Annotated in this window: 56 protein-coding genes (1 of these 56 running past the window's edge); 27 read left to right on the top strand and 29 right to left on the bottom strand. The window is 49.9% G+C overall.

What is annotated here, in order from left to right:
- The 16 genes from MRY86_RS02480 to MRY86_RS02405 form a co-directional block, all read right to left on the bottom strand.
- Positions 1-214 carry the 5' portion of a hypothetical protein gene (locus MRY86_RS02480; protein WP_293569023.1) on the bottom strand. Its footprint begins 119 nt before the window's first position, so only the first 214 of its 333 coding nucleotides appear in the window; the start codon lies at positions 212-214; the stop codon falls past the left edge of the window.
- A 264-nt stretch (positions 215-478) separates the two neighbouring features.
- The gene (locus MRY86_RS02475; protein ID WP_293569021.1) at positions 479-772 is read right to left on the bottom strand and encodes a hypothetical protein; all 294 of its coding nucleotides are present in this window, start codon (positions 770-772) and stop codon (positions 479-481) included.
- Positions 772-1,302 (bottom strand): hypothetical protein, encoded by a 531-nt coding sequence (locus tag MRY86_RS02470; RefSeq protein ID WP_293569019.1) that lies wholly within the window; start codon positions 1,300-1,302, stop codon positions 772-774. The genes MRY86_RS02475 and MRY86_RS02470 overlap by 1 nt, the downstream gene beginning before the upstream one ends.
- Positions 1,295-1,741 (bottom strand): hypothetical protein, encoded by a 447-nt coding sequence (locus tag MRY86_RS02465; protein ID WP_293569017.1) that lies wholly within the window; start codon positions 1,739-1,741, stop codon positions 1,295-1,297. Before MRY86_RS02465 ends, MRY86_RS02470 begins: the two co-directional genes overlap by 8 nt.
- Positions 1,742-1,848: 107 nt before the next feature.
- Positions 1,849-2,328, bottom strand: a complete 480-nt coding sequence (locus tag MRY86_RS02460) for a hypothetical protein (RefSeq protein ID WP_293569015.1) — start codon at positions 2,326-2,328, stop codon at positions 1,849-1,851.
- An 8-nt stretch (positions 2,329-2,336) separates the two neighbouring features.
- The gene (locus MRY86_RS02455) at positions 2,337-3,134 is read right to left on the bottom strand and encodes a hypothetical protein (RefSeq protein WP_293569013.1); all 798 of its coding nucleotides are present in this window, start codon (positions 3,132-3,134) and stop codon (positions 2,337-2,339) included.
- A 30-nt stretch (positions 3,135-3,164) separates the two neighbouring features.
- A complete protein-coding gene (locus MRY86_RS02450; RefSeq protein WP_293569011.1) occupies positions 3,165-3,311 on the bottom strand; it encodes a hypothetical protein in 147 nt (48 codons plus the stop codon).
- A complete protein-coding gene (locus MRY86_RS02445) occupies positions 3,308-3,649 on the bottom strand; it encodes a hypothetical protein (protein ID WP_293569009.1) in 342 nt (113 codons plus the stop codon). The genes MRY86_RS02450 and MRY86_RS02445 overlap by 4 nt, the downstream gene beginning before the upstream one ends.
- Positions 3,639-3,938 (bottom strand): hypothetical protein, encoded by a 300-nt coding sequence (locus MRY86_RS02440; RefSeq protein ID WP_293569007.1) that lies wholly within the window; start codon positions 3,936-3,938, stop codon positions 3,639-3,641. Before MRY86_RS02440 ends, MRY86_RS02445 begins: the two co-directional genes overlap by 11 nt.
- Positions 3,939-3,965: 27 nt before the next feature.
- Positions 3,966-4,244, bottom strand: a complete 279-nt coding sequence (locus MRY86_RS02435) for a hypothetical protein (protein ID WP_293569005.1) — start codon at positions 4,242-4,244, stop codon at positions 3,966-3,968.
- An 18-nt stretch (positions 4,245-4,262) separates the two neighbouring features.
- The gene (locus MRY86_RS02430) at positions 4,263-5,438 is read right to left on the bottom strand and encodes a hypothetical protein (RefSeq protein WP_293569003.1); all 1,176 of its coding nucleotides are present in this window, start codon (positions 5,436-5,438) and stop codon (positions 4,263-4,265) included.
- Positions 5,439-5,655: 217 nt separating this feature from the next.
- Complete coding sequence (locus MRY86_RS02425; protein ID WP_293569001.1) at positions 5,656-6,105, bottom strand: hypothetical protein; 450 nt, start codon at positions 6,103-6,105, stop codon at positions 5,656-5,658.
- Between the two features lie 81 nt (positions 6,106-6,186).
- A complete protein-coding gene (locus MRY86_RS02420; RefSeq protein ID WP_293568999.1) occupies positions 6,187-6,597 on the bottom strand; it encodes a hypothetical protein in 411 nt (136 codons plus the stop codon).
- Positions 6,594-6,986, bottom strand: coding sequence for a hypothetical protein (locus MRY86_RS02415; RefSeq protein WP_293568998.1), 393 nt, complete (start codon positions 6,984-6,986; stop codon positions 6,594-6,596). Before MRY86_RS02415 ends, MRY86_RS02420 begins: the two co-directional genes overlap by 4 nt.
- Positions 6,987-7,230: 244 nt before the next feature.
- Complete coding sequence (locus MRY86_RS02410) at positions 7,231-7,539, bottom strand: hypothetical protein (protein WP_293568996.1); 309 nt, start codon at positions 7,537-7,539, stop codon at positions 7,231-7,233.
- Positions 7,540-7,550: 11 nt separating this feature from the next.
- Positions 7,551-7,961 carry a hypothetical protein gene (locus tag MRY86_RS02405; protein WP_293568994.1) on the bottom strand — a complete coding sequence of 137 codons (411 nt, stop codon included), beginning with the start codon at positions 7,959-7,961 and terminating at the stop codon, positions 7,551-7,553.
- 269 nt (positions 7,962-8,230) lie between these two features.
- Between MRY86_RS02405 and MRY86_RS02400 the strand changes: the two genes are divergently transcribed.
- The 6 genes from MRY86_RS02400 to MRY86_RS02375 all read left to right on the top strand — a co-directional run bounded on the left by MRY86_RS02400 (position 8,231) and on the right by MRY86_RS02375 (position 11,723).
- Positions 8,231-8,635, top strand: coding sequence for a helix-turn-helix transcriptional regulator (locus tag MRY86_RS02400; RefSeq protein WP_293568992.1), 405 nt, complete (start codon positions 8,231-8,233; stop codon positions 8,633-8,635).
- 252 nt (positions 8,636-8,887) lie between these two features.
- Complete coding sequence (locus tag MRY86_RS02395) at positions 8,888-9,346, top strand: hypothetical protein (RefSeq protein WP_293568990.1); 459 nt, start codon at positions 8,888-8,890, stop codon at positions 9,344-9,346.
- Between the two features lie 60 nt (positions 9,347-9,406).
- Positions 9,407-10,348, top strand: coding sequence for a hypothetical protein (locus MRY86_RS02390; protein WP_293568988.1), 942 nt, complete (start codon positions 9,407-9,409; stop codon positions 10,346-10,348).
- Between the two features lie 34 nt (positions 10,349-10,382).
- Positions 10,383-10,853 carry a hypothetical protein gene (locus tag MRY86_RS02385; RefSeq protein WP_293568986.1) on the top strand — a complete coding sequence of 157 codons (471 nt, stop codon included), beginning with the start codon at positions 10,383-10,385 and terminating at the stop codon, positions 10,851-10,853.
- A gap of 72 nt (positions 10,854-10,925) precedes the next feature.
- Positions 10,926-11,240, top strand: coding sequence for a hypothetical protein (locus MRY86_RS02380; RefSeq protein WP_293568984.1), 315 nt, complete (start codon positions 10,926-10,928; stop codon positions 11,238-11,240).
- A gap of 114 nt (positions 11,241-11,354) precedes the next feature.
- The gene (locus MRY86_RS02375) at positions 11,355-11,723 is read left to right on the top strand and encodes a DUF6567 family protein (protein ID WP_293568982.1); all 369 of its coding nucleotides are present in this window, start codon (positions 11,355-11,357) and stop codon (positions 11,721-11,723) included.
- Positions 11,724-12,714: 991 nt separating this feature from the next.
- Here MRY86_RS02375 and MRY86_RS02370 read toward each other — a convergent pair.
- Positions 12,715-13,362 carry a hypothetical protein gene (locus MRY86_RS02370; RefSeq protein ID WP_293568980.1) on the bottom strand — a complete coding sequence of 216 codons (648 nt, stop codon included), beginning with the start codon at positions 13,360-13,362 and terminating at the stop codon, positions 12,715-12,717.
- A gap of 216 nt (positions 13,363-13,578) precedes the next feature.
- On the bottom strand, positions 13,579-15,384 hold the full coding sequence (locus tag MRY86_RS02365) for a helix-turn-helix domain-containing protein (protein ID WP_293568978.1): 1,806 nt from the start codon (positions 15,382-15,384) through the stop codon (positions 13,579-13,581).
- 771 nt (positions 15,385-16,155) lie between these two features.
- Between MRY86_RS02365 and MRY86_RS02360 the strand changes: the two genes are divergently transcribed.
- The 8 genes from MRY86_RS02360 to MRY86_RS02325 all read left to right on the top strand — a co-directional run bounded on the left by MRY86_RS02360 (position 16,156) and on the right by MRY86_RS02325 (position 26,003).
- Positions 16,156-16,344, top strand: a complete 189-nt coding sequence (locus tag MRY86_RS02360; protein ID WP_293568976.1) for a hypothetical protein — start codon at positions 16,156-16,158, stop codon at positions 16,342-16,344.
- A complete protein-coding gene (locus MRY86_RS02355; protein ID WP_293568974.1) occupies positions 16,341-17,846 on the top strand; it encodes a serine hydrolase domain-containing protein in 1,506 nt (501 codons plus the stop codon). Before MRY86_RS02360 ends, MRY86_RS02355 begins: the two co-directional genes overlap by 4 nt.
- Before the next feature lie 95 nt (positions 17,847-17,941).
- On the top strand, positions 17,942-18,886 hold the full coding sequence (locus MRY86_RS02350) for an alpha/beta hydrolase (protein WP_293568972.1): 945 nt from the start codon (positions 17,942-17,944) through the stop codon (positions 18,884-18,886).
- 733 nt (positions 18,887-19,619) lie between these two features.
- Positions 19,620-19,859, top strand: a complete 240-nt coding sequence (locus tag MRY86_RS02345) for a UPF0175 family protein (RefSeq protein ID WP_293568971.1) — start codon at positions 19,620-19,622, stop codon at positions 19,857-19,859.
- Positions 19,856-20,332 carry a DUF3368 domain-containing protein gene (locus tag MRY86_RS02340; protein WP_293568969.1) on the top strand — a complete coding sequence of 159 codons (477 nt, stop codon included), beginning with the start codon at positions 19,856-19,858 and terminating at the stop codon, positions 20,330-20,332. The genes MRY86_RS02345 and MRY86_RS02340 overlap by 4 nt, the downstream gene beginning before the upstream one ends.
- Positions 20,333-21,285: 953 nt before the next feature.
- Complete coding sequence (locus MRY86_RS02335) at positions 21,286-23,877, top strand: MMPL family transporter (RefSeq protein WP_293568967.1); 2,592 nt, start codon at positions 21,286-21,288, stop codon at positions 23,875-23,877.
- A gap of 2 nt (positions 23,878-23,879) precedes the next feature.
- The gene (locus MRY86_RS02330) at positions 23,880-24,677 is read left to right on the top strand and encodes an outer membrane lipoprotein-sorting protein (protein WP_293568965.1); all 798 of its coding nucleotides are present in this window, start codon (positions 23,880-23,882) and stop codon (positions 24,675-24,677) included.
- Positions 24,678-24,680: 3 nt separating this feature from the next.
- Entirely contained in the window at positions 24,681-26,003 is a 1,323-nt protein-coding gene (locus MRY86_RS02325) for a hypothetical protein (protein WP_293568963.1), read from the top strand.
- Positions 26,004-26,459: 456 nt separating this feature from the next.
- Here MRY86_RS02325 and MRY86_RS02320 read toward each other — a convergent pair whose 3' ends face one another.
- Complete coding sequence (locus tag MRY86_RS02320) at positions 26,460-27,083, bottom strand: DinB family protein (RefSeq protein ID WP_293568961.1); 624 nt, start codon at positions 27,081-27,083, stop codon at positions 26,460-26,462.
- Positions 27,084-27,158: 75 nt separating this feature from the next.
- Positions 27,159-27,572, bottom strand: a complete 414-nt coding sequence (locus MRY86_RS02315) for a MaoC family dehydratase (protein ID WP_293568959.1) — start codon at positions 27,570-27,572, stop codon at positions 27,159-27,161.
- A 243-nt stretch (positions 27,573-27,815) separates the two neighbouring features.
- On the opposite strand from MRY86_RS02315, the gene MRY86_RS02310 reads away from it, so the two are divergent.
- The 5 genes from MRY86_RS02310 to MRY86_RS02290 all read left to right on the top strand — a co-directional run bounded on the left by MRY86_RS02310 (position 27,816) and on the right by MRY86_RS02290 (position 32,163).
- The gene (locus tag MRY86_RS02310) at positions 27,816-29,399 is read left to right on the top strand and encodes a glycosyltransferase family 39 protein (protein ID WP_293568957.1); all 1,584 of its coding nucleotides are present in this window, start codon (positions 27,816-27,818) and stop codon (positions 29,397-29,399) included.
- Positions 29,400-29,403: 4 nt separating this feature from the next.
- Positions 29,404-30,375 (top strand): glycosyltransferase family 2 protein, encoded by a 972-nt coding sequence (locus MRY86_RS02305; protein WP_293568955.1) that lies wholly within the window; start codon positions 29,404-29,406, stop codon positions 30,373-30,375.
- On the top strand, positions 30,362-31,042 hold the full coding sequence (locus MRY86_RS02300; RefSeq protein WP_293568953.1) for an RluA family pseudouridine synthase: 681 nt from the start codon (positions 30,362-30,364) through the stop codon (positions 31,040-31,042). The genes MRY86_RS02305 and MRY86_RS02300 overlap by 14 nt, the downstream gene beginning before the upstream one ends.
- A 1-nt stretch (position 31,043) precedes the next feature.
- A complete protein-coding gene (gene rsmG, locus MRY86_RS02295) occupies positions 31,044-31,670 on the top strand; it encodes a 16S rRNA (guanine(527)-N(7))-methyltransferase RsmG (RefSeq protein WP_293568952.1) in 627 nt (208 codons plus the stop codon).
- A gap of 112 nt (positions 31,671-31,782) precedes the next feature.
- Positions 31,783-32,163 (top strand): DUF3127 domain-containing protein, encoded by a 381-nt coding sequence (locus tag MRY86_RS02290; protein ID WP_293568950.1) that lies wholly within the window; start codon positions 31,783-31,785, stop codon positions 32,161-32,163.
- A gap of 79 nt (positions 32,164-32,242) precedes the next feature.
- Here MRY86_RS02290 and MRY86_RS02285 read toward each other — a convergent pair whose 3' ends face one another.
- From MRY86_RS02285 to MRY86_RS02260, 6 genes are all read right to left on the bottom strand, one after another.
- Positions 32,243-38,212, bottom strand: a complete 5,970-nt coding sequence (locus MRY86_RS02285) for a PKD domain-containing protein (RefSeq protein WP_293568948.1) — start codon at positions 38,210-38,212, stop codon at positions 32,243-32,245.
- 167 nt (positions 38,213-38,379) lie between these two features.
- A complete protein-coding gene (locus MRY86_RS02280) occupies positions 38,380-39,429 on the bottom strand; it encodes an endonuclease/exonuclease/phosphatase family protein (protein ID WP_293568947.1) in 1,050 nt (349 codons plus the stop codon).
- A gap of 53 nt (positions 39,430-39,482) precedes the next feature.
- Positions 39,483-40,430, bottom strand: coding sequence for a rhomboid family intramembrane serine protease (locus MRY86_RS02275; protein WP_293568945.1), 948 nt, complete (start codon positions 40,428-40,430; stop codon positions 39,483-39,485).
- A gap of 123 nt (positions 40,431-40,553) precedes the next feature.
- Positions 40,554-41,225: a rhomboid family intramembrane serine protease gene (locus MRY86_RS02270; protein ID WP_293568943.1), complete on the bottom strand. Its 672-nt coding sequence runs from the start codon at positions 41,223-41,225 to the stop codon at positions 40,554-40,556.
- A 54-nt stretch (positions 41,226-41,279) separates the two neighbouring features.
- The gene (gene mutL, locus MRY86_RS02265; protein ID WP_293568941.1) at positions 41,280-43,157 is read right to left on the bottom strand and encodes a DNA mismatch repair endonuclease MutL; all 1,878 of its coding nucleotides are present in this window, start codon (positions 43,155-43,157) and stop codon (positions 41,280-41,282) included.
- 35 nt (positions 43,158-43,192) lie between these two features.
- Positions 43,193-43,492, bottom strand: a complete 300-nt coding sequence (locus MRY86_RS02260; RefSeq protein WP_293568939.1) for a hypothetical protein — start codon at positions 43,490-43,492, stop codon at positions 43,193-43,195.
- A gap of 304 nt (positions 43,493-43,796) precedes the next feature.
- Between MRY86_RS02260 and MRY86_RS02255 the strand changes: the two genes are divergently transcribed.
- The 6 genes from MRY86_RS02255 to MRY86_RS02230 all read left to right on the top strand — a co-directional run bounded on the left by MRY86_RS02255 (position 43,797) and on the right by MRY86_RS02230 (position 53,481).
- Positions 43,797-46,403 (top strand): DUF5686 family protein, encoded by a 2,607-nt coding sequence (locus tag MRY86_RS02255; RefSeq protein ID WP_293568937.1) that lies wholly within the window; start codon positions 43,797-43,799, stop codon positions 46,401-46,403.
- Between the two features lie 128 nt (positions 46,404-46,531).
- Complete coding sequence (locus tag MRY86_RS02250; protein WP_293568935.1) at positions 46,532-46,897, top strand: hypothetical protein; 366 nt, start codon at positions 46,532-46,534, stop codon at positions 46,895-46,897.
- Between the two features lie 39 nt (positions 46,898-46,936).
- On the top strand, positions 46,937-47,791 hold the full coding sequence (locus MRY86_RS02245; RefSeq protein WP_293568933.1) for a universal stress protein: 855 nt from the start codon (positions 46,937-46,939) through the stop codon (positions 47,789-47,791).
- A 66-nt stretch (positions 47,792-47,857) separates the two neighbouring features.
- On the top strand, positions 47,858-49,726 hold the full coding sequence (locus tag MRY86_RS02240) for a CBS domain-containing protein (protein WP_293568931.1): 1,869 nt from the start codon (positions 47,858-47,860) through the stop codon (positions 49,724-49,726).
- Positions 49,727-49,785: 59 nt separating this feature from the next.
- The gene (locus MRY86_RS02235; protein ID WP_293568929.1) at positions 49,786-50,796 is read left to right on the top strand and encodes a histone deacetylase family protein; all 1,011 of its coding nucleotides are present in this window, start codon (positions 49,786-49,788) and stop codon (positions 50,794-50,796) included.
- A gap of 3 nt (positions 50,797-50,799) precedes the next feature.
- Complete coding sequence (locus MRY86_RS02230) at positions 50,800-53,481, top strand: bifunctional acetate--CoA ligase family protein/GNAT family N-acetyltransferase (RefSeq protein ID WP_293568927.1); 2,682 nt, start codon at positions 50,800-50,802, stop codon at positions 53,479-53,481.
- On the opposite strand, the gene MRY86_RS02225 is transcribed toward MRY86_RS02230, so the two are convergent.
- Positions 53,478-55,268, bottom strand: a complete 1,791-nt coding sequence (locus MRY86_RS02225) for an SLC13 family permease (protein WP_293568925.1) — start codon at positions 55,266-55,268, stop codon at positions 53,478-53,480. The genes MRY86_RS02230 and MRY86_RS02225 overlap by 4 nt on opposite strands.
- Before the next feature lie 134 nt (positions 55,269-55,402).
- On the opposite strand from MRY86_RS02225, the gene yidD reads away from it, so the two are divergent.
- The gene (yidD, locus tag MRY86_RS02220; protein ID WP_282775925.1) at positions 55,403-55,651 is read left to right on the top strand and encodes a membrane protein insertion efficiency factor YidD; all 249 of its coding nucleotides are present in this window, start codon (positions 55,403-55,405) and stop codon (positions 55,649-55,651) included.
- Positions 55,652-56,635, top strand: coding sequence for a porphobilinogen synthase (gene hemB, locus MRY86_RS02215; protein ID WP_293568920.1), 984 nt, complete (start codon positions 55,652-55,654; stop codon positions 56,633-56,635).
- A gap of 80 nt (positions 56,636-56,715) precedes the next feature.
- On the opposite strand, the gene MRY86_RS02210 is transcribed toward hemB, so the two are convergent.
- Positions 56,716-57,207, bottom strand: coding sequence for a hypothetical protein (locus MRY86_RS02210; protein WP_293568918.1), 492 nt, complete (start codon positions 57,205-57,207; stop codon positions 56,716-56,718).
- A 7-nt stretch (positions 57,208-57,214) separates the two neighbouring features.
- Positions 57,215-57,490, bottom strand: coding sequence for a hypothetical protein (locus MRY86_RS02205; protein ID WP_293568916.1), 276 nt, complete (start codon positions 57,488-57,490; stop codon positions 57,215-57,217).
- Positions 57,491-57,671: the final 181 nt, after the last annotated feature.

Here is a 57,671-nt window from a genome sequence, read left to right as displayed (position 1 = left end):
TCATTCTGTTCTCCTTGCCGCATTCGACGCAGATGAAATCCACATACAAGTCAAGCCGATAAATCTTTTCTTCGATAATCTCGACAGAAGATTGTATCTCGCCGGTTTCCTGATAATACTCCACTGCCCGGCTGATGCGGTTGTGGTATTTGATGTGCTCCGGGTTGCCGAACTCGGGCTTTTGTCCGTTGATGAGGTTTCTAGGGTTGGGCATAATTAAGTTTGATTGCATATCGGTTAGAATATTCAGCCTTAAAAGATGCAAACCAATACGTTACGTACAGCTGCTCTTCGAGCGTTTCACACATACCAGTCAGCGCATAGATTGCCTGTGCCTGAGAATAACTGGATAAGGCCAAGCATTTGAGTGCCTCCAGCTTTGCCTGATCTCGCAATAAGGTCCATCGGTCTACATTTAAGACGTTAAAAGTCTGAGCTATGGACTTCGCGTTCAGGTTAATCTTCGGTTTTTGCATAGCTATATCTCAATATTTTCCAGCGGCTCCCAGCGGTAGCCACGATCAGTGAAATAATGCAGACGGCTCTTGCTGTCCTGAATCATTACGCCGTTTTCGTACGGCTGCACGTACACTACGGGCAGGGCGATCAGGGCAAGGTCGGGGTGTTGTTTTTGCCATTTTTCTGACTCTTGCTTCGAGGTATGTTTGATACCCCAATGCACAAGCACAACCAGGGCTATTGCGAAGAATAGGCAGATGCCTAAGATTGCGATGGCGATTCCGAATGGGTGCATTTGATCTAAAGGGTTCATCAGTCTTGCTTTAAAGCGTTATCCAAATACCAGTGTCCATCCTCTTTGGCGATCTTGATGTGGTGATCGGCTTCCACGGCATCCTGATGCTCCTGCACCATGTCCAGGAACCGGTCGTAGTCCTCGCTGAAGACCAGGAAGGAGCGGATCTGCTTGTCTTCCTTGTTGATCTCGACCAGCTCTTCCCGGGTCAGGCTGGGGCGGTAGTAGAGGGCGTGGACTTTGATATTCCCTTTGAGGAATTCCTTGTTGCCAGACTTGCCCAGGAGCAGGGCTTCGGTTTGGGCCCGGCTGCGCACGGTGCAGTCTTCACCTTCTTCGCTGTAGATGTAGCTGTTGTCGATCTGCACGGCGGCGTTCTTGAGGGCTTCCCGGCGCTTCCAGGCTTCCAGGTAGTTTTGGGAAAGGGTGTACAGTACCATGCCGATGCCGAGCACTACGACCGCGCCGGGCATCCCCCATTGGGTGGTCGTGTACACGATGGCACCCAGGAAGAGGACAAGGGCAATCGTTTCAATCGTCTTAATCATGTCTACCGTTTTTGACGGACACCCGCACGTCCACGTCCACGTGGACGTCCGTACGGCTTGTCCGTTGGGTTGGATAATCGTTGTCCGCGTGTCCGTGTCCACTTGTCCGCATGGCTTGTCCGGCTGTGTCCCTGACTGCGGCGGACAAGGACAGGAGGACAGAGACAAGGGCTGTCCAGAGGACAAGGACAAGGAACCATACGGCTTGTCCGAATTTCAAAAAGACGTACAGGACAATGGCTGCCCCCGTTTCGCCGATCTGCACGGCGATGGGGTATGTTTTGAACCGCTTTCGCTCCACATTCCATACAATTTCATGCGGGCGCTCTGCCATACGCTTCGCCGGGGGCTGGGCATCGGCTACCGGGGGCAGTTCTTCCCAGGTGGCGTCCTCCGTGACCGGCTCGTAAGGATGATATTTTGTGTGTTGCTCATTCATTTTGAGTGGTTTTGAGTGGTTTTGAGTGGGGTGCCACTCAATTTCTGAGTTCGTAACTATTTGGTTTTCAATCCATCTTCACTCAATTGAGTGATTTTGAGTGGCGGCTATGGATCAACCCCTCCCCCCGATAGGGCAGCAGAGAAGGCAGCGCAGTATAAACTGACTGTTGTTTCGCCATATCCGCGTACTTTTTCTCCGTTTACGCGGCCCAGTGCCCGGCTGATTTCTGGTGTCGTTAAGCCCTGGCTCCAAAAGGGCTTGATCCGGATTGCTTTCCGGTGGTCAAGCTTCCTAGCATTCAGTTCTTCGATGTCCGCCGGGGTGAGCTCTTTCACCTTGTCCGTTGTACGCGACCGTACGCTGTCCACCTTCCAGGCTGCGTCCGCCTGATTGTCCTTGAACTCGTTGTCCGGCACCCACAGTTGTCCGCCTGTCCATGTGTACTCGGCTAGATTGATGTCCGCCTGTCCTTGTCCGCTTGTCCGTGTCCGTGTCTTTGTCTGTCTGTCCGGCAGGGTATGTCTGTCCGGGCGGTAGCGGCAGAAGATGATGTCCGCCAGCATGTCCTTCAATTGGCTGATCATGTCCTTGTCTACTTTTTGGTGATGAGTTCGTTAAAGCTGTAGATCACAAATGCGGTGGTGGTGCCGACCAGGATGCTTTTCACCCAATGCAGCCATCCGCTTTCTTCAAGGGGGGCAGAGCTGAGCACGAAGAAGATCACATCGAGCACGGCGAATGCCATGAGGTAGCTGATATCGTTGCCGAAGATGCTGATTCGGGCTTTAATGCCCCGGCGCAGGGTCATTAACAGTGCCGTGATGCTCACGGTCACGGCAAACAGCCATCCGCTGATCTTCCGGGCAAGGCTATCCGCCGGGAAGGCGCTCACGTCCATGCCGATGGTCGCCAGGTGCTCTACCTGGTACAGCAGGATGAAGATGAATGCGAAGTACACCAGGGCAGTGACCGGCTTACCACCTGCCTGGGGGTCTGCCTGGGGCTCGGGCAGTTCTTCAGTCGGCTGCGGCAATGCCTTTGGCTGTACGGGCTGTACGGCCGGGGTGTTGTTTGTTGGTTCTGGCTTAGGGTGCTGCGGTTCGGCGGGTTTTGGTGCCGGTGTGTTGCTGTTATTCACGATATTGATCTGAATATTGAGCTGTCCGGCAACCTGCTGAGCGCCTTCCACCACTTCATCCGCTCTGCGGGGGTGCGGCTGGGCATAGTCCAGTACGATTTCCTGCACTACATCCTCCGGAATGAGGTCATCTTTGCCGTAGCGATGGCCCATGCGGTTGATTTTCTTCCGCAAAGTCGGCCATTCCAGGCTAAGGCTTTCTGCCAGCGTTTCGCCCGTAAATTCGTAATGCTGTATTTCCTGATTTTCCATGGCAATTCCTTTAAGGGATTTTGCAGTTTTTTAGTCGTTTTCCGGCGAAAAATGACCGGCTACCCGGTCTATCTGGTAATTCAATTCTTCCAGTCTTTTCCTTAAAGCATAGACGGCACGCCCGGTCCAGGTAAAAGAGAAGTAAATTAGGTAGCAGGTCAGCTTTCGTTTTTTCATCGTCCAATCATCGGGATTGCTTTAAAATGCACCGCTTGGTGCTTAAAGGGCTCGGCTGCGAGATTGATCTGCGCGTGGTGGCTTTCGTGTACGTAGTGCATCACGGCCTCGCAGAAAATGAAGTGGAATTCACTTCGGCGGAGCTTTAAGGAGGTATCGCCCACCTGGTGGTGTCTCCAAAGCTTTTGCGCCACTTCCTTTGCCAGTTCGCACTCGTACGTTTCCAGGTCGGGCCAGTCCAGGTCTACCCGGCGCTGTAGGGCTTTGGTGATGACCTCCCACATTTCCGGCTCCATCTTTAAGGAAATCTGCCCGGTTTTGGTCTCTTTAATTCTCATCGCGTACGGGCTTTTCGCAGAACAAGCAGGTTTGAGTGCCTTTGTGCGTCACATCGCCGTGGCGGTCGCACTCGCTATTTGCCTTTAAGGCGGGTACGGATGTCTCCGAAGGGCCCAGGGCAGGCATGGCGTAGAAATCGGGGGTGGTGATAGCGGTGCTTCGGCTGCAGCTCATCAGAAATGCAATAAAGCACAGTACGAGGATGCCGATTGCGAAGTCTCTGCCGATGTTGTTGACTTCCTGTCGCATGCGTTGTCTCATGGGGCGTTTTTTGGTCTTCTTACTCATGGTTATGGTGGTTTTTACTGTCAAAATTTATCCTTCGCCGCTTCTCCAGCCGTCCTGCTGGGTGTATTCATCGAGCGTTTCAGCGGGGTTGTGCTCGTCGTAGATTGCTGCCCAGGCCATTTTGTACTTTTTGACCAGCATGTAGCAGCGTTTCCGGCCGGTATTGTGCCAGGTGAGAAGCGGGCCGTTTTCGTAGTCGTTGTTCCAGTGGGCCAGCCGGTCTGTGTACTTCGCTGGCTTAAAGACAAGCTTGTAATGAGACTGCCCATTGCCCTGTCGTTTTGGTTTCGATTTTCCATTGTTCATTGCGGTATTCGTGATTTATCAGATGAGTTCGCCAAGGGTCACTATGCCTTGTCCCCGGCGGCCGTTTGCCCGTCGTTCGCCAGGCTTGCGGTACGTTTGTCGTGCGGGGGGCGGGTATTTTTCCGGCTGATTGATCCAGCCCTTTGTTCGGCGGAAACCATCCGGGTTGTCCGGGTCGAAAAAGACGTGGGGCTCGGGCAGTTCGCCGTGCTGTTTGTGCCAGTAGAGCTGGGCCAGCTTCATGCGCTGCCAGTAGACGGCCGTGATTTTGGCGAAAAGCTCCGGAGAAGCCGCTCCGTAAAGCCGGTCGAGCGTGATCAGGATGGTTTTTCGGTACTCCTTCGACCAGGCTTCACCCGGGTAAAGGTAGGTCCGGGCGCCGTTGAGCAGGGTTTTCGACTGATTTCGCACTTTTTGGGCTCGATCGGGGTCAAAATCGCCGCCGCCGGCCGGAATTTCTGTTCCTGTTTTTTGGTCGTCTGGCCCGAATCTGCGTGGTTCGTTCTTGTCCCCTGGTTCTTGTCCACTTGCTGATGAGCCGATAGGCTCGCCGCTCGAAGGTTCTTGCTGTTCTTGTGCAGACTTTTCCGCAAAAGCGCAGCTTTTTCCGCCTACTAGTTCTTGTTGTTCTTGTTGTACTTGTACTGTACTTGTACTTGTAGGCGGAAAATTTTTCCGGGTAAGGGCTTTAAGGGGGGTGCTTGGGATGCGGAATTTCTCCTTCGTTTTCGATACCTCCGTCCACAAAAAATCGGGGTTTATGGCCACCTCGAAATCTGCCTGCCGGCCGTGGTGGACCTCATATACCGGCACATCATGCTCATCGTAGCTTACCGGGAGGAAGAATCCGGCTCTCTGCAGCACTTTTCGGTAGTTCCGGATGCTCCGGTCGGTCCTGCCGGTAATGTCGCCCAGGAACTTGTTATTGATACTCAGGAGGGGCATGTCTTCCGCCTTATTCAGGATGCGGTCGCCAGTGATCTGCCACACGCTGAATTTTCGCGCATACAGCCTTATCAGTTCCTTAGCCAGGAAGACGTGCGGCATCTTGATCTTGTCCGATGGTCGCTCCTGGCCTTGGTTGTAACGCTCAAACTTCGCCTCCATAGTCCGGTAGCTCTTGGGCAGGTCTACCCGGTAGGCAGCCTTCCCGGCTTCAGCGTGTACGTTGTGGGCAATTTTTAATGCTGGCATCTTGTGAAAGTTTTGAAAGAAGGACAGCCAGGGCGACAAGGCCCCGCGCTGCCTTCGGTACCGCAATAAATCTGCAGTGGTTCGTGCTATCCAGGGGAATCGAAGCCCTAAAAGGCGACCGTCTCGCCAGTAGCGAAAAAAGGGCCGGCTGATCTTGCAGGACAGCTCATCTGCTGGTTAGTAAATGAGTGCCGGCCCTTAACCAAAAAAGTTTGTCTTAGCCAGCCTCCCGGTGGCAGCTAGGCACACCTCCGGTCGGCTGGCTCTCTCCAAAGTGGTTGTCGTAGTAAGTGATAAGGGCGTTGAGGAACAGCATCTTGGTCTTGCAACCTTTGCCGTTCTTGGTATCAGGCATCGCGGCTACCCGCTTGCGCAGGAATGCGGCGTTTTTTGGCTGTGCGATATACTCCAGCTGGTCCGCGTCAGATTTCCAAAGACTGTGATAATTCATTATCCAGCGGTATGTCTCTGAATCACTTGGCAAATGAATGCACAAATACCGCATTGCCTTGTTAGCTTCTTCCGCCAATATCTCGATGTGCGCCTGGGTGATGTTCGATACGTGAACATCCTTGCTGGCTATAGCTTTGCCCTCGAATCGCAGGGTCGTGGTCAGCTGCGTGGGGTCCAGCTGAAATTGGTCGCTAAGGGTGATTGTGGGTTTCATGCTCTGAAGGTTGTATTTGCTATTGAATTTTGGTAGTGATTAGGCTACCGTTTGCGAGGGGTGTCACGGTGATGGGGCCGGTCACGTTTCTGTGAACCTAATAAGCGTTTTCTCCAGGTGCCGCACTTTCATTTTGAGGTAAACAAATTCCTTTGCAGTTTGCGGGCTCATCCCTAGCTCTGTTGCTGCTTTCGCGCTACTCGATAAAGCTGTATCTCCCCAAAGTTTTGCGTAATGCTCCTGAATCGCTTTGATCTCCTTAGCGAAAGGTTGAAACTTGGTTGCCAAATTATCGTACAGGTCGTAGTGAGGGTCTTCTTCCCAAACATCCATTTGGTGACGCCATTCCTTTTCAAACTTTTCCAGCTCGTCTTTATGGAAGTCAAACCCTTCGGCGGTGTGAAGCTCAAAGGTGCAGTGACACTGGAACCAGGTCTTCTTCAGCCACATAATTTCTCTAGCTGTACGGATGTCGTACGTTACGGTGCTCATGCTACTTTCTTTTGGAAGTGATTATAATGCGCTACACAGACCTGTACGAGTGCCAGGTGCTCCTGTAGCTTGGTTTCGGTTTCTTCGTCCGCAGCTTCAAAGGCAACACGGAGTTTGTTGATGCGCTTAGGGGTAAACCATTCTAACAGGTAGTAGTGATTCTCTATTTCAGATGCCGTGTGTAGCAGATATAATGCTTCTAGTGGTGCCATCGCCATCATGGGTTCAATCTGGCGCTTCACTTGCCACCCTATAACTGATTCCTCTAAAAAGTCAATATCTTTCTGTTGGCAACTAAAGCGGTTGCTCACTTGCTCGTCGCCCCAAAACAAAGCAGTAGAAATGTACACATCATCTTCAGGGTGTCTAAAAAACCTTAAGTCTTTCATGGCGGTATAAATTTTGGAAGCAGCCCGGCGCAGTTGCCGGGCTTTAACCAACTTCAAATAACCCCTAAGGGTAAAATTTCTTTAAAATGCTGCCCGGCAAAGTCGTACGCCAGGCAGCATGGGAAAAGTGAAAGTGTTCATAGTGCGTGATCTTCTCTTGATTGGGAGGCCTGCCGCCACTCCTAACCGATTGTCCGGGCACCGGAACTGCTGATACGGCGGCAGGCAGATAATCCCAAATTAATCAGTAGTTGACTTGTCCTGCAGCCCTTTTGACCGCGAGTGTAGCTAATTCTTCCTTCCAGTACATTGGTGGCCGCCCGTCACGGAATTTGGTGATGAGGCCCCGGTTTACCATTGCACTTAGTTTCCTGCGGTGCTTGCGTGAAGCAGTGATGTTTAGCCCTAGAATTTTGGCCGCCTGTTCTGGATCGCACCAACTGCTTAACTCATCTTGCTTTAGCTCGATGAACTCCTCCATAACAAGCCTATGTTTCTCTAGGACAGCTATATGCTGATGAATTGCTTCGGTAAATGCTTGAATCTCTGACATTTGGCAAGGTGTTATGCAGCGAGGAATTCGGTCGTTTCCAAGACGATGCTTTCTCCCGTTAGCTTCCGTAGCAGGGCGTTCAGCTCGTTGACGGTTAGCTTGTCGTAACCGGCACCTGCTTGTATGAGGTCAAAAGGAGAAATATTCAGTAGCTCAGACCATGCGGCAATTTCATCGGCCCGCATGTCCGTCAGCCGGTCGGTGGTAGCCAGCCCAAGCATCTGTGTGACACGGTATTCGGTATAACCTCTGTCACGGCGATAATCGTTATTAAAGAAGCCGCCCTGGGCTTTGATGCGGAGTAAAAGCGTCTCGATCATACCTGCCAGGCGCTTGCGGTCGTACTTGTTCTCTAAGTTAGCGGTGTACAAATCGTCGCTTAATACTTCCTCCGCTATTTGTTTTATTTTGGCTTTATTCATAATTTCGAGTGTTGAAATTAATTTTTCATCCTACATACCCCCCAAAATGAACCGATTAAACCCAACCTGCTTACCTGCATTTATCCCTATTTATTTTTTGGCATTGGAATACTGCTCAAACAGACTGCGTTTTGCTTGATGGTTTTTGTTACATTTGATGGGAGGCAACTTTATTGCTTTCTTCTTTCACAAATATAGTACGGAAACTCCGAAAAAATCAAGTAAGACCTGATTTATATTCGGAAAAACCGTACATTTTTATTTTTACAATGCTTATAGGGAAGAATATCAGGTATTTAAGAAAAAGGGAAGGTCACATTCAAAAATGGCTTGCCCAGCAACTTTCAAAGTCTGCGGCTTCAGTATCAGAATATGAGAAGGATATTAGTATACCTCCAATAGACGTCGCACAGCAGATTTGCGACATCTACGGCATCACACTGGACGACTTAGTAAACAAAGACCTAGAGGCAGAATCGTACACGTCCGTACAGCAAGACGAAGCCAACGAGAGCCAGGCGGCGTACAAAAACGACGAGCTGCTGAATAAAATGCTTGCGGTGAAGGTCTTGGAGCTGATAGAAATTTTGAAGCGAGAAGCACCGGAGGAATACGAGAAAAACCACTTACATATCTTCGTAGACACGATCAAAGAGACGTTTGGGCTTAAATAATATGTTTGTTTTGCTTTGCTGTAAACACATATTGTTTTAATTTTCCAGTCTAACCCATTTATCTCGATCTCTCATGGAAAAAAGACTGGAAGACCTGAATCAAATCGGCAAAGATATCCGTACAAGTGAATCGAATAAAAGTCGTACATTGTTGCTTGTTAGTGCGGTCAAGGTAATAAATGATGCGCTTCGGAAATTGAAAAAGCCAAGGTGCGGCTAGTGTTTTTTTGAATTAAATCAGGTACACCCCGTATGAAACTAATGCCCCAGGAAGAGATTGCCAGCTCAGCGCTGCGCGGTCTTACCATCACAAACAAAAGAATCCGGTACATCAACGAATCCGCTCAGACCTGCTGGAGCCTTTACCTCAAAGATATCGTAAGCATTTCGTTGAAGCACCAATCCAATAAATCACCTCTTTCTTTTGCAGTGTTTTGCGCTGTACTTAGTGCAGTATCCTATTCATATCTTAATATCCTTGAGATAGCGCTGATTTTTATGCTGCTAAGCGGGCTCTTTGTATTTTTATACTGGCAGAGCCGGTCGAATTTATTCACGGTAACCACCGTAAGCACTTCACACAGTATAACGGTGCCTGGCTCATCATTGAGCACTGCCCTTGTTGTCATAGAGCTTATTGAGCACAATAAGGGGAAATCAATTGCCGGTCCTAGTTCAAAGCTGATCGATCAAGCTAAACAGCTCGGATAATTACTTTTTAGACAAAAAAACCGGGCTTTTAATACAGGAAGAAATCAAATCAGGTAGGATATGCCACAAAAAAGAACCATTAACTTCTTTTACGCTCAGATGAAGCGAGATGAAGACTGCAGGAAGCGGTTACGGCAAGTAATTGAAAAGCTTTTAGTGCACCAGCAAAACAAGGATAGGAAACGGAAGATGTCGCTTCGAGACGGCGGGGAGCTACAGTTTCCTATAGTCAATGAAGTGGGGAGTTATTATTTCCTGAAAGGGTCTATTGTAAGAGATCAGTTTCCGGAAGCATTTGACAAGAAGTTGGACAGAGAGGAAATGTTTGAGGAAGAAATAAATCCGGATAAAGGAGTTTATGATGAATCACACATGGTTCTTGCCTTGAGCGAAAAGCTTGATCACCCAATGATTGGCATCGAGAGTACATTGAAAGGCCCCAAATCAGGTGATGTGGTTCGCTTCTTCAACCGGCTATTGTTAGACCTTCAGCTACCAGAGCCGAATGAATTTGATTTCAAGCCCGTTTTTGCCTTTAAAGATTTAGAGGTGCTAGACAGGATATACGAGGAAAACGTAGCCACTATTCATGCAAAAATCCATTATGAGCACCTAGCCACATGGAAGGATGCAGGCATAAGTTTGGCTGAAATCCTGGTAGCTGCTCAAAAGGCAACCAATTCAGAATATGTCGAAATCAAGCTAGGAGTTGATTTTGTTAAAAAGAAAAAAAGGCATCCTGTTAATGGGCTTTTCAATACCTTTAAGCAACTCGTTTATTTCTTGAAGGAGAATCCAGAAGCACGAAGAAATGCCGATAAACTATACATTAGAGCTGAGGATGTAAATTTTGGAAACAAGCTAAGATTGTTTGATCTAATACAACAGCGAGTAGCAAGTGAAGTGGAAGTTGACCGTAGAAGACCAACAAGTCAATATTACCAAAGCAGAGAACTTTTCAATGCGATCAAGGAACGATTGGAGGAAGATTTTAGGCCATGAGCTGTCTTTTTTCCAAAAGGTGCAAAAACACTTTTTGGAGCGCCCAATTGTTTCCGATATCGTATTAGGAATCATACTGGCACTGCTTATCCATTTTTATGGTGAAGAAAGGTTCACCATGTTCAAGTATAACAAGGAAAGCCTGATAGAAATCTGTAACCAATTAATTTCAGCGTCTCTTAGCTCTGGAGGCTTTGTACTGGCCGCATTAGCAATTTTAGCCAGTATCAAGCAAGGCGTCAAAGAATACGACGAAGGCGAAATCACCAATTCAGGAAAAGAGTTTTTTTTCAACAGTAAAGGATACGGGCAAGTCTTGAGAATCTATTTTATTAGCTGCCTGGTTTTCGTTGGTTTGTTCCTGTATTTTTCTCTGTTGTCTGGATCTTCCAGCTCAATGAGCGAAAGAAGACTTTTGTACCTGGTCATTATTGGCACAACTATGCTAGTCTCTGCTTTTGTCAGGTGTATTTACATCCTATGGGAAGTAGTGAAGATTAGATAAATTCAGAGATAGGTGCTTAAAAATCCTGCAGCACAAGAAAAGAAAATCAATTTTTCATCAACCCTAAATATCATGAAAAACTTAGTTTTTATCCTACTGGCCATCTTTGCCACGCTCTCTTTCTCCAGTTGCGACGAAGATAACGACATTGGATGCGCCAAAGCGGAAGTCCGCTTTACATGTACGTCAAGTAATCCGTACAACCTATTCATTAACGGTCAGTTTGAAGCGGTAGTCCAGCCCAACACTTTTATTGAGCGCGAGCTGGACGAAGGCTTTTACAAGTTCGAAGTAGAACAAGTGAGCGGGTTTATTCTCTTCCCAACCGTCCAGGAAGTAGAAAGAAACCTGAGCTGCGGAGACCGATTTGAGTTTGTCTTTCCTTGATCAAAGTTCAATTGATCCAAAACTCAGGTTAAAAGTGGAGCCCAGCACCCACTTAAAAAAACGGGGCGTCTTCTGAAAAGCCATACGAGTAGGAATCAAATGAAATTCAAACAAATGAAAAAAGCCTTTATTTTGATGATTGGGCTAGCGTTCCTTTCTTCAAGCTGCGCTATCCATGCAGGATTGACAACAAATGCCAATTTGCACACCACCGAAGTAGAGCTTTCCGGCAACAACTTCAAAGTGGTCGCAAGCGTCCAGGGCGAATCCCAAGCCATGTACATTTTCGGTATTGGAGGGATATCAAAAAAAGCATTGGTGGCAGAAGCCAGGTCAGAGATGCTATCCAATGCCAACCTCATTGGAAGCTCCAAGGCCGTCATTAACGAGACAGTGGAGGTTAAGCACTCTTTTTTTCCATTTGTCCGGATTTTCGAGGTGATTGTCTCTGCTCATGTGATTGAATTCACGGATAAGGGCTAAGTAATGTTTGATTACTAATAGGTTACGCGCCGGTCAGTCAAATAAGCCTTCAACTGGCGCGTAACCTATATTCCGAATATTTCAGGAGCTAAACAGAACCTGAACTATCGATAGCGATTCAAGACAATCATTGTAAAACTATCCTACTGAAATTTAGGCCAAGCACCATACCATACCTGCCTTGCCTGGCTTTCATCCAAGAGTGTGTAGCCGAAGCTCATGTTAGTCGTAATTGCTGTAATCATAATGGTGTCACCTTCATGAACACGGGTTGTGTCTTTAGCCGTTTCGCCACCTCCTTGCGGCTTGGGGCATCGTTTCTGCTCTCTAATTCCTCTCTCAACAGCTGGCTTTAGGTGAATTCTCGTATTTGTACGATAGTAGGTCGTCGGTACGATTGAAATTACAATTAAAAATCTATTCATCTTTTTTTATAATAAATAGCGCGCAGCAAAAGTAAAACTCAAAAAAACTAGCATTTTTCAACCAAATTGACCAATAAGCCCTTATTTTACAGGGTGTTACAGCCTGAAAAAAAAATTAGCAACCTATTACTGATCTTCGCTCAAAGTTATTCGATTGCTACCGCGATTGAAAAAAACCGGGTATTTCTACGGCAGTTCTACACCAAAAAATATACTTTTGATATTCAGAGCATTAGGTTTGCTTCGTCGAACCCGTCCGGACCGCTGAGTAACTTTCACGAAAAGCCGCATTCACGCCGAATGCGGCTTTTTTATTGGGTTTTAGCCCGTTTTGCCTGCTTTCTCTCCTTGCCCTTTTGCGCCCTTTTAAGCCCTTTTTTACAATTATTGACTGTCTTAAGAAGCATAAGTCTACAGATGCTTGACAGTTAATGCCTAGCACCAGCAAGTGCTCAATGGTAAGAAGACTGGAAAATATTTCGGCCTAGTCGCAGTAGTGCCAGCTCCTTTAACTTCAATAGTCTGACAAGCCAGGATTAATTAATCCTGGCTTGTCAGACAACAACTTAAAATTTCCAGCCAAAGTAAATGTTCGGCTCAAAAAGAAAGACGTTTCCATATTTATCATCCATCTCCTTAAATCCTTCAGGAGAATTGTTGTCAAACATCCACTGGTTGCAATGAACCTGAGGTTCTATGAAAAATCGTTTTTTCTTTCCAAATGCCACATGGTAGCCCAAATGAAGCGAGTTGTACACCTTAAACCCATTTTTAATTTTATTGCCGTCTAAATCCGTGTAGGTTTGAATCTGTGGCAGAACTTCAACAGCTGCAAACAGCCCCTTCCAAAGCATGCGTTGGTACGTGATGCCAATTCCTGTTTCCCTTAAATATCCATCGTAATATTCAGTTCCGGAATCTATCTTATCCACAACACCATCCCACCAGGTGATTCCCATGGGTTGAAATAATCGCCAGGTGGCAAACTTTACCCCAACGATGTTCTTATTATCCAGGTTGCGTTTTACATGGAATTCTACCATTTGAATACTTGTTCGATCGTCATAACCAGAGATAAGCTCATCAGGAACAATATAAGGCATACTTACCCTCCATTTATGGGTAACTTCCGTTTCTTTATCCTCTGTTGAGTTTGTTTGAGCAAAAGCACTTAGTGTGCAAAAAAATAAAAGAATCGCAAATAGATTTTTCATGGTAACATTTTTGTTCTTTCGTGAAAAATCCGATTTCTACAAAGTGCTTCCCTTTAACATATAGTTCTTTTGGTAAAGAGGAAAGAAATCATCAACCAATGATTATTTACTCTGCTTTATCGAATTGATAATGCAAAGATGGCGTGGAAAGGAAGGCTAATCGTTTTGAAATGAAATTCGGTACTTTATGGTAAGATTTGACACTTTTGATTAGGCTCAAACCTGATTAGACTTCACCCAGGCTTTTGGTGTCATCCCCTCCGTTTTTTTAAAGTAAGTGTTGAATACCGATTTAGAATTAAAGCCGCTTTCATAAGCTAGTGCTAATAGGGTAAGATGGCGATTGTCAGGATTTAAGGCCATCTCTTTGAAGTTCTCCATGCGAAGTCTATTGGTGTATTCATTGAAGTTTTGGCCAATCCGTTCATTCAGCAACCAGGAAAGCTTGTTACTGCTAGTATTCACGTTTTCGGCAAGCGAGCGTAAAGATAAAGATGGGTTTAGAAACCACTTTTCTTCCTTCATTCCTTTGCCAAGGATTTCTAAAACCATATCGATTTCAGCAGCGGACATTAGTGCTTTAGCAGGAGTGATTTGTATTTGTATTTCGGGATTAGGTGGCAATAGTTCTTCTCGGAAAGCAGCTTGTACTAATTCCTGAAATCGCTTATGCCGGCGCAAAGGTTTAAGCAGTGGAATATTCATGAAGTTTATGATTTGACCGGTGCGCATTTTGATATTATCTTCCAAAGAGTCCAATGCCATTTCGTGTTTCCCCAAATGGACCAATAAAAAAAGTTGCCAGGGTAAAAGTGCTCCTCCAGAATCTTCTTTTATCATTGAGCTCACCCTGCTGATATCAATATCAGTCTTGTCTTCTGGATTTACTAGTTTGTATAACACTCTGCATTCTTCTGGTCTCTCTGCCAATGAGGTATTATTCAAGAAGTCATCTAGTTTTTCGTAATCTTTTGTAAGAATCAGGCAGAGTTGTTTTAATGCAATGGGATGTGTAAAATTGGGGTTGATGCTCAAGGAGGTCTCTATACATTCCAGCGCTTTGGTATAGTCCTCTTTTAAATAATGAATATTCGCTTTGGTAAAATAATGATTAGGGGACAAGGGGTTTATTCTTAAAACATTATCAGCATGCCATAGCGCTTTTTCAAAATAACCTACTGCGGTATACAGTTCGCATAAACCTTCTTCTGCCTCCGTATAGGATGGATTAAGTTCTATTGCTTTTTGAAAGGTTTTATGGCCATTAATGAAATCCCATTTACCCCAAAAAAGTAGTGTAGCTTTACAAAAATACCCTATGTAGGATTGTTTATCCAGTTTAAAACCTTTGCTAAGGTTCTCTTCTGACAACTGTAATAATGCGCTGTTATTCCCCCAGGATCCATACATGGCATAACTATACCCCAAACCAAAGTAGGGTAAAGCAAATGAAGGGTCTATCATTACGCATTGCTCATAGAGTTCTACTGAATTTCTTATCCCATCACCATCCCACATTAAATGCTGGTAGCGGCCTTTAAGATAAAGGTCATAGGCCTCCATATTTTGTGTTGGTGCTTCAATTAAATGTTCTTGAATATTGAGGTGGCCAAAATTTTCCCGGATCTGGTCAGCGATGTGTAAGCTTATTTCATCTTGTACTGCGAATATGTCCTCCAAATCCCGATCGAAATTCTTTGACCAAAAGTGAGTGCCGTCGTCAGTACTGATCAACTGCGCTGTAATACGAACCCTGTTTTTGGCTTTCCGGACGCTCCCCTCCAAAACTGTACTTACTCCTAACTGATTACCAATGGTTCGCACGTCTATATTTTTATTCTTAAATGCAAAAGAGGAGGTGCGGGCAATGACTTTCAAGCCATCCACGGTGGTGAGGGCGTTGATTATTTCTTCAGTAATGCCATCGCTGAAGTATTCGTTCTCAGGGTCGGCACTCATATTAACAAAAGGGAGAACCGCAATGGATTTATTGGATGAAGATATGGGCAGATGGTTGCTCATTTTTACTATGCCATATTAGAGTTTCTTCGAAATGATATTGAAAACTTCAAATTAGGGTTTTTATTCCGGGTTGTAGCTAAACGGTCCGTACATATGACTCAATTGGGCTGCAGACCAAACTCATTGAATATGGAAACCATGGCGAGCCTTCACTCCAAACCCGTATCGAAAGAAGCAAGTTTCATGCGTAGGTCTGGCTATAATACCCTTGAAATTTTACAACACAAGCTGGGTTGGAAAAACTTAACCCCTTAGGACAAGTAAGCATGTGAAAATCCCAAAACTCAAAAAGTGAATGCGTGGAAGTTCAACAGGCATCTTACAAACAATTGCTACTTATTTACATCGACGGTGCTTCCTCAAAAGCCTCAATTATGTCTTCCAATGGAAAGCCGAAAACCCTTAGTTCCGGCGCCTGGTAACCTGTATCGACCTGAAGAAATGAAAAATTTAAGAGGGCTATCCCAGGCAAAAATTTTGTGGAAATAGAGCTGGATGAAGGCTTAACGTTCAGGAACTAATCCTCACAGAGGTTTTACCCGGGTAAAGGCACGGCCTTCCCCAAAGACAGGGCAATTTAAAAGTATAAGGTTATTGAATGGTTTCAGCGTCAAGACTACATTCCATACGGCATTTAAAATGGCAGTGCGCATGATGCTAGAGGAGCACCAGAAAAGGCAGGTATAAACAGACGATTGGGTTCCAGTCTATAATTCCGAACGTTCGGCTATATGCTTATCTATTACTTTGCCTTGAATTTAAATTTAAGGCATGAAAGAAAACAGGAGCAGGATACCCGGAATGGCTTTTGGAATCCTGCTGGGAATAGCCATAGGGGTCGCACAAGATAACCCTGGGCTATGGATAAGCCTTGGACTGGCCATTGGTGTGGCGATAGATTATACACGGAAACAGGAATTAAACCAGGATCTGGATTCGAAAAACAAGAACTCTGAATGAAAATGAATATAGATATGAAGTGGCTATTCCTTCCTACTGTCTTGCTCACTGTCTTGGGTTCATGTTCCTACAGGGCTGCTGATACTGAGCACACAGCAACAATGGCAAAGGGTTGTGTAAATCAGGAGCATGCCGCCGAACTCAAGGCTCGGTTGGAAAATGGTATGCGCGGTAAAGTGAAATTCATCGGCGAACCAGAGCAACTCAACTCTATCGCTGATAAAATGTCAGAATACACCATATCGGCAATGTCCCTCGCGGTCATCAGGGAAGGCCAGATCGAATGGTCGGAGACTTATGAGAATGCCGAAGTAGCCGGAAGTCAAAGACTGGATTGCACCAGCCTGTTTCAGGCCGCCTCTCTGTCCAAACCGGTCACCTTTATGGCGGCCTTGCGTATGCATGCAGCCGGAGAAATTGATCTGGATAAAAACATCGGGGACTACCTGAAAAGCTTCCAACTCCCTCAGGGTAAACAAACTGTAGAGAACCCCGTGACGTTTCGAAATATCTTCTCTCACACTTCCGGGATTAATGCCGGTGGCTATCAGGGCTATAACAGAAGCCTCGACATGCCATCTGACCCTGATATTCTAATGGGAAACGACGGCGTTAATTCCCCTGCCATTGAAGTGGTTTGGGAACCCAATGAAACGCTGGCCTATTCCGGAGGTGGGTACACCCTGGCAGAGCAGGCGCTCCAGGATATCTATGGGGCATCGTTCTCCGAGATCATGGAAAAGTGGATACTGAAACCCGCCAATATGGTAAACTCGGCCTTTACACAACCCTTACCTGCCTCAGACTCCAACCGGGTGGCCAAAGGGCACACCCACTCAGGAGAGGTATTGGAAGGCGGCTGGCGGAACCATCCGGAGCAGGCTGCCGCTGGTCTTTGGAGCAATGCTGTGGACCTTGCCAGGTTCATGACGGCAATTTATAATGCCTATCAAGGCAAACCGTCGATATTTTCTCAGTCAGACGTAGAATCACTGATAAAGGACGAGAGAGACGGCCATATTTATGGGTTTATCGTCAACCAAACCGAAGATGATCTTGCCATCACGCACTATGGAGGAAATGCGGGGTACAGAACGGCTATGACCATTAGTCTGACAACCGGTAATGGACTGGTGTACTTAATCAACTCGGATAACGGTGGCAATCTGGGTAATGAACTCCTTCTGTCTGCTGCACAGGTATACGGTTGGGAACATTTTCAACAAACTCAGGCTCATCGCAAGGAGAGGGATACCCAAACTTTGCAAGCGCTGGCGGGTGCGTATAAATGGAATGATCAAATCGACTTAAATATCAGGTATGATGAAAAAGAGAAGCTCGTAGTGCTCATTTTTCCAAGTGGTGAGGAGTATAAGCTTGTTCCCGTAGTTGGTGACGAACTCGCTTTCGTGCACCCCAATACGGGTATTGAAGTGGCCTTCCTCCAAGAGGATAACTTCAAGTCATTTTCGCTCTACGGGCAAAAAGCCTTGAGACAATAGGCTTTTGGCGAGTTATTGAAAACAATCCATCCATCTTCAGCTAATGGCGCTTAGTCACCGGCATTAAAGAAAAAATTAAAGAAAAAATAAACGATATGAATTCAATTTTGGAAACAAGCAGATTTCCACAGCCCACTATTATCCCTGTAAACGGGATAGAACTGGAAGTCTTTGAGGCCGGCCAGCAGCATAAAGGAAAACCCATTGTGCTCTGCCACGGGTGGCCCGAACATGCCTTCACATGGCGGCACCAGATTCCAGCACTCGTTCAGGCCGGCTACCACGTCATTGTCCCTAACCAGAGAGGTTATGGTAATTCATCACGGCCAGCAGAAATAACGGCTTATGACATTGTACACTTGACGGGTGATCTGGTTGCGCTGCTCGATTATTATGGATACGCAGCGGCCACATTTGTTGGCCATGACTGGGGTGCTAATGTCGTTTGGAGTCTGGCACAATTACATCCGGAACGGGTAAATAAAATCATCAGCCTGGCGCTGCCTTATCAAGAGCGAGGCGAAAAGCCCTGGATTGAGCTTATGGAAGCGTACTTGGGAAGCGATAACTATTTTGTCCACTTCAATAAGCAACCGGGTGTTGCAGATGCTATTCTGGATGAACACACGCAGCAGTTTCTCCGCAATCTATTCCGTAAGAATACACCTCTGACACCTCCGGAGCCCGGAATGTTAATGATCAATCTCGCCAGAGCTAAAGACCCGCAGGGCGAGCCTGTCATGAGTGAACAGGAGCTAGCCATTTTCGTCTCCTCCTTCCAATCGTCAGGATTCACTGGAAGCATCAACTGGTATAGAAACCTGGACCGCAATTGGCACTTATTAGCGGAGGTAAATCCGGTCATTCAACAACCTGCACTTATGATTTATGGTGACCAGGATATGATTCCTAAATCTGAGAGATTATCAGCGTTTGTGCCCAATGTGGAAGAAGTGAGTATAGACTGTGGCCATTGGATTCAACAGGAAAAGCCTAAAGAAACAACTCAATATATTCTAGACTGGTTAAGTAAAAATTGAAACATCTAATTCAGGAAATAAGGCTTACCCGCAATTCCGGCAGACCGTTTGCTTGCAATCGGACTTCATTAATTTTAGGAGCAGCGTTGCTCAAAAGCCTCAATTAAGCCTTCCAACGGGAAGACGAAAACCCTTTAATTCAATGCTGCAAAAGTGCTGAAATAAAACGTATTTTTATTGGGTTTCAGCCCGTTTTGCCTGATTTCTCTAATTGTGTTTTATTGTGCCTTATTGAGGGTTGTTGAGGTTTTTTTGCTACAATTTTTTAGTGAAATACATGCTTATACTTTGTAGCATTTGGCCTTTTCACGCCGTTCTTGTGTGGGCAGGCTAATGACTCAGATACCTACTTGAGGCGTTGTGGTTTGGGGAAACCTGTGCTGACATCCCCGGGATCGTCAGTAGCTCAATACCATTCGTTACGTCCGGACCTGCCTCTTCAGCTCAACCGCTATTTTTCGGAGGTTTTTACCGGGTTGTTGTTAGCTTTTGTTTGGCCTAGCCTCAGTTCAGCTGTTGGTTGATGTTTTGCAGTGCTTTCTTTACAAATATGAGGCTGTAACACTAACGGCTTAAATCAAAAAGCAGTAACTTACGATGGCGGTTTTTCACAGCTTGCCCTGCTCTGCGGGAGGCTGGCGTTGCCCACATTTAAAAATGCTGACAGGAACCTAAAAAAGAGAAAGATTGTTTTTTTGATAAGTTATGAATTGAAGGCATAAAAAAACAGATAATGGCCCTTATAATCACCGATGATACACTTTCCAAAGCTCAATTGTCAGCAGAGGAACTCCTCGTTGATCTAGCTTGCTACTTATACGACAAAAAACGGATGAGTATGGGGCAAGCCAGGCACTTGACCGGCTTGGATCAGATTAGCTTCCAGAAAGAATTGGCCAAACGAGATATCTATATTCATTACACAGCAGAAGATCTGGAAAAAGATTTACAGAATCTGGGTATCGAATTATGATCATTGTTAGTGATACTTCTTCTATTTCCAACTTGCTGCAAATTGGGTTGATTGATATTCTTCATGTGCTCTACGGTGAGATAACGATAACACCAGCTGTAAGAAGAGAACTATACCACTTGCCGGATCAGGAAAAGCAAATTGAACAAATTGACTGGATAAAAGTGAAAACTCCTCAGGATCAAGGGATGATCGTCCAATTGTTGGAGGAAATCGACCTTGGGGAAGCAGAATCCATTGTGTTGGCTATGGAGGAACAGGCAAAATACCTGATCATTGATGAGTATAAAGGAAGAATGATCGCGGATTCATATGGTATCAAAATAGTGGGAATATTGGGTGTTTTGATCCAAGCTAAGCAGAAAGGAGCAATATCAGCTGTTAAGCCGCATATCAATCAACTTATTGAGATTGGGTTTCGATTGGACAAAAAACTAATCGAAAGGGTCTTAAAGGGTCTTGGAGAGCTGTAGGGTGCCAGAACTAAAGAAAATAAGAAAACTTACAGGCAATAGCTTTGAGACGGTTTACCCGGCTGAATATACCGGAGTTCGACCTGATGGCAATCAGAGCCCATGTCTTGAGGTGGGTGGCAAAAGAAACTACTAGAGTCAAGCAAAAAACCTCAAAAAATACGCTACAAAAGCCAAGGGTTTCCTGAAAACCAGACCTTTAGGCCGGTTTTCCGTACCCGTCCGGACCGCCTTCGCCCGCCAAAATTCGAAAGGATGTTGGCGGGCTTTCTGTTTTTATGGTCTTTGTATAAAGGGTGTGTTTTGTTCTCAATCCCACCGGGCTATGGCGGCCGGAGACCGCTGAGTAAACTTTCATGAAAAGCCGTATTCACGCCGAATGTGGCTTTTAGGCTTCCAGCCCGTTTTCCCTACATCTTCTAATTGTGTTTTATGGAGGGTTATTGGGACCTTATTTGAGATTTTTTGCACCAAAATTTGCACCGGAAAATTGCAGCCCTTTGCAGGTACTTGCAGGTACTTGCAGAGGCAGTCTACCGCCTTGGGTATCTTCCGTTATGAACTTCTAGAATAAAGGTTGTTCTCCCTAAAATCGCACCAATATCACCTGCTTGCTTTGCTACAGACAGTGTTGAAGGGGTAAAGGCTGCGATTTTAGAGATTAAGCTTAATAGCCTGCCTGTCCTTGCCTTTCCCATGCCCTTGAAAAGCTTGGAATAAACAGTGCAGCTTCTTAATAATTTGGTTTTCAGCCAATAATGTCCGGATTTTAGCCAATGATGTCCAGTTTTTAGCCCCGCTCTAACCCTACCTTCGCCTCGTCCTTATTGACTTTCAATTGTGGAATATAAAATACTCTTGCAAAAGGGTCTCCCTTCAAGTGGGGAGGTGCCCGACAGCCATAACAGCTGCCCGTAAGACGTCTTTTCTCCACTAGTTAAAACCCCGGATAAATGCAGGAAAAAGTCATCCATTTTGCCATTAACAAACCCAAAGCGGTCGTCAGATTGATGATCCTGACCGCTATGATTGTGCTGTTAGGGGCACTTTTACCTTCTTTCTTCCCCAATACTTTCAGCGCCTTCCACACCATAAGAGTGGATACCGATCCCGAAAACATGCTTCCCAAGGATGAGCCTGTCCGGGTTTTTCACGATCAGATGAAAGAGCTGATGAACCTGCACGAGTTGATCGGCGTGGGGATCGTCAATACTACCCACGAAGACGGGGTTTATAATGTAGAAACACTCCGGAAGATCTATGAGCTTGCTGAATTTGCCAAAACCCTGACCTGGGAAAATGAAGAGGGCGAACAGGAAGGCGTGATTGAAGTGGATATTATGGCCCCTTCGACGACTGATAATATAGAGCAGGAGTCGGTAGGTGTTGTGCGCTTCGACTGGCTCATGCAAACGCCCCCTCAAAACATGGAGGAGGTTGAAGCACTGAAAAAGAAGGTCTCTCGCCTGACTTATATCCAGGGAATGATGTTTTCGGAGGATGAAAAAGCGCTGGCAATGACCCTACCCATCTCCTCTAAGGATGTTAGCTACCACATCTATACGAAGCTAAGGGAGAAGATTGAGTCTTTGCAAGGTAATGGCGATGCCTTTCATGTGGCAGGGCTTCCTGTGGCCGAGGACGTATTTGGTGTTGAGATGTTCCTGCAGATGGCCATTGCAGCCCCCGCTGCCATGCTGGTGATCTTTTTGCTGATGCTCGCCTTTTTCAAGCGTGTGGTGTTGGTAATCTCTCCGCTGATTGTAGCCCTGGTTTCGGTTATCATCAGTATGGGGCTTCTGGTATTTACGGGAAACACGATTCACATTATGAGTTCGATGATTCCCATTTTTATCATGCCGATTGCCGTTTTGGATGCGGTGCACATTTTGTCAGACTTCTTTGAGGTCTACCAATCCAAAAAAGACAGGCGAGAGGCCTTGGTCTATGTGATGAACCACCTCTTTACGCCCATGCTATACACCTCTATTACGACCGTGATTGGTTTTGGTGCCTTGGTGCTAACCCCTATTCCTCCGGTACAGGTGTTCGGTATTTTTGTGGCGATAGGCGTCGCTATGGCCTGGCTATGGACGATCCTCTTCATCCCGGCTTACATCATGTTGCTGCCCGGAAAAACACTGGAAAACTTTGGACAAAAGCCGGCATCCGGGGACCACAGAGGCTGGCTGGATGTCTTCCTTAGTTCGGTTAGGAAAATCTCTTTCAACCACGCCAAAGCTGTGGTGGCTAGCGCCCTGGTGCTTATCGCCATTTCCGTGTGGGGGATTCAGCAGATCGTGGTTAACGATAACCCCACCCGCTGGTTTGAAGAAGACCACCCCATTCGCCTCGCGGATACGGAGATGAATAAGCACCTTGCCGGGACTTACGATACCTATTTTGCCCTTAGCCCCACGAATGAGCAGATCGACAAAGACCAGGTCCAGCAGGAGCTGATCAGGAGCTATCCAGCCCTTGATAAGTCGGTTTTTGATGTGGATCCCTCCTTAAATGGCATGGATTGGCTCTTGAATGTGGAGTCCAGCTTAGATGATCTGCTGTTTGAAAGTGGGGACGATGTGTATGACGAGGCCTTAAACACCATCAGTGACTTGAAAAGTGATGCTGCCATTTTCAAAAACCCTGAAGCTTTGAAGTATCTGGAACAATTACAGACGCAATTGTCAGGGCTGGATGTGGTGGGCAAAACACTATCCGTGATGGATCTGCAAAAAATCGTAAACCGGGAAATTTATTCTGGCGAGGACCAGCATTATGTTATCCCCGAAAATAAAAGGGTGGCGGGACAACACTATGTAACCTTTCAGGGCGGGCACCGCCCTAACGACTTGTGGCACTTTACAACGCCTACCTACGATGTGGCCAACGTTTGGGTATTGCTAAACTCCGGGAACAACATCGATATGGAGCAGGTAAGATCTGTCACCGAGCAGTTTATGAAAGATAACCCCGCGCCGTTTGGTTTGGAAGGGAAATGGTATGGGCTGACCTATATCAACCTCATCTGGCAAGACAAAATGGTATTCGGCATGCTCAATGCCTTTTTGAGCTCTTTTGCCATCGTTTTAGTGATCATGTTCTTCCTTTTCAGGTCTTTTTGGTGGGGATTATTATCTATGCTTCCGCTGAGTCTTACCATCATTACGATTTACGGAATAATTGGTATTGCAGGCAAGGAGTATGACATTCCGATTGCTGTACTGTCCTCGCTCTCGCTTGGCCTGGCTGTGGATTACGCCATCCACTTTTTGGCACGTTCCAGAGAGATCCGCAAAAATCAGGTTAGTTGGGAAGCAGCCAGTAAAATCGTGTTCGAGGAACCTGCTAAAGCCATCGTCCGAAACGTATTCGTGGTTGGATTTGGTTTTATTCCACTCTTGTTTTCACCCTTGGTTCCCTATCAAACCGTTGGCTTTTTCATTGCAGCTATCCTGATCTCGGCAGGCTTGGTAACGATATTGCTCCTGCCTGCCTTAATTAAGTTGTTAGAAAAAAGATTATTTAAAGACGTTAAAAATTAAGCATGAGAAAGAGGTTAATTATAGTTCACACACTGTGGTTGTTTCTGCTCCTTTCAATGACGGGCTATGCCCAATCGGTTGATCAAATCATAAAAAAGGCCAACCACGTTGCCTATTACAATGGCAAAGACGGCCGTGCGAAGGTGCAAATGCTGATCAAAGACAGTCAGGGCAGGAGCCGCAAGAGGAGCTTCACCATACTGCGCAAAAACATCAATACCAATGCGGACGGCGAACAGAAGTTCTATGTCTATTTCAACCGCCCCACAGATATGCAAGGCACTGTTTTTTTGGTGTGGAAAAAAATGGAAGGCGATGATGACCGCTGGATGTACTTCCCCGCTCTCGACCTGGTAAAACGGATTGCCGGAGGAGACAAGAGAACCAGTTTTGTGGGGTCTACGTTCCTTTATGAAGATGTATCGGGTCGGAGGTTGAGCGCAGATAAGCACAAACTCTTAAAAACTACCGGCGACGCCTATGTGGTCGAAAGTGTTCCCGTCGATAAAAGCGGGGTGAAATTTTCAAAGTACATCGCTCACGTAGACAAGAAAAGCTTTATCCCCCTAAAAATAGAGTACTACAACAGCAAGGGCAAAGTGTACCGCATTTATGAAAATAAGAAATGGGAGATGGTCCAGGGTAAACCAACAGTCATTATCTCCAGCATGAAAGATCTGGATACAGGGGTTGAAACCTACAATCGCTACACCGATGTAGAGTACGATGTCAATATCGACGACAGTATCTTTTCAGAAAGATACCTGAGAAAGGCTCCCATGGAATTAATAAATTACTAGTGTATGCACCTTTTTAAATGTAGCCTTCTCCTCTTGCTTAGCACACTTTGCACGCTCTCCTCATGGGCACAAAATGATGATTTGGAGAATTTGTTTGCTGATTTTGAGGAGGAAGAGGAGGAGGTTTCTCCCTACGTAATCAAAGGTTTTTTAGATGCGCGCTTTGGCCCACGTATCGCTCAGTCGAAAGAAAACTCCTGGTATACGCTTGGGGAAGCGCGCGCGCAATTTGATTACAAGTACGCGACTAATAATTTAGAGCTGGCCCTGGTTACGGATCTGAAGTACAGCCCGCTGCAAACCGATCCTTTCGAGGACGTTGAAAATGGCGTGGGGATATTGGATATCCGGGAGTTCTCCTTTAGTAAATCGATTGGGACGAGTTTTGAGCTAAAGGCGGGCCGGCAAATCCTGACCTGGGGTACCGGTGACATGCTGTTCATCAATGACCTGTTTCCCAAAGATTGGCAATCCTTCTTTAGCGGACGGCAAGTCAACTACCTGAAAGCACCAAGCAATTCCGTGAAGCTGTCGAATTTCAATAAATGGTTTACGCTTGATCTGGTATGGACGCCCCGTTTTACCTCCGACCGCTTCATCAACGGCAGCAATATCGAGTATTTCAATCCTTTTATAGGGGGTATCGTCGGTGAATCGGCGATGATACAACCCAGTGAGCGGGATGAATACTTTTCTGAAAGCGAGTTTGCAATTCGCGTACATAAGGTTATCAAAGGTGTGGAACTGGACCTGTACGGTTACGACGGCTTCTGGAAAACACCCGAAGGCTTCAACGATCAGGGACAGTTCTTCTTTCCCCAATTATCAGTGATCGGCGCTTCTCTGAGAACACCTCTTTTCACCGGCGTTTTTAATGTTGAGTATGGGCATTATTTTTCGAGAGATCATGAAAACAACAGGCTCAAGCCTATCCGGAACTCGGAAGACCGCTTGTTAGTCGGCTTTGAAAAAGAGGTCGTCAAAAACTTTACGGCGAGCACACAGCTTTACATCGAACGGATCAACGACTTCGACCGCTACCTGGAAAATTTCGAGGGCTTTGCCTTTCGGGATGAGGTAAGGACGATGCTGACCCTTCGCCTGGAGTACTTTGCATTGGAACAGCGGCTGCGATTCTCCTTCTTCAACTACTACTCGCCCAATGAAAAGGATTTTTTCTCCAAAAACACCATTACCTTCAAGTACAGGGACAACTTACAGTTCGAACTGGGCAGCAACTACTTTACAGGAAAGAATGACTTCTCCTTTTGGGGACAGTTTCAAACCACTTCTAATATTTATGCCGGGCTTACGTGGTATTATTAACTCATGTTGCTACACCCTTAAATTTAGGCCACAAGCTAAGTTGCTAAACCTTCATTTGAGCAAATAAAACGCAGAAAATCCATTGTATACGCAATACGAAGTGGTCACCTACTGGCGCTGACGGCCAGCACGGGGAACGATGAATGTCGGGCTTACAGTCCAGACATTCATCGTCTGGAATCTTGGATTTGCGACATCGGCCACTGACGAAGCATAGCTTGTCAGGGCAAGCGCAAGCCACTTCTCAGCGTAAATGCTGACCTGTCTGCCGAAGTACCAGTACGCAGGCAGGCATTGAGTAGGTTTGCTGTAGCAAACCACTTAATTGTCAGTATAGCTTTAGCCTTCATCCCTTTTGGACGAGTCGAAAGTAAAATTCTAAATTCAGAAAAAATACGGCCTGGAATCCCGGCAGTCCGTTTGTTTACGTCTGGTCTTCGAGTTTTCCAACCCCGCCTACTCCCCAGGCAGGCTAACATAATAGATAAAATCCGTTCTCGGAGGGCTGCCCAACCCTGCCTGCCGCCCCATCGTAATCAGCTGCCCCCGGTGGTAGGTGCTGTGGTTCATGCAGTGATGGATCATGTCGGCAATGGCCGTATAGCCTTCTCCGCGCGACTTCGGGCGTTTGGCTTGCAGGTCTTCAAGAGACATGGTTTGTACGTGGGTATTAAAGTTTTCGGAGGCCTGTAGCCAGCCCTTTAGCAGGTCCTCTTTGCTGCCATTAAAATGCTTGGCAGGGTTGTTTTCCGCGGATTCATCTTTTACAATCTGCAGCCAGAGGTATTCGGCGCTCCAGATGTGCAGTACGGTTTCTTTCAGGCTGGAAAAGCTGGATTCGATTTCCCGGTCCAGGCCTTCCTCAGAGGCGGTGCGTAACCACTCCGCAAGCTGCTGATTAGCCCAGTGGTTATAGGCAGTATAACGCCGCATCATGGTCGTGAGGTCATCTCCGGCGGATTCAACGGGGTGTAGGTGCTTACGCGTATTGTTTTTCATGTCTTCTCCGGTAATCCTTTCATTTGGCAGCACAGCCATCGTCAGTAAGGCCTGAACACCAAGCATGATATGTAGCAACATGATTCATCTTTTAATAGCTCTAAACTAAAAAATAAAATCTGATGAAGGATGGAAAATGGAAAGCTTGTCGCTGTTCTACAACTCAAACGCTTTCGGGAATAAAATCTTAGCCTCTCCCCTTACTAATAACTTGCCCCTGGGGTTGAAAGCCTGGCAGGAGAACACTCCCTGTTTTTTCTTATCCTCAAAGCTGTTCAGCGTTGCTTTGGCGGTAATCTCATCGCCTATGTAGGCGGGGCGGAGGAATTCAGCGCTTTGTGACATATAGATGCCACCCTGACCGGGATAAATCGTGCCAAATATCTTAGAGAACATGCTAAGCAGCAGCACCCCATGCACCACCCGGGCTTTGAATACCGTATCTTTTGCGTAGGCTTCATCGAGGTGGATGGGGTTGTCGTCCTGGGAAAGCCCGGCAAATTGGGCAACATCTTCGGCTTGGAAGGTTTTGGTGAATTCGTAGGTGCTGTTGAGCGTTACTTTTGGCATGTGGCGTATTGATTTGGCGGAAATATAAAGGTTTTTCTGCTTGTCAGGCCGGGGCCTTTGTAAGCTCTTGCCAAAAATAGCTTGCTTACAGGTGCACCGTACCGGTATGGAAACCACCGAATCTTACCTTTTTTTCGCCCTGGCATTGAAAAACCTACCCCGAAAAGGAATTAATACCCATGTAAGTAGTTTTAAGCCAAGTTCTTAGCGTACTTTTGCCCCCAAATTTGAAAACCTAAGTTTTTGGACCGCAACACAAAACGTTATCAACACTGGCTTTACGGGCTCATCCTTTTACTGGTACTGCCCGCCCTGCTCATCAACCTGGGCGTGCTCACCCTCATTGACGATGAGGCGCTGCGGGCGTGGGTGGCTTTGGAAATGCGGCTGTCCGACAACTACATCGTCCCGCAGTTGCATGGGGAGTTTTACTACAAAAAACCACCGGTCTACAACTGGATGCTACTGGGCGTTTTCCAGCTGACCGGCAGTATGGACGAGTGGTCTATCCGCATCCCTACCGTGGCCTTCCTTTTGCTGTATTGCGGTACGATCTACTACTTTGTGCGCCGGCACTTCAGCCATGAGATGGCCTTCCTGAGCGCCCTGGCGTTCCTGACCTGCGGGCGTATCCTGTTTTACGATTCTTTTCTTGGGCTGATCGACATCAGCTATTCCTGGGTGACTTTTCTGTCATTTATGGTCTTCTACCACCTGGCGGCACGGGAACGGTGGCTGGCTGCTTTTGCCGGTTCTTACTTTCTGGCCGCAGTGGGTTTTCTGATGAAAGGGCTCCCTTCGGTGGTTTTTCAGGGGTTTACCCTCATCGCCTGGTTGGTGTACCAAAAGCAGTTCCGCCGCCTGTTTCAGTGGCAGCATATTTTGGGTGGGCTGACCTTTTTGGCGGTGGTGGGCAGCTACTATGCGACTTATTTGCAGTACAATAGCCTGGAGGAATTAGCTTCGGTTTTGTTCAACGAATCGGCCAAGCGTACCGCCGGGCGTTATCCGCTCTGGTTCACGCTTTTCCACCTGTTCACCTACCCCTTTGAGCTGCTTATCTACCACTTTATGCCGTGGGGCTTACTGGCACTGTACCTGTTTCGCAGGAGATCGTGGACACAGGTCTGGCAGCACCCGTTCATCGCCTTTGTTTTTCTGACCTTCCTGGTTAATATCACCGTGTACTGGACGGCGCCTAAGGTGCACCCCCGGTACGTTTTCATGATCGTCCCCTTGTTATTCGTTACGCTGCTGTACTTGCACGAGCAACAGAAGGTAGACCGGCCCTGGCCCTACCGGGTGACGATGCAACTACTGCTGTTTTGCTGCCTCATTCTACCTCCCGCGGCATTGGCGCCCCTCTTTATGGAACGCCTGCAGGGCACCCCCTGGCTATGGGCCAAAAGCCTGAGCCTGTTTGTGGTGCTGAGCGCGCTGGCCTACGGCGCATGGCGGTTCCGCGAAGCCCGGTTGCTGACCACAGCGGCTGTCTTGCTGGTGGTGCGTATCGCCTTCAACTGGTTTGCGCTGCCCGACCGGCATGCCAATGATTTTGGCGATGTGGTGCGGAAAGATGCCCTAAGGGTGGCAGCCGAATATCAATCGGCCGACTTACGCGTTTATAAAGATACTGAATGGCAGCCGATGACGTCCTTTTATATGACTCGTGAAGCAGGGCGGATTATTCCCATTGACCGGGAAACGCACGACACCTCGGCTTACTACATCATTGACCCCAAAGCCTATCCCTTTGTGCCCTATGAAAAACAGGACGAGCTCCTGATGCGGCATGGTGGAAAAGTCTACGATATTGTGAAATTCTAGTGTTATGTCAATAAAAATATCAGCCGTCGTCACGGTCTACAACGAAGAACTGAACATCAAACCGCTGGTAAAGCGCATTACCGCCGCACTCGACGGGATGGACTACGAGATTGTCTATGTGGACGATGGCTCTACGGACAATACCCTGCGGGAGCTGTACAGCATTGACCACCCCCGGCTGAAGGTGGTGGAATTCCGGAAAAACTATGGGCAAAGTGCCGCGCTCATGGCCGGCATTGACGCCGCAGAGGGCGAGTACATCGCTACCATGGATGGGGACCTGCAAAACGACCCTTCCGACATTCCGGCCATGCTCAAACTGGCGGAAGAAGGCGACTACGATATGGTGGCTGGAGAACGTGCCAAGCGCAAAGACGGCTGGATACTCCGCAAGATTCCAAGTATGATCGCCAACTTTATCATCCGCAACTCTTCAGGGGTGCACTTGAAAGACTACGGCTGTGCGCTCCGGGTTTTCCGGTCTGAGATTGCCAAAGATATGGGCATCTACGGCGAGCTCCACCGTTTCATTCCGGTACTGGCTCACCTGGAAGGCGCACGCATCATTCAGATTCCCGTCAAGCACCACGCCCGGGAGTTTGGGGAGTCCAAGTATGGGCTCGGTCGGACCTTCAAGGTGGTGAGCGACCTCCTGCTGATGCTTTTCCTCAAGCAGTACATGCAGCGCCCCATGCACCTTTTTGGCAATACTGGCGTACTCCTCCTCCTCGTTGGTCTGCTGATCAATGGTTATCTTGGAGTGCTGAAAATCCTGGGGCAGGATATTTGGGGCAAGCCTCTGCTTATACTGGGTTTGATGCTGGTCCTTGGCGGCATTCAGCTCATCACCATCGGTATTGTGGTGGAAATACAGATGCGGACCTACTACGAGTCCCAGCAAAAACGCCCTTACAAAATCCGCCGCGTCACCAAAGGCGGCACAGAACAAAAAACAACGGCCAATGCCACAACCTGAATTCGACATCGGCGAGCTCGTGCTCTACAAGAACAATCAGCTTATCGCCTTCAATAAACCTGCCGGGCTGCCGGTCACAACCGATAAAACCGGGGACAAGGCCATGGATCAACTGGGTGAAATCTACTGCAAATCCACGTTGGGTCTGGTACACCGGCTGGACCGTCCGGCAAGCGGGGTCGTGCTCTTCGCCCGCTCTGAAAATGCCCTGGCCCACCTCAATGAGCAGTTCCGTGAACGGCAGGTGGAAAAAGTCTACCTCGCTGCCGTTGCCAACCGCCCGGAAGCGATGGAGGGCAAGCTTGTCCATTACCTCAGGCGCGACGGTCGAAAAAACAAAACTATTGCCTATTCAGATCCTCAGAAAGATGCCAAGCAGGCAGAGCTGTCCTACCGGTATCTGGACAGCAGCGATCACTACCACCTGCTGGAAATCCGCCTGCATACCGGGCGCCACCACCAAATCCGGGCACAGCTGGCGGATATTGGCTGCCCCATCAAAGGTGATGTCAAGTACGGCTTCCGGCGGAGCAATCCCGACCGGTCTATCCACCTGCATGCCTGGAAGCTGACTTTCCGCCACCCGGTATCCAATCAGGAAGAGACCATTACCGCACCACTGCCCCAGCAGGATCCGGTATGGAATGCCTTTAACCTCAACGATTAATATGGAAGCTTTACTCGAGCACTTTCCCAAGCTGACGGAGCAGCAGATCGCTCAGTTTGAACAACTCGGCCCCCTGTACCGGGAGTGGAACGATAAGATCAACGTCATTTCCCGTAAGGACATCGACCAGCTGTACCCACACCATATCCTGCACGCGCTGGCGATACCGCAGGTGGTGAAGTTCCGGACGGGCGCCAAAATCCTGGACCTGGGAACCGGTGGCGGATTGCCGGGCATCCCCCTCGCTATTCTCTACCCCAATGTGCAATTCACCCTCATCGATGGCACGCGCAAGAAAATCAAAGTCGTGCAGGAAATCATCGACGCCATCGGGCTGGACAATGCCGAAGCCAAACACGTCCGGGCAGAGGAACTAAAAGACCGCTTTGACTTTGTGGTCTGCCGGGCTGTAGCCAGCCTCGATAAGCTCGTGCCCTGGACACAGCGCCTGCTCAAACGGGAAGAACGCCACGCCCTGCCCAACGGCTTGCTGACCCTCAAGGGGGGCGACCTCAAAAGTGAGATCAAAGCCCTCGGCAAAGGCCACTATGTGGAGCTGTTCCCAATTACGGATTACTTTAAGATGGATTACTACATTGAGAAGTATGTGGTGTACGTTCAGGGGTAGGCAGAACACTGCCCAGCCTACATTCGCAATCCATCCGATTTTGCTGCGGCATAGCCCCCAAGATTTCTTACCTTTGCTCATCTACTATTAAACCACTTAACAACGCCATCCTATGTCATTCGAAGTAGAAGGAAAGCTACATAAGAAATACGAAACGGAGCAAAAGACCGATTCATTCCAGGCCCGGGAGTTCGTCATCGAGACCGAGGGCAACTATCCGCAGTTTGTGAAATTCCAGCTGGTACAGGACCGCTGCGCCCTGCTTGACCCCTTTGAGGAAGGGCAGATGATCAAAGTCCACTTCGACTTGCGTGGCCGGGAGTGGAATGGCAAATACTTCACCAACCTGAATGCCTGGCGCCTGGAGCAGGGTGGTGCGAATGCGGCTCCCACCGCAGCTCCGCAATCTGCAGATTCCGGATTCCCGGACTCGGAATTCCCTTCTGCCAACGATGAGCCGGCCAGTCAGGCGGATGACGACCTGCCATTCTAATAATGGTACGCTCAAAAAAAGCCCCCGGCTTCTCATTTGGAAGTTCCGAGGGCTTTTTTTATACCATTAACTCCACGGTTTACCTCAATAGCACCACTTCACCGCGGCGATCCACCGCCACTTCTTCCTGAAGGCAATTGATCACCTTCGCCTGAATAGACCAGGCAAAGACGCCTCCGTTGCGCAAGGTGCCATTCATGACGCCGTCCCAGCCACTGTCCGGGTCGGTACTTTCAAAAACCTGTACGCCCCAGCGGTCGAAGATGCGAAGCCGGTAGTCCAGCACCCCTGCGACTTCATCGCTGGTGAAGGCCCGGAACACATCATTGTTGTTGTCACCATTGGGGGAAAATGCGTTCGGTACATACATCCAGTTTTGGCCTTCCATGAGGGGCGGTGCCAGCATAATGCTTTCACTGAAGGTTTCGCAACCGTTGTCAATCTCCAAATCGTAAGTCCCTGCGGTACCGATGACCCGGTCGAGCGCCGCTGCTCCGTCTGACCAGGTAAATGCCAAATCAGGCGTTTCCCCGGAAGTGATATCGACGGTGACGATGGATTCCGGATTTTCACAGCTTAGGGTATCCCAGCGTACCATTACTGCCAGGGGTTCAAAGGCTTCTACAAGGCCATTGAAGGTCGTTTCGCACCCACTTCCATCGGTGATCGTCACGGTGTAATTACCTGCGGCCAGCCCTTCAAAGTCAGGTGAAGCCTGTGGGCTGCCCTGACCGATAGCATAGGTGTAGGGTGGATTGGGCGCGCTGACCGGATTTACCGAGAGCGTGCCGGTTTCCTCGTTGGGGCAAGCCGCCTCGGTTGAGATACCCGCCATCACGTCGGGCGATAATTCTACGCTCAGGTTCACGATAGAGTCACAGCCCGCCTCACTGATGAGCATGACCGTTCCGGATTCACCGGGCAGCAGTTCTTCGCCGTGGAAGAAATAGGTTTCGCCCTCGCAGATTCGCACGGATTGTTCTGTAGTGACCGGTTCGAGTAAGGCAACTTGTATCTGTAGCACCGAGTCACAACCGGCACTGCTGCTAAGGGTGATTTCATTCAGGCCTTCATTCAGTGCCATCCCGTCGTGCTCGAGGATTTCACCTTCGCAGAAAGAGAGGTCAAAGGCATTCGTGAACACCTCAAGTTCCTCTACCAGCACATTGACCGTAGAGTCGCAGCCATCGGTATTGGTGAAGTGGAAAACGTCCTGACTGCCGGCGGCTATTTCCACTCCATCATAAGTAATGCTGCTGCCCTCACAGGCTGAAAAGGTGAGCGTGGTGTCGCTCTCCGTCGGGCAGTTGATGCGGATGAGCCAGTCTGTTACGACCACCTGATCGCACCCTACAAGTGTGGTGTCTGCATTGACCCAAACCGCTTCCAGGAAGCCCTCAAGATTAGCGGTATCCACGGCGAGGGTGTAGTCTTCATTGGAGGGCTGATCGGTAAAGCCATAGCCGCCATCCTGTGTGGAGGTGCTCTGATCCAGTATACTGCCATTCTGTAGCAGCAGGATATCAATACCGCTCAGGAGGGTATCCGGCGCATCGATGATTCCGTTGTCATTCACATCGAAGTAAACCTCCCCGGCAAAGCTGCCGAACCCATCGAACAGTTCGAGGCTAAGCGGGTCAGACTGCAGCACACAGCCATTGGTGGCCACCATTTCCAGGTAGTAATCGCCGGCATCCTCCACGATCAGTTCGGGCATCGTACCCTCCGGCGGTGCCACCGGGCTGCCATTGAAGTACCACTGATAGCTTGCTACATTGGGAATATCGGGCAGGCAAATCGTATCCGGGCGGCAGCGGGTGTAGCAGCCATTTGGTACACGGGCAATATCCGGGCCGGTTAGCAATTCAAAAGCTTCGCTTACCTGTGTGCAGCCTTCTGCATTGGTGGCCGTCACCGTGTATTCGCCCCCTTCAGAGACCTCAATAGCCGTACCCGTTTCCCCCGTGCTCCAGACATAAGTCAGCCCGGGCAGCGGGGCGTCCACGGATAAGGTCGCCATAGTACCCTCACAAATGGGCGCAGGCTGATCCGCAAGGATGACCGGCACATCGGGCAGTGGGTGCACAATGACTTCGAGCATGGCAACTGCCGAGCAGCCTGTGGCCCCATCCACCGCAGTAACTTCAAAGGTGTAATTGCCCGCATCAAGCAGGTTATTCTTGTCTTCGGAGAATTCGATAGCCGGGCCGTTCTGACCGGTACTCCAGGTGTAGGTATAACCAGGGTACAGTTCGCTATTAGGCACTTCGAGGAAAACACCCTCCCCCTGACAGGTACTGTAGCTTTCGTAGTAATAGGCCGTAGCCTGCCCATACTCGTCGTAGTCGGTAGCCCGGATATCCACAAGTGGGGCGGGCGTTATGCCTACGTTTGCTGCGGGCGGCTCGTAGGTGCAGCCATTGGCGTCGGTGACGGTAAGTTCGTAAATGCCTTCTTCGGTAAGCGTGAGCGACTCGGTATCCGCTCCGGTGCTCCACTGCCAGCCGATGCCACCGCCGGGCGATTCGGCATTGATATCCACACCCTGGCAAACAGGCGGTATGGGATCGAGCGTTATTTCGCCGCTTAGGTTGTTAGGAGCGATGAGGACATTTTGGGAAAAGGATTGTATGCAACCCTCTATGTTGGTCGCCGACAGGGTCACCTCATAAGTGCCCGGCAATTCATAACGGTGGTAAGCCTCCCGCCGCTGAGAGGTATTGGCGGCACCACTGCCCGGGTCGCCAAAGTCCCATTCGTAGAGGGCGAAACCACCGGCGGGCACCTCAAATGCCGTGGGGCTGCTGGCGCAATTGGTCTCGGGCGAATCGAAGACTACTGGCGGAGGGGCCACTACTGATACCGTTTTCGTGGTACTGCTTGTACACCCGCTGATTGTCGTAATCGTCAATGTGACCAGATAATCGCCGGTCGCACTGAAAACGTGAGTAGGATTGACCTGCGTAGAGGTGTTATCCGCCCCACTGCCCGGATCACCGAAGTTCCAGGACCAGTCGACAATGCCTGAGGAGGGCAGGAAGGTGGACAAGTCTTCAAATGCTGTAGGGCTGTTGGCACAGGCCGGAGCCACATGAAAATCAGCCAGCGCTTCTACCGAGTCTACTGCGGAAAAACGGCAGGTCAGAGTTGTTCCGGGATCGTCGGGGTTGGGAAAGCTGCCGGAAAGTACTACCCGGTAATAGCCCACTTCCTGATGCTCGATAGTGGGGTTTTCATCGTTGCTGGCATCGGTCAGGACACCGTCCCGGAAGAAGAAGCGCCAGTAAGCGGTACCGGGCAGCATATCTCCCGACTGATTGGTGTATAGCTTGGTTTCGCACTCGGTACCATCGGTGATTTCGAAGCCCATATCCACACCTGAGCAGGAAGGCCCGGGTGGGTTCCCGCAGATGACATCGTTGCAGTTCTCCTCTACCTCAAAGGGCGCACTGAGGAAGGTACAGCCATTTTGATCTGTAATACCGACCGTGTAGATGCCGAATTCAGTCGCGGTATACTCCGGCGCATCTGTGCCCACGGGCGCCCCATCCTGAAACCACTGATAGGAAAAGCCAGTTGAAGAGGCCTGAGCAACGAGTCGGGTGGAAGGGGGCAGGTTGCAGAAAATCCAGGGGTCGGGGGTGGAAATACTCACCTCGGAGCTGGGATAGGGCTCGATTTGGAAGGTCTCTGTACCTTCACAACCAAACTCGTCGGTCACCACCAATGCATAACTGCCAGGTGCCAATTCAGGCGTCATGCCGGTAGCCACCGCTACATCATTGGTATTGTACCAGGTGTAGGAGTCAAAGCCCGGAGCCGCGGAGACGGTGGCTTCTTCATTGGGGCAGAAAAAGGCAGGCGCGGTAACGGTAGGTTGTGGCAGGGCGTGTACTTCTACTTCAAAAACCGCTGTTTCGGTACAAATGGCTGCTTGTACCTGTACGTTGCCCACTTCGTGCCAGAGAATATCCACCGTGCTTTCATCTGATTCCGAGACAATGGTACCCGCAGTAGCAGGAATGATGGTCCATTCATAGTCGAGGTGCTCCGCGTCGGTAGCGGTGAAGGTACTGATGCCATCAAAGCAGGCATTCGGGTCACCACTGACCTCTAAATCGTCGAAAGCTTCGGCAGCTAAGCTAACCGGAGATGAAGCACAAGGTGGGCCTACTGTATTGACTTGTACTACACTTAGCTCGTAGGGCGGCGCAGTGCCCCAGGTTACATTGATCGTTTCGCCCATGCGGGTGGTGAGCGTCTCCCCGTTGTTGACGGTCCATTCCAGCGTGACATTATCGCCAACCGGGGTGGCGCTGTAGGTGGTTGTAGATCCCGGGCAAATCACGGTATTGCCAGCGATGGCATCTACCGGGTCGGGTGGGGACAGCACCTGCACCCGGCGGGTCGCTTTGGGCGTACAGGATGAATTGGCGCTGCCTGGCTCTGCTGTGAGCAGGTAAAAACCGGGCGCTACATTCATAGGGATTTCCACAGAAGCGGTACTGCCCGAGGACTGCCAAACTACCACATCCGACGCATCCGTCAACCGCCAAATGGCAGGGATAGGATTGCCGGTATTGGCCTGAATGGCATCGTAGGTGGCAGGAGTATTGGGGCATACCTCGATTGGGCCGCTCAGATAAAAAGCCGGCTGAATCTCCACCTCCAGCTCGGCACTGCCTCCGCAGCCCAGGTAGCAGTTATCAAAAGTTACGCTGACGGTTTGCGTGGGCGCAGGGATGGTATTCAGCCACTCCACCTCGATTTCATGGGTTCCCTGCCCGGAAACGATGCTGCCGAAGTTGGTCACATCCCACTCAAAACTGACGCCTTCGTAGGCCGGTATGCTGTAAACTGCCCGGCTGCCAGGGCAGACCAAAGCTGGCCCTTCCACCTCCGCCTGATCGGAAATAACCGGTACTACCAGGGTTGCCGGCACCGGGCAATTGGTGCCCGGGCAATCCTCCGTTAGCAGCTCTACGGTGCCCTCAGGGCCCGTTTCCCAAAGCACACTAATGAAGTCATCAGCAGGACCGCCTCCGTCCACAATAACACCGCCCTCACTGACCGACCACAGGAAGGTACTACAGTCACTCTGAGCGGTGTAGGTGCCGAGCATGCCTTCGCAGACCGTACCCACGCAGTCGACAATCGGTGTTTCTGTTTGTTCAACGGCTACGGTGAGCAGCGTGGTGTCGTTGCAGGCGCAAAAGCGGGAAGCGATCAGCATCAGCTCATAGGTGCCCGCCTCGGGGTAGGTATAATCAACTTGCTCGCCTGTAGCGGTAACGCCATTGCCGAAGTCCCAGTACAAGCTATCGGCTTCTTCGCCAGTGTACTCCAGGTACAGGGGTTGTCCCTGGCACAAGGTCACCGTTCCTTCTACCGCTTCCGGTACACTGCTGACCGCACTTTCCGGAGGAGACACGACATTCACGCAAGTGTAGCCTTGCGCATCACAAAAGAAGGGCGGCTCATTGACGATGCCGCTTTGATAGATGGAGTAAATACCCGGCTGAGACCAGGTCACTTCGATGATGTTGTCTTCTATCGTCGTATAATCTGCAGGTTGGCCTGTATTCTCGTTAAATACAGACCAGTTGGAGCTAAGGCTGTCCAAGCCACTGATACTGGAAGAATAGCGGATGGTGCTGCCTATGCAGGCTTGCTGACAGACCACGTAGTTGCTGTCCACTAAGATGGGTTCCTGGGAAGCCGGACAATCGGGCGTCGCCTGTATGGTAGGATTAGGGTCAAAAACCAGATCGAGGCAAAGAGTACTATCTGAGGAAACTCCGTTCCCATCAGTAATAGTGACCGAGTAGCAGCCTGGCTGGCAAATGGTAATGTTATCGGAGTTTTCTCCAGTATTCCACTGATAGGTCAGCGGTGGCTGAAGCCATTCGGAACTTGTGTAGATTACGTAACAATCAAGCCCACAGGAAGATGGACTGGGCACAAAGGAAACAAACTGTGCTGATAGGGTACCTGAGCTCAAACCAAGGAGAAGCGTGGCTACCCGCAGCATTATACTTTTCTTTTTCATACGATGGTGATGTTTTAGGAGATTAAAAACGATCACCTGACCATTAGAAGCAGCTTTCAAAGCTGTTGTACAACCCCTCACGTACAAAAGTAGGCCATCGTTGGGTGGGATATGGCTTTTTTTCTTCGGTTACCCTTTTGGCCTAGTGAGTGGAGGCTTTGAGTACGTCAGTCGGCCGATGCCCATTTGTAAAAAGCAATAACAGAATGGTGGTCAGAGAGGCGCTCGGTACGGATATCCTGATCGAGCGCCTGCAGCTTAGGGCTATAAAGTTGATAGTCGATGCGCAAAGCCGGGATTTTACCGGCGTAGGTGGTACCCAGGCCGGTACCCGCTTCCCGGAAGGCATCCTTTAGCCCACGCGACAATTGCCGGTAGGAATAGGACTGCGGGGTGGCGTTGAAATCGCCGCAGACGATGACCGGGTGAGGGCTTTTTTGGATTTCCTTAGCGACGGCCTCCGTTTGCTCCACCCGCCGCTCTTCGGCCCTTTTGAAACGCCCGGCCATACCTCTGACCTTATTCCAGGTTTTTTTATCCTGCAGGTTGCCTTCCTTCGCCACTTCATTGGCCATACCGGAAACACCGTTGGACTGTAGGTGCAGGTTAAAGACCCTGATCGGCTTTCCTTCCACTTTGATATCCACCCATTGAAAGCCATTGAAATGCTTGACAAAGTAGTGCGTATGGGTTTCTTCAATGGGGTAGCGGCTGAATATAGCCAATGCGCCGTTGGGAATGGCATGCACGTATTTGAAGCCGGCCTCGTTTTTAAAATAGTCGATGAAGTAGTTCTTTGGGTAGTAGGTTGGAAATTCCTGCAAGCACAGCACATCAATGCCTTCCGTTGGGAAATACCGGGGCATTTCCTCTGCGGTATACCTTTTGCCGGTAGCGGCTTCTTTTCGAAATCCGTAGGCATTGAAAGTTTTGACGGTAAGTGCCGCTTCATCGATAGGGCCGGGCAGGTTGAGCCCTACGAAGCTGGTCAGATGAGCCCACCCCAGCAGCAAACAGCCCAGTGACAGGAAGGCCTGGTACTTGCGGATAGAAGCCCAGAAAATAATAAAGAGCAGATTCGCTAACAATAACCAGGGAAAAGGGAGCGCAAAAAACGAAAGCGGCCAAAATACCTTTGGGCTTACCCTCGATGCCAGAAAGCTGGCTAAGGTGATGAGCACCAGCAGTATGTTCAACCATCTCAGCAGCTTTTGCATAGGCTTTTCAGGGTATTTCGTGCGTATTTCGTATGCGTGCTACTTCCGGTTGTCTAGCGCTTGCTGGCATTGAACAGGAATTCTTTTTCCTCCTTAGTCAGGCTGTCGTAGCCGGAATCTTTGATTTTGTCGAGTATCTTATCCAGCTTTTCCTGGTAGGCACTGCTGTTTCCGGTGTTTGTATCAGAAGCGGCTTGCCCACGGCTGGAAGTCGTGCTGCGCTTACGGTTGGGATTGCGATAGACCACTTTTGGGCGGCGCCCCTTACTTTTGCCAGAGGTCACCCGGTCGTATAAATCCCGGATGCGGTCCAGAATATTATTGACAGGTTCGGAGAAGTCGTTGCCATTACGCAATTGCGTGACAAACAGCCAGCCAAAAAAGGCACCACCGAGGTGAGCAAAGTGGCCGCCTGTATTGCCTCCGTTGGGAATCAGGATCAGGTCCAGGAAAACCAAGACCGCAACGATATACTTCAGCTTGACATCACCAAGCAGCAAAAGCCGCATAATGTAGTCTGGAGAAATGGTCCCCGCCGCCACCACAATGGCCATGACACCGGCAGAGGCGCCCAGAGCGAATCGCCCTCCCATACCATAGGGCAATAGATTGGCAGAAATAAAAAACACGATAGCCCCCGTAAGCCCGCCCAGCAGGTAAAGTGGCAGTATGCGCTGATCGCCAATGAAGTCTCCTACAATACGCCCAAACCAATATAGGAACAACATATTCCAGAGCAAGTGCCAGAAGCCCTCGTGAAGAAACATACTGGTAAACATCCCCCAGGGGTGCGTCAGGAAAAATTTCCAGTCGGAAGACATACAAAAGAAGTGCAGTATTGTACTGTACAACTCTGGCACAGAACCGCCATTGCCCAAAAAGAGGAACAGGCGGACCAGGTTGATGATGACAAATACGGCAACGTTTATTATGATCAGCTGGGTTATCATATTCCCCCGGCTGAGTTCTCGCTTAGCATCGTCCCAGATTGACTGTAGCATGCATTATCGGTTCTAAATAATTATTAATATTTGGAGCTGCTTGAGCCCGGGACCCACAAGGTACTAGCTTCTGATGATTTAGTCCAGTCCCCGGGACTAATCTGCCCAGCCTTTAGGCCAAAGTCATAACCTTGACCCAAACTTCCGCCAGTACAGGATGAGCAAAAAGCCAAACAATGCCCCTCCCAGGTGCGCATAGTGCGCCACACCGGTATTTAAATTGCCGAGCCCCATGAATAGTTCAACCCCAGCGTAAATGAGCACAAAGTACTTTGCCTTAAGCGGTATAGGCGGGAACAATAGCATAATTCGGTTGTCTGGAAATAACATACCGTAACCGACCAGCAGCCCAAAAACCGCGCCGGATGCTCCGAGAGAAGGCACATTGGCTGCAAACATAGACTCTCCAAACCAGTAAATTTCCATACCGCGTACCAGGGTGTGCAACAATACAGAGCCGAACCCGGTCAGCAGATAGTAAAACAGGAAGCGCTTTGGGCCCCAGGTCGCTTCCAGTGGCGGACCGAACATGAACACCGCAAACATATTGAAAAACAGATGCCCAATATCTGCGTGCATGAACATATGCGTTACGATCTGAAACGGGCGAAAATATTCTGAGGTCGGAAAAAACATGGCTAACCGATACCTGCCCCAAAGGGAGAAATCAGTTACCTTTTCATTGACCAAATCGAGGGAGGTCCCATGAGAGGGGTCTCCCAGCAGCATCGTACCCAAATACATCAGGACATTGATGATGAGCAGATGTTTGACAACTTCCGTTACTCTGAACATAGGCAATAGCGTAGATGATGATTAGGCTCCTGTAAGCAACTAAACAACGCTTTATTACTCAAATCGTTTGGCCAGTTCTTCCAATTCCATGGTAATGAAGCACCGTTTGCCGGAGGGGCTCAGGTAAGGCACTTCGCACCCAAATAGCTGATCAATAAGGGTTTGCATCTCGTTGGGTTCCAGTATTTTGCCTTTTTTAATTGCAGCGCTCCGCGCCATGGCCCTGGCAATATTTTCGTGGGTGCCCAGATTGAGTTCCAGGTTGCCCTTGTACTGCTCCAGCAGGGATTCTATGGTTTTGAGGTCGTCCTGCTTGCCAGCCAGTTCGGCAGGCACCCCATTGATCACAAAGGTATTGGCTCCGAATTCCTGAATATCAAAACCCAGCTGATTGATCGGCTCCAGGAGTTCCTTGAGCAGTTCTGCATCAGCGGGAGGCAGGGAAAGGGTACGTGGGAACAACTGCTTTTGGGTCGTGCTCTTCTGCTGCGACAGTACGTGAAGGTACCGCTCATACAGGATGCGCTCGTGGACAGCCTGCTGATCGAGCAGCATCATACCTGACTTAATTTGCGTGAGAATGTAACTGTTGTGAAGCTGTGTGGGCTTTTTCTTTTCCTGTACCGGCTCGCCCGGCATACTGCCCTGTTCCTCTTTCCAGTCGCTCTCCAGCGTCAGGGGTTCTTCATGCTCCGGCCCCGGCGTGGCTTGCGCTTCGGATTCGGCATCGAATTCGTCCAGCCCCTCGTACACATCCTGCCAGTGCTTGAGGTTGCTTGCGTGGCGGCTCGCATCCGAAGAGGCTTCTCCATGGCCGGCAGCCAGGTTGCTCCCGCCACTTGGTTTTACATTGCCTATGCCCGTAGAGGCTTCCGAACGTGGGCGTATGGGTGTTGGCTGACTAAATGTCGGGTCCTGTTCAAAATCGAGGCTTGGCATCACATTGTACTGCCCAAGTGCATGCCGTACCGATACACGCAGGTAGTTGTACACCAGGCGCTCATCTTCAAATTTGATTTCCTGCTTGGTGGGGTGCACGTTGATGTCTATCCGCTTGGGGTCGATATCTATGAAAATAACGTAAAGTGGGTAAGTACCCGTTGGGAGGAGGTCTTCGTAGGCCGAGACCAATGCATGGTTCAGGTAGTGGCTTTTAATGAAACGATTGTTGACGAAGAAGTACTGTTCGCCCCGGGTTTTCTTAGCAAACTCTGGCTTGCCCACGTACCCGTTTAGGCGGAGCACCTCCGTTTCTTCCGCTACCGGCACTAGTTTCTTGTTAGAATGGCTGCCAAAGACGCCAATCAGCCGCTGCCGGAGCTTTCCCCCGGGCAGATGGAAGATTTCACTGTCGTTGTGATGAAGGGAAAAAAAGATATCAGAGTTGGCAATGGCAATCCGCTGAAACTCGTCATTGATGTGCCGCATTTCCACCGGGTTTGACTTCAGGAAGTTCCGGCGGGCGGGCACATTGAAAAAGAGGTTCTTAATGGAAATCGTAGTCCCCTGTGGGCATTGGCAGGGCTCCTGTATTTTGATTGCTGAGCCTTCGATGACCAGTCGGGTGCCCAGTTCATCGGAATGACGGCGGGTCTTGATTTCGACCTGTGCAATAGCAGCGATGGAGGCCAGTGCTTCGCCGCGGAAGCCCATGGTCCGGATGGCGAATAAGTCCTGTGCCGACCGGATCTTAGAGGTCGCGTGCCGCTCGAAGGCCATGCGGGCGTCGGTTTCGGACATGCCGCAGCCGTTGTCAATCACCTGTATCAGGGCTTTTCCGGCATCTTTGATGACCAGCTTTACTTCGGTGGCACCTGCGTCGATGGCATTTTCCATCAACTCCTTCACTGCTGAAGCAGGCCGCTGAATAACTTCTCCAGCTGCAATTTGATTGGCGATGGCATCGGGCAAGAGCTGAATGAGATCAGCCATATGGGGAACTCCTCGTTTTATTCATCAATGAGCTGCTATTCTCCGATAGCTGCTGCTATTTCGGGCAAATATACGCTGATAAACAGGTAAGAAAAAAGTAACAGCAGTGCGATTACCCCCAGCAAAACCAAATTGGAGCGCTGTACCTGCCGCTGCCGGAAACGGTTGTCCTCCGCCTTCTGATAGCCCCGGCGGAAACTTCCGGACAGGCGCGCCTTAACGCCTTCTGCCTCACCGGCTTTCAGCTCCTCTACTCGTTTGAGCCGCTCTTCCAGGTCCTCCTTTTCGGGGTTCCAAAAGCGGGGCTTGTACTGGTACTGCTGGTGCCTCGGCAACTTTGAAAATTTAATAAACGCCATAATTACAGTGTATATTCGTAAGAGCCTGCGTCGGAGCGCAACAAACAAACATGGTTTACTTCTACTCGTGTTGACAAGAGCTCTTCTGGTAAAATACAATAATGTTTCTAACAAACCTATTCCAGGAATGGTTATTTGTTACTGATGCAAGGTTCCTTTCTTTTGGTGGTTCGCCTGATCGTCAGAATGCAGTCATTCAGCTAAAAGAAGTGCGCGCTTATCCTGACTGGCCGTTATTGTGGCCTGATTGACCGAACAAACCCAATGCTATGAAGCTCATATGGACTACTTTTCTTCTGACTTTTTCCACCGCCTTGCTTTTGGCACAATCCGGGGGCTATCCGGTAAAGTGACCGGCCCCGGTGGCGCACCTCTTTCTTATGCCAGTATTTTCGTTCAGGAAACGGGTACCGGCACCACCACCAATGAGGAAGGGTACTATGAGATCCGCCTGCCTAAGGGGAATTACCAGTTAGTATTTCAGTTTTTGGGCTACAAAACGGTAGCAAAGCCTGTTGTTGTTGGTAACCGGATAGAACTGCTCAACATATCCCTACAGGAACAGCCCGTACAGTTAGAGGCAGTGGATGTCATGGAAGGCGCTGAAAACCCGGCCTACACCATCATGCGCCGGGCGATTGCGAAAGCCAGCTACCACCGTCAGCAGCTTGATGCCTACTCTGCTGAAGTGTACATCAAGGGTAGCGGAAGGCTGAAAAAAATCCCCGGGCTGCTTCGCGGGACGCTTGAAAAAGAAGGACTCGATACGGCAACGGCCTTCACCTCCGAATCCGTAAGCATCGTAGAATACGAGCGGCCGGCTACCTTCCGGGAGCGTGTCATCTCGGTATACACCAATGGGGACGACCGGTCCACCTCTCCCACCAATTACATCAACGGCAGTTTTTACGAGCCGGAAATATCGGGTGCAGTTTCTCCGCTTTCGCCCCGTGCATTTGCTTACTACCGCTTTGATCTGGAAGGCTTTTTCATGGACCGGGGCTATGGCATCAACAAAATCAAAGTCACGCCCCGCAGTGCCGGCGATGGGACCTTTGAAGGTTACCTCTATATTGTGGAGGACTGGTGGAGCATCTACAGCCTCAACCTGAGCACCCTGCAGCAGGGCATTCGGTTCCAGATCGAGCAAATTTATGCCCCCATTGAAGAAAAAGCCTGGCTCCCCGTTAGCCATCAGTTCAATGTAGAAGGGCGATTTCTGGGCTTTGGTTTTGAATACCGCTATCTCGCTACGGTCAGCAATTACGATATTACGTTAAACCCTGACCTGGATGGCGACTTCACCGTCATTGATGAAAAGCTCAACAAAGAACTGGCCGAACAGCTGAAGGAAAGCCGAAAGGAGGAAGGGGTCGCTACTCCTGAAGAACGCCTGATCGGCGGCGAAGAACTCACCCGGAAAGAACTCCGGAAGCTCATGCGGGAGTACGAGCGGCAGGAGCAGCAGGAACAGGACGAACCCGAAGTGGTCGAAAATCGGGAATACATCATTGACTCCACAGCCTACGAAAAAGATTCGGTCTATTGGGCCACTATACGGCCGGTGCCGCTCACAGAAATCGAGGCCCGCAGCTACGAAAAATTAGACAGCCTGGCTAAGCAGGAAAAAGCAGAGGAGGAAGCAGACTCACTGGCATCCAACAGCAACAGCGGCAAATTTGGCTTTCTGGGCGATATCCTCCTGGGCAGCTCCTATAAAGTGGGGGAAAATCAGTTGGTATCCCACACAGCACTGCTGCCCCGCATCTACTTCAACCCTGTGGAAGGATTCAGCCTCCACACCGATATCGGTTACGCTTATAAAAAGGACGACCGCCGGTTTTCTGCTATTCTAACGCCCCGCTATGCTTTTGCAAGGCAGAAGCTAACCGGAAAAGCTGCGATTGGTTATTCCTACGGCGGCCACTACACTGGCGTCGATGTTGGCCGGTATATTCACCGCTATAATGGGGATCGCCCAATCGGTTTCTTTTTTAACACCTACGTCAACCTGTTCACTGACCGCAACTTCATCCGCTTGTACGAGAAGGACTACCTGCGGCTGTCCCACCATCAGCAGTTCCGGGAAAACCTCTCCCTCGACCTTTCCGCAGAGTGGGCCAACCGCTACCAACTGTACAATCAAACCCGGCAGGTGTGGATCGACTTCGACGACCGGACTTACGCGTCCAACTTTCCGATGAGCCGCGAACTCGGCAATACCCTGCCTGAAGAAGAGCGTGCCTTTATCCTGAGGGCCACCCTTACCGCACGGCCCTGGCAGAAGTATAAAATCTACAATGGAGAGCGGGAGGCCATCCCAAACAGTTCTCCCACGCTGCACCTCACTTACCGGCAGGGGCTGGAAGGCATCGAGGGCAGCCAAACGGACTTTTCCTACCTTGAAATGGGCATTGAGCACCAACTGAATATCGGTGTGCGCGGCCGCCTCGACCTGCGGGCCGAAGCCGGTATTTTTCTCAACAACGACTACGTAGGTTTTGCTGACTACCACCACTTCACCGGCAATCAGCTTACCCTCACGACCGCCACGCCGGCGGGAAGTTACCGGAGGCTGCCCTATTACGAGTTCAGCACCATGGACCGGTTTGCAGGTGCCTCAGCCCATTATCAGTTCAGAAAGCTACTGGCCACCCAACTCCTGGAAGTCCGCCTGATGGGCATTAAGGAAAACCTGTTTGCTAATGTGCTGACCACACCGGATTCCGGTACTTACTACGAGTTTGGGTATTCTTTGGACAATATCCTGCGGTTCTTCCGGGTAGAGGTGGTTGCCGGTTTTGACAATGGAGGCTACCGCGACTGGGGCATACTTGTGGGTATAGCTTCCAGCATCAGTGGAGGTACCTTTAGCATAGGCGACTAGTGCGGCTTTACAATATGGGCGTTTCAAGCCCGGCCCCTGATAAAAGTCAGGGGCCGGGCTTGATATTTCTCATCCGGAATACCGTGGAAATAATGCTGTTTTGAAAGACAGTACTAAAACCTGATATTATGCAACAGGGCTTGTCTTTCCACAGTATGTTATTGGTAGCCGACCGGCCGGGGACCGTTCCCGGAAAAGCCGAATTAGCACCGCCTTCGGGCACAAAGCCCGGTGTGCCTAAGATGCCCGTTGAGGTAGAAGAAGCCATCGAGCTCAAGGGGCAAGCAGCTCTCTGGCTCTCCATAACTGGCATCATCGCGTTTCTGCTGGGGTTCTTTGCCATTGGCTGGATACTGGCCTTCGCAGGTTTTATAACAGCCGGCACTCAGCTCATTTCACCGGAGCGAGGGCGCTACTGGCCCGCCCGCCTGGCTTTAAGCCTCAGCTTGTTCTTTGTGATCAGCCTGCTGGGGTTTATCCTGTACTACGGTTAAGCCCTTTGCCCTTCCTGACCAAATCCAAAACCAAAAGCCATGGATACCATCAATAAAATCCTTGTACCAACGGACTTTTCCGATACGGCTCTGAATGCATTTCGATATGCGCTCATGCTGGCCGATAAATTCGAAGCGGATATAGAACTGCTGCATGTTATTTATCCGGAATATGAAGCCCTGGACTTACCGGTAATGGCAGCTCAGGCTACCAAGGAAAAAGCCGCTGCAGCCGGTGAAGCCATAAAAGAGTTTGTGGAAATTGGCTTGACACAGATGCATGCCACCGGGCAGCTGTCGGGTGTCCCCAAGATTAACTCTGATGTGGAAATCGGTACGCCCGCCAGCCTGATTGCAGATGTGGCCCGCCGGGACGAAGTGGAGCTTATCGTTATGGGCACCCGTGGGGAGCACAATGCGCTGGACCGCTTCTGGGGCAGTGTAACAACTGCGGTGGTTGAGCATACCGACTGCCATGTCTGGGTTGTGCCCGAACATGCCTCCTACCACGATATCAACGTCGCGGGCTTTGCCACCAATTTAGGCGATGCAGACCCCTACCATATTTGGGAGTATGGCAAACTCCTTGCTCCTTTCCACCCCGTACTCAGATGCGCTCATGTCAACCTGGATAACTCTGTGGAGAAGACCCTGGATATTGCCGGCTTATCCACGTTTTTTGACAACCACGCGCCCGCCCTGCAGATTAGTTTTCACTCCCTGGAAGGCGCAACGGTTACGGAGGGGCTGGAAGATTTTATCCAATTCTTTGAGATTGACGTACTGGCCATGTATGTCCCCAAACACAGCTGGTGGGACCGGCTGTTCCGCCGGAGTGAAACCAAAAACATGGCCCTGCATTCCAAAATCCCATTGCTCATGCTCAAACATTAGACTGATCTGCACCTGAAACCTTAAAATCATGCCGGCCGTGGGCCTGCGCATACAAACCCCTGCATCATGGGAGACCTAGCCGTTAAGCCTGCCACAGAAAACCGTGCCGCCTACTTACAAAGTTTGATCAGGGACGTACAGGCACTGGAACGAATGATCAAAGAAGACCGGTTCGAAAAAGGGCATCAGCGTATTGGTGCTGAACAGGAACTGTGTATGGTTGACGCTGCCCGTCAGCCTTCCTCATTGGCTTTTAGCTTGTTGCCTGACCTTCCGAAAGATTTTACCTTCGAAATTGGGCAGTTCAACCTGGAAGCCAATCTTTCCCCTTACGAGCTCAACAACAGTGCGCTTAAAAAGACCGAAGACCAGCTCCGGGCCTTGCTCAAAAAACTTAAAGAAGTAGGGGCGCCGCAGGGTATTCAGCCCATTATCACGGGCATCCTTCCCACCATCCGCAGGCACCACCTTGATCTCAAATACATGACTCCGCTGGAGCGGTTTGATGTTCTGAACAGAGGTTTGACAGAGCTGCGGGGCGGTGCTTTCGAGATTAATATCCACGGAGCGGATGAGCTGACCACCTCACTGCCATCGGTGATGTACGAGGCGGCCAATACCAGCTGGCAGCTCCACCTACAGCTTGACCCCAGGTCTTTTTCAGAAATGTATAACTGGGCTCAATACATTGCCGCACCTGTCTTAGCGGCAACTGCCAATTCCCCTCTTTTGTTTGGGCGGGAACTCTGGCATGAAACCCGTATTGCTGTATTCCAGCAGAGCATTGATACCCGCCGGTCGGCCAATCAAATCCGGGACCGCCACAACCGTGTCAACTTTGGACGGGGGTGGCTGGAGGAATCGCCTGTGCAATTGTTTAAGGACAACATCACCCGTTTCCCCCTCATCCTCACCGGCGACATTCAGGAAGATGCCTTGCAAATGCTCGATGAAGGCCGTACACCTAATCTCCGGGCCTTGCGCCTGCACAACGGCACCATTTACAGCTGGAACCGCCCTTGTTATGGCGTAGGCGACGATGAGCAAGCCCACCTGAGGCTGGAAAACCGGTACATTCCGGCCGGCCCTACCATTAAAGATCAGATGGCCAACTTCGCCTTTTGGATCGGGCTGATGAAAGGGCTGCCCCCGCGGTATCTTAATCTGCACGACACTGTTTCCTTTCAGCACGCCAAGAGCAACTTCTACCGGGCAGCCCGGTCGAGTCTGCATGCGTCCCTTGGCTGGAACGGCAAACACCGACCGGTCCGCCGGATTATCCTGGAAGAACTGCTGCCCCTGGCGGCTGAGGGGTTGCAGAAGTGCGGGTTCACGAGCGAACAATCGGCATCCTACCTTTCCATCATTGAGCGGAGAGTTACAGGGCATTCCAATGGCGCCTGCTGGACCATCAGGAATTTCCGTAACCTTAGAGAACGCTACGGTGCCGGTGTGGCCGTGCGGGAAGTGACCGATGCTATGATTCATGGGCAGGAAGCAGATATTCCGGTACACGAATGGCCTGATATCGATGCCGCGCAGATTTACGTGTTCAAAAAAGAGACGACGACCATCGGGCGGGTCATGAAAACCGATTTGTATACCCTCAACGAGCAGGAGCCCATTGGGCTGGCCAAAGCGATTATGGAATGGAAACAGGTCCGGCACCTGCCCATCGAAGATGACCACGGCAACCTGAAGGGGTTGGTGACCCGTACCAACCTCGAAGCTGCTGCCGAAGTTGACGATCACGAAGCGGTTAGTGTGATTATGACCCGGGAACTCATCACGGCTACCCAACAGACTACGCTGGAGAAAGCCGCTAATCTGATGAAGCAGCATAAAATTGGCTGTATGCCCGTCATACGGGAGGAGCAGCTTATTGGCCTGCTGACCGACTCCGATTTCAGAGCATTATTTGGCAACCAGTGGTAAAACCATTACTTTAAGACCGGCGCATTGGCGTCCGGCAACGCAAACGAAAAACAACCCTTATGAATGTTTCATCCGGTGCCTTTGCGCCACCACCGCATCCCGATACAAAACCTATGCAGCTAATTTACAATCCTGTTGTGCTGGAGCACGATACCGGGCTGCACCCGGAAAACAGAAAGCGGTTTGAGGTGATGGGCGAATTGCCGGAGACAGAGCTCATTGACGGGGCGCCTTTTTTGCCGCTGGTGCATACCAAAGACCATATCAAAAGCATCAAGTCTGCTTGTGAGTTCGGACAAGCCCTCGATGGGGATACCCCCACCTCCCCCGGTAGCTTTGAGGCCGCACGTTTTGCAGTCGGTGCTACCGTCATGGCTTCCGATACCAATGGGTTTGCCCTGGTCCGCCCGCCCGGGCACCACGCTTACGCCCACCGGGGCAGTGGCTTCTGCCTGTTTAATAATGTGGCGGTGGCGGCGCAGCGGCTGGTGGAAGAAGGCAAGCGGGTAGCCATATTCGATTTTGACGGGCACCTCGGTGACGGCACTTCGGAGATTTTCTACAACACGGATCAGGTCCTCTACTGGTCGATGCACCAATACCCGGCCTATCCCGGGCACGGCTTTGTCGAAGAAATTGGTGTGGGCAAAGGCAAAGGCTTCAACATCAACGTACCCCTGCCGCCCGGTTCTGCGGATGATATCCTGAGCGAGACCCTGGATTACTTCTTTCCCATTATTGAGCAATTCCAGCCTGATGTGCTGGCCCTTTCTGCCGGCTTTGATATGCACCAACGCGATATGCTGCTCGATCTGAAAGCCTCGTCCGGCTTCTATTATAAACTCGGGCAGCGGCTGCGCAAACGTTTTAGCAATATGTTTGCCACGCTTGAGGGCGGGTATAATACTGACGAAATGCCCCGCTGCCTGTTCAACTTCCTGGCCGGCATGAATGGGCTCGACAAGCCCTACCACGAGGAGGAAACGCTCTCCGGGATGCGGGTGTGGGAAACTTTCGAAATCTATGTGCACGCCGTGATGGGCAACTTACGTTCTTACTGGAAATTCTAATACATGCGCAAGCAACTCAAAAGGCTGTTTCAGCCCCGCTCTATTGCCGTCATTGGCGCCTCTGATAAAACCACTTCTATCGGCTTTACGGTGATGCGCAACCTGCTGGAAGGCGAGTTCAAGGGCGTCATCACCCCGGTCAATATCCGGCACCGGGAAGTCTTTGGGCTCAAAAGCTACTATCATATCGGGGATGTGCCCGAGGCACCTGACCTGGCCATCATTACGGCACCATCCTATGCGGTCCTGCGCATCGTACGCGAGTGCGGCAAGTTCGGCGTGGGCAGCATTGCCATACTATCAGCAGGCTTTAATGAAACAGACGAAGAAGGGCTGCACCGGCTTGAACGCATCAAAAAGATTGGCCGGGAATACAATATGCGTATCCTCGGCCCCAACTGCATGGGGTTCATCAACCCCTACCTGGGGCTGAATGCCAGCTTCTCTTCCCGGATGGCTAACCCGGGCAATATCGCATTCATTTCTCAAAGTGGTGCACTCGGTATGTCTACGCTCGACTGGGCGATGGAGCAGAATGTAGGGTTCAGCTACTTCGTTTCCGTAGGCGCTATGGCGGACGTTGGCTTTGCCGACCTGATCGATTTTTTCGGGACCGATAACCACACTTCCTGTATCCTGGTATACATGGAGACCGTGAAGGAAGCCCGCCGGTTTATGAGTGCGGCGAGGGCTTTTGCACGGCACAAACCGATTATTGTACTGAAAGCCGGCCGCAGCCGGGAGGGGCGACGGGTGGCCCGTTCCCATACCGGCGCATTGGCGGGTAACGACCGGGTATTTTCTGCTGCCTTTCAGCGGTCGGGTATCATCCGGGTATCCACTATCGCGCAACTTTTCAACAGCGCGCAGTCGCTGGCGATGCAGCCCCGGCCCAATGGCAACCGTATGGCCATTCTTACCAATGCCGGTGGCCCCGCCATTCTGGCAACGGACTATCTGGTGGCCAAGGGAGGCGAACTGGCCCAGCTTACCGAGAAAACTTATGAAAAACTCAGCGAAAGCCTGCCCGTCAACTGGAGCCACAATAACCCGGTGAATGTGCGCGGCAATGCCTCTGCAGAAGTCTACCAAACTGCCCTTGAAATACTGCTGAAAGATAAAAATACGGATGGGGTACTGCTTATCCTGACTTATCAGGCGAATACCGACCCGGAGGCGATAGCCGAAGCCGTCGTGAAAGTCAACAAGCGTGCCCGCAAGCCTATACTGGCGACCTGGATGGGCGAACAGGCGGTAGTGGAAGGGCGGGAAATTCTGGAGTCGGGCAAAGTACCGCATTACCGCTACCCGGAGAGCGCGGTGGATGTGTTCCTGCGTATTTTTGAGTACAACCGCAACCTGGAATTGCTCTATGAGACGCCGCCCGAAGAACCTATGGAGTTCAAGCCCGATCGGGAAAAAGCGCTGGCGCTTATCCGGAAAGTGCTCGCGGAAGGCCGGCAGCAGCTTATGGAAAGTGAGGCGAAGGAGCTGCTTTCTTTTTATGAGATGCCAGTCACCAATTACCAGCTGGCGCATTCGGCGGATGAAGCTGTGGCTTTTGCGGAGCAGTGCGGTTATCCGGTGGCCCTCAAGGTGGCCAGCCCGGACATTTACCACAAGTCGGATATTGGCGGGGTATGCCTCAATCTGCCGGATGAAACTGCTGTGCGCGAGGCTTATCAACAGGCATTGGACAATACCCGCAAGCACGCTCCTAAGGCGGATATCCGTGGGGTGGTGATTGAGCGGATGGTGAGCAAGCCTTTTGAATTGCTAATCGGTTCGCGTAAGGATGCTTTGCTGGGCCCCGTTATTGCGGTGGGCAAAGGTGGTATTGCAGTGGAGGTCTACCGGGATACCCGGCTGGAATTGCCGCCAATAAATATGGCTTTGGCACAACGCATGATTGAGCAGACCAAAATTTATCCGCTGCTTAAAGGTTACCGCAACCGAAAGGGGGTGGACCTCGACCTGCTCGCCTTCACGCTCTGCAAGTTTGCCTATCTGGTGATGGACTTTCCGGAAATCCAGGAAATTGATATCAACCCTTTTGTGATGGACGACAAGGAAGGCGTGATGCTGGATGCCCATGTAGTCCTTGACCCCAATGTCAGCCGGGCAGAGCGCAGGCCCCATGCGCATTTGGTTATTCCTCCTTATCCCGGGCGTTACCGCCGTACCATCAAGGCGAAAAACGGGACGCCGGTTTTCTTACGCCCCATACGCCCCGAGGACGAGCCCATGGAACTCGAAATGGTCAACCGTTTGTCGAAGGAGTCGCTTTACTTCCGCTTTTTTGGCTACGTGCCCAAAATGACGCACGAGCTGATGACCCGATTCACCCAAATCGACTACGACCGGGAAATGGCTGTTGTGGCCCTCATTGAACAAGATGGGAAAGAGGAAATGATTGGGGTAGTGCGCATCATTGCCGATCCATGGGGGGAGGCCGCCGAGTATGCCATCCTCATTGCGGACGAATGGCAGGGGCAGCGCCTCGGCAGTCAGATGACCGATTACATCATCGAAATCGGGCGGGATATGAAGCTAAGCGAAATCTACGCCACCGTCTTGTCTTCCAACAAAGGCATGCTCACGCTTTTCGAGCGGAAAGGTTTTGACATTCAGCGGGAAGACTTCGAGACTTTCCACGTCAGCCTGAAACTCAACAAATCCTCCTAAAACGGGAACAGCCAGGGGATCAACAGGCTCGCCAGCACCCAAAACATCAGGTTGAGGCTCACCCCTGCCCGGAAGAAATCGCGGAACCGGTAACCGCCTGCACTGTAGACCATGGTATTGGTCTGATAGCCAATCGGCGTCATAAAGCTAGCCGAGGCAGCGATGGTCACGGCCACCAATAGCGGTGTGGCGCTGACGCCAAGTTGAGTAGCCGTTGCAATAGCAATGGGCGCAAGTAGGGCAGCAGTGGCATTATTGGACATGATTTCGGTCAGCAGGGAAGTGGTCAGGTACAGCCCCGCCACAATAGCTACCGGCCCATAGGCCCCAAGGTAACCAATAAGGCCGCCGGCGATCATCTGGTCCAGCCCGGTATTGCCCATAGCGGTGCCCAGGCTAAGTGCCCCTGCCAGCAAGAATACGATCTTCCAGTTGATGGCCTCGTAGACTTCCTTCATACTCAGGCTGCGGGCGAGCACCAGCGCCAATACACCAGTGAGGGTGCCGACCATAATGGGCAGCAGGTTAAAGGTAGCCGTGAGGATTACAAAGGCAATCACAGACATGACAATCGCAAACTGCCGGCGGTTGAAGTCCGAGAGGCGGTCCTCAGAAAGCATGACAAAAGGCGCGTCCTGCTCCGCTTCCATCTGCTTGAGGTTGGTGATGTAATGCTGCTTGACTTCAGCCAGGATGACATCCCCTGGTACCAGGGGAACGCTGTAGAGATGGTCATGCAGAACCTCGTTGCGGTGGCGGATGGCGAGTGGGATGGCCCGGTAGGTACGGCGGAAGTCCAGGCTTTTCAGGGTGCGGTTGGAAAAGACGGAGCCAGCGGTGACGACCAGTTCCACGAGGCTGGTATTTTTTTCGCCCAGGAAGTTATCACCTACTTTTAGCGTGTTATCGGCTATGATTTTTACCCGTTCCTTTAGCGCTTTGACCTTGGCCACATCACAGCGCACCTTAAGCAGGTCGCCTGCCTCCAGCGTGAAATCGCCGGGTGGGAGCGTGAAGCGCTGCCCATTGCGGACCACTTCGATGATGTCCATTTCCAGCTCCTTCACCAGGGCGGAGTCCATAATGCGCTGCCCGGAAAGTTCATTGCCCTCCAGCAGTTGCAGTTCGGTAAGGTAGTCGCCCAGCCCAAAGCGCTCGGTGAGGTTTTCTTTTTGCCGTTCAGGCAGCAGCTTGCGCCCAATGAGCATCATGTAGGCCATGCCGGCCAGCATGAGCGGTACCCCTACTGCCCCTAGTTGGAACATTCCAAATGCCGGCAGCCCCTCCTGCTCGGCGATACCACTGACCAGTATGTTGGTGGAAGTACCGATAAGAGTGCACATCCCGCCCATGATTGAGGCATACGACAGAGGGATGAGCATCTTACTTGGCGCCTGCCCGGAGGAGTAGGCAATCTGCACCACTACCGGGATGAATACCGCCACTACAGGCGTGTTGTTGATAAACGCAGAAATGAGTGCGATCAGGAGCATCATGAGCACCAGCCCGAGGCGGAAGTTCTGCCGGAAAATGGCCGAAAGCTGATGGGCAACGGACTGCAGGGCCCCGGTTTTAAGCAAGGCGGCACTCAGTACAAACATAAAAGCCACGGTCATGGTCGCCGGATTGCTGAAGCCGGCTACCCCCTCTTCCGGGGAGATAACCCCCGTCAGCACCAGGCTGATCATGATAAGCATAGCGACCAGGTCGATAGACAAAGCCTCGGTGGCGAAGAGCACCACTGCAACTGCAATAACAATAAGGGTAATAATTGCGCCTGTAGCCATAGGTAAATGTGAAGAGCAAATAAAGCAAAGGGTAGCGAAAATCCCTACAAAAATAATAGGCTTTTTAGCGGCCTCATCAGGGCAACCCTATGCGCCCCCGAGCCGTTTATAGGAGTGAATCTACGACATTCGGCATGAAAAGTTTTTTCAAAACGCTGTTTATTCTGCCTATCCGCTTCTACCAGGTGGCCATTTCACCACTGCTGGGGCCAAGCTGCCGCTTCACGCCAACCTGTTCGCACTATATGGTAGGCGCTATAGAAGAATGGGGCCCCATCAAGGGGATCTGGCTGGGCCTTAAGCGTTTGTTCAAATGCCATCCCTGGGGCCCGCACGGCTATGACCCGGTGCCGAAAAATCCAAAAAAACACAAACCTTCCTAAATGCTCAGAAGACCAAGACGTAACCGACGCAGTGCCGCCATTCGTGGCCTGGCTCAGGAAATCCACCTTACCCCTCAGCACCTCGTACAGCCGCTTTTTCTGGTGGAAGGCAGTGGCGTACGTGAAGCCATACCTTCTTTGCCCGGCACCTTCCGCCTTTCTGTGGATGAAGCCCTGAAGGAAGTCAAAGCCTGTATGGCGTTGGGGCTGCAATCGTTCATCCTTTTCCCCAAAATACCGGACAACAAAAAGGACAAACGGGGCACCTTCAGCTATGACGATGACAATTTCTACCTGAGCGCCGCCGCTGAGATCAAAGCCGCCTTTCCTGAAGCCTGCCTGATCAGTGACGTAGCCCTTGACCCCTACAGCTCGGATGGGCACGATGGCATCGTGCACGACGGTAAAATCCTGAATGATGAAACCCTCCACGTGCTGCAAAAAATGGGATTGGCACAAGCCAAAGCCGGCTTCGACATCCTTGGCCCTTCTGATATGATGGATGGCCGGGTGGAGGCCCTCCGCGTCGCACTTGATGAAGAAGGCTTTTCGGATACCGGCATCATGTCCTACACCGCTAAGTACGCGAGCGCCTTCTACGGGCCCTTCCGCGATGCTCTCGACAGCGCCCCGGTGGAGGGCGAGGACATCCCCGCCGACAAGAAGACCTACCAAATGAACCCTGCCAACCGCCGGGAAGCTTTGATTGAGGGGGAGCTAGATATGCTAGAGGGGGCAGATTTCCTAATGGTCAAGCCTGCCCTGCATTATATGGATGTTATCCTCACCATGAAGCAGCACTTCGAGGTGCCCATTGCGGCCTACCACGTGAGCGGCGAGTGCGCCATGCTCATGGCCGCCTGCCAAAACGGCTGGCTGGATTATGAACAGGCCATGCCAGAGACCCTGCTGAGCCTGCACCGGGCCGGGGCGGATGTGATCATCACGTACTTTGCTAAGGATTTTGCGGAGCGGTGTGGGTGAGGTATGGGTTGTACAGCCCGGCTAGCCGCAGTGCGCAGCGCAGTATTGTCGGCTAGTCTTTGTGTGTGCCGTATCCACTTTTAACCAGTTTTCTTCAATAAGTCTTGAAGACTGTATTTATCGTAATCTTCTTTTTTATTTTTTGTTTCCCCGATCAGCTCATTCTTACTTTCGAGATGTAACCAAATTTCGGGATTCATCTTGAAAATCTTACCTAATTTAAGTGCGATATCTGTATTTATTTTCCTTCGTCCTTTTAGTAATGCGCTCAGATTTGATTCTTCATAATTTATGTATTTAGCAAAGTCTTTCTTTTTGATCTTAATAACTTTTAAATATTTTTCAATAAACTCTCCTGCAAGTATTATTTTATCAGTGGCTGAATTCAAATAAGATTCCATTTGAAATCTTATAGACAGAAATTCATTTTTTATTCTTTCTTCCTCATTTTGATCTGCAGAAAGTTCTTTTATCATCGATTCCAATTCCTTAAAGTCTTTTGCATTCGTATTTATAAGTCCCTCTCCAAGACCATTAATCCCGCCAATATTCACTTCTTTATCCTTTGCCATTTTTTCCTTATTTATCAAGTTCGATCAATAAATATTTCCTCATTAATTCTTTTCCTGCTTGGGGGCTAAAAAACATCTTTTGTCCCATAGCATGAGTTGCACCATATTTTTCTTGATACAATTCGATAAGTTGGGTTTTACTATCAAATGATAAAAAACCTAAATAGTTTTCCTTTCCTAGTTCAAAGCTCTTGTAACATCCAAACGCTAGTAGGGATCCAGCAATATTTTCAAATTTTCCGTCCGACCCATAATTGTGAGGTGCCACTTCAATATTATTCATATAAAGGATTTCTCCATTTATCAAAGTCAGCATTAGAATCCCTTCTAATATTTCAGGCTTGTCAACCGTAGTAAGCTTATAGAATTTGTAGACTTGCGTAAAAATAAGACAGTTTAAAAATTCACTAACTTTAAGCTGTTATGAAGAAATCAAAGTTTACAGAGAGCCAAATAATCAAGGC

This window comes from Phaeodactylibacter sp. (assembly GCF_022763345.1).
Lineage (GTDB): Bacteria > Bacteroidota > Bacteroidia > Chitinophagales > Saprospiraceae > Phaeodactylibacter.
Note: the sequence above shows the minus strand (reverse complement) of the source record. Positions and strands in the feature narration are given on the sequence as shown.

Excerpts from the sequence above, each read along its gene's own strand:
- MRY86_RS02475 (WP_293569021.1), bottom strand. The coding sequence starts at position 772 with ATGAACCCTTTAGATCAAATGCACCCATTCGGAATCGCCATCGCAATC.
- MRY86_RS02470 (WP_293569019.1), bottom strand. The coding sequence starts at position 1,302 with ATGATTAAGACGATTGAAACGATTGCCCTTGTCCTCTTCCTGGGTGCC.
- MRY86_RS02465 (WP_293569017.1), bottom strand. The coding sequence starts at position 1,741 with ATGAATGAGCAACACACAAAATATCATCCTTACGAGCCGGTCACGGAG.
- MRY86_RS02460 (WP_293569015.1), bottom strand. The coding sequence starts at position 2,328 with ATGATCAGCCAATTGAAGGACATGCTGGCGGACATCATCTTCTGCCGC.
- MRY86_RS02455 (WP_293569013.1), bottom strand. The coding sequence starts at position 3,134 with ATGGAAAATCAGGAAATACAGCATTACGAATTTACGGGCGAAACGCTG.
- MRY86_RS02450 (WP_293569011.1), bottom strand. The coding sequence starts at position 3,311 with ATGAAAAAACGAAAGCTGACCTGCTACCTAATTTACTTCTCTTTTACC.
- MRY86_RS02445 (WP_293569009.1), bottom strand. The coding sequence starts at position 3,649 with ATGAGAATTAAAGAGACCAAAACCGGGCAGATTTCCTTAAAGATGGAG.
- MRY86_RS02440 (WP_293569007.1), bottom strand. The coding sequence starts at position 3,938 with ATGAGTAAGAAGACCAAAAAACGCCCCATGAGACAACGCATGCGACAG.
- MRY86_RS02435 (WP_293569005.1), bottom strand. The coding sequence starts at position 4,244 with ATGAACAATGGAAAATCGAAACCAAAACGACAGGGCAATGGGCAGTCT.
- MRY86_RS02430 (WP_293569003.1), bottom strand. The coding sequence starts at position 5,438 with ATGCCAGCATTAAAAATTGCCCACAACGTACACGCTGAAGCCGGGAAG.
- MRY86_RS02425 (WP_293569001.1), bottom strand. The coding sequence starts at position 6,105 with ATGAAACCCACAATCACCCTTAGCGACCAATTTCAGCTGGACCCCACG.
- MRY86_RS02420 (WP_293568999.1), bottom strand. The coding sequence starts at position 6,597 with ATGAGCACCGTAACGTACGACATCCGTACAGCTAGAGAAATTATGTGG.
- MRY86_RS02415 (WP_293568998.1), bottom strand. The coding sequence starts at position 6,986 with ATGAAAGACTTAAGGTTTTTTAGACACCCTGAAGATGATGTGTACATT.
- MRY86_RS02410 (WP_293568996.1), bottom strand. The coding sequence starts at position 7,539 with ATGTCAGAGATTCAAGCATTTACCGAAGCAATTCATCAGCATATAGCT.
- MRY86_RS02405 (WP_293568994.1), bottom strand. The coding sequence starts at position 7,961 with ATGAATAAAGCCAAAATAAAACAAATAGCGGAGGAAGTATTAAGCGAC.
- MRY86_RS02400 (WP_293568992.1), top strand. The coding sequence starts at position 8,231 with ATGCTTATAGGGAAGAATATCAGGTATTTAAGAAAAAGGGAAGGTCAC.
- MRY86_RS02395 (WP_293568990.1), top strand. The coding sequence starts at position 8,888 with ATGAAACTAATGCCCCAGGAAGAGATTGCCAGCTCAGCGCTGCGCGGT.
- MRY86_RS02390 (WP_293568988.1), top strand. The coding sequence starts at position 9,407 with ATGCCACAAAAAAGAACCATTAACTTCTTTTACGCTCAGATGAAGCGA.
- MRY86_RS02380 (WP_293568984.1), top strand. The coding sequence starts at position 10,926 with ATGAAAAACTTAGTTTTTATCCTACTGGCCATCTTTGCCACGCTCTCT.
- MRY86_RS02375 (WP_293568982.1), top strand. The coding sequence starts at position 11,355 with ATGAAAAAAGCCTTTATTTTGATGATTGGGCTAGCGTTCCTTTCTTCA.
- MRY86_RS02370 (WP_293568980.1), bottom strand. The coding sequence starts at position 13,362 with ATGAAAAATCTATTTGCGATTCTTTTATTTTTTTGCACACTAAGTGCT.
- MRY86_RS02365 (WP_293568978.1), bottom strand. The coding sequence starts at position 15,384 with ATGAGCAACCATCTGCCCATATCTTCATCCAATAAATCCATTGCGGTT.
- MRY86_RS02360 (WP_293568976.1), top strand. The coding sequence starts at position 16,156 with ATGAAAGAAAACAGGAGCAGGATACCCGGAATGGCTTTTGGAATCCTG.
- MRY86_RS02355 (WP_293568974.1), top strand. The coding sequence starts at position 16,341 with ATGAAAATGAATATAGATATGAAGTGGCTATTCCTTCCTACTGTCTTG.
- MRY86_RS02350 (WP_293568972.1), top strand. The coding sequence starts at position 17,942 with ATGAATTCAATTTTGGAAACAAGCAGATTTCCACAGCCCACTATTATC.
- MRY86_RS02345 (WP_293568971.1), top strand. The coding sequence starts at position 19,620 with ATGGCCCTTATAATCACCGATGATACACTTTCCAAAGCTCAATTGTCA.
- MRY86_RS02340 (WP_293568969.1), top strand. The coding sequence starts at position 19,856 with ATGATCATTGTTAGTGATACTTCTTCTATTTCCAACTTGCTGCAAATT.
- MRY86_RS02335 (WP_293568967.1), top strand. The coding sequence starts at position 21,286 with ATGCAGGAAAAAGTCATCCATTTTGCCATTAACAAACCCAAAGCGGTC.
- MRY86_RS02330 (WP_293568965.1), top strand. The coding sequence starts at position 23,880 with ATGAGAAAGAGGTTAATTATAGTTCACACACTGTGGTTGTTTCTGCTC.
- MRY86_RS02325 (WP_293568963.1), top strand. The coding sequence starts at position 24,681 with ATGCACCTTTTTAAATGTAGCCTTCTCCTCTTGCTTAGCACACTTTGC.
- MRY86_RS02320 (WP_293568961.1), bottom strand. The coding sequence starts at position 27,083 with ATGTTGCTACATATCATGCTTGGTGTTCAGGCCTTACTGACGATGGCT.
- MRY86_RS02315 (WP_293568959.1), bottom strand. The coding sequence starts at position 27,572 with ATGCCAAAAGTAACGCTCAACAGCACCTACGAATTCACCAAAACCTTC.
- MRY86_RS02305 (WP_293568955.1), top strand. The coding sequence starts at position 29,404 with ATGTCAATAAAAATATCAGCCGTCGTCACGGTCTACAACGAAGAACTG.
- MRY86_RS02300 (WP_293568953.1), top strand. The coding sequence starts at position 30,362 with ATGCCACAACCTGAATTCGACATCGGCGAGCTCGTGCTCTACAAGAAC.
- rsmG (WP_293568952.1), top strand. The coding sequence starts at position 31,044 with ATGGAAGCTTTACTCGAGCACTTTCCCAAGCTGACGGAGCAGCAGATC.
- MRY86_RS02290 (WP_293568950.1), top strand. The coding sequence starts at position 31,783 with ATGTCATTCGAAGTAGAAGGAAAGCTACATAAGAAATACGAAACGGAG.
- MRY86_RS02285 (WP_293568948.1), bottom strand. The coding sequence starts at position 38,212 with ATGAAAAAGAAAAGTATAATGCTGCGGGTAGCCACGCTTCTCCTTGGT.
- MRY86_RS02280 (WP_293568947.1), bottom strand. The coding sequence starts at position 39,429 with ATGCAAAAGCTGCTGAGATGGTTGAACATACTGCTGGTGCTCATCACC.
- MRY86_RS02275 (WP_293568945.1), bottom strand. The coding sequence starts at position 40,430 with ATGCTACAGTCAATCTGGGACGATGCTAAGCGAGAACTCAGCCGGGGG.
- MRY86_RS02270 (WP_293568943.1), bottom strand. The coding sequence starts at position 41,225 with ATGTTCAGAGTAACGGAAGTTGTCAAACATCTGCTCATCATCAATGTC.
- mutL (WP_293568941.1), bottom strand. The coding sequence starts at position 43,157 with ATGGCTGATCTCATTCAGCTCTTGCCCGATGCCATCGCCAATCAAATT.
- MRY86_RS02255 (WP_293568937.1), top strand. The coding sequence starts at position 43,797 with ATGGACTACTTTTCTTCTGACTTTTTCCACCGCCTTGCTTTTGGCACA.
- MRY86_RS02250 (WP_293568935.1), top strand. The coding sequence starts at position 46,532 with ATGCAACAGGGCTTGTCTTTCCACAGTATGTTATTGGTAGCCGACCGG.
- MRY86_RS02245 (WP_293568933.1), top strand. The coding sequence starts at position 46,937 with ATGGATACCATCAATAAAATCCTTGTACCAACGGACTTTTCCGATACG.
- MRY86_RS02240 (WP_293568931.1), top strand. The coding sequence starts at position 47,858 with ATGGGAGACCTAGCCGTTAAGCCTGCCACAGAAAACCGTGCCGCCTAC.
- MRY86_RS02235 (WP_293568929.1), top strand. The coding sequence starts at position 49,786 with ATGAATGTTTCATCCGGTGCCTTTGCGCCACCACCGCATCCCGATACA.
- MRY86_RS02230 (WP_293568927.1), top strand. The coding sequence starts at position 50,800 with ATGCGCAAGCAACTCAAAAGGCTGTTTCAGCCCCGCTCTATTGCCGTC.
- MRY86_RS02225 (WP_293568925.1), bottom strand. The coding sequence starts at position 55,268 with ATGGCTACAGGCGCAATTATTACCCTTATTGTTATTGCAGTTGCAGTG.
- yidD (WP_282775925.1), top strand. The coding sequence starts at position 55,403 with ATGAAAAGTTTTTTCAAAACGCTGTTTATTCTGCCTATCCGCTTCTAC.
- hemB (WP_293568920.1), top strand. The coding sequence starts at position 55,652 with ATGCTCAGAAGACCAAGACGTAACCGACGCAGTGCCGCCATTCGTGGC.
- MRY86_RS02210 (WP_293568918.1), bottom strand. The coding sequence starts at position 57,207 with ATGGCAAAGGATAAAGAAGTGAATATTGGCGGGATTAATGGTCTTGGA.
- MRY86_RS02205 (WP_293568916.1), bottom strand. The coding sequence starts at position 57,490 with ATGAATAATATTGAAGTGGCACCTCACAATTATGGGTCGGACGGAAAA.